This window comes from Variovorax sp. FW305-3-2-15-B-LB1 (assembly GCF_058787635.1).
In genome coordinates this window covers 1-55,220 of record NZ_JBYSZY010000026.1, presented here as the reverse complement: position 1 = coordinate 55,220, position 55,220 = coordinate 1, and the positions used below count along the sequence as shown (strand labels likewise).

Genomic DNA, 55,220 nt, shown 5'->3' with positions numbered 1-55,220 from the left:
GCTCGCCACTGGGTGCCGGCGTGCGCGGCGCAATGGCCCGCTCGTCCTGCAATTCGCGCACGGCGAGCTTCTTGTCGGTCATGCGCACCGCGCCGAAGATCGTGGAGAAGGCCACGTCCTTCGCGTCGCGCCCCGTGCCCACGCGCACCAGCCGGTCGACGGGCGCCATGCGCGTTGGATCGAACAGCACCCACTGCCCACCCAGCCATGCTTCGAACACGGCATGGAAGTCCTGCGGCGGTTCGTCGAACCACACATAGCCCACCACCAGCCGCGCCGGAATGTTGAGCGCGCGGCAGAAGGTGATGCCCAGGTGCGCGAAGTCGCGGCACACGCCCGCGCGCTGCACGAACACTTCGCGCGCGGTGGTGGTCGAGTCGCTGCTGCCCGGCACGTAGACGATGCTGTCGTGGATCCAGTCGGCAATCGCCTGCACGCGGCCGATGCCCGGCGGCAGGTCGCCGAAGAGCTGCTGCGCGCAGCGCGCCAGCAGGTCCGACTCGCAATAGCGCGTGGGCAGCAGGTCGCCCAGCACCGCGTCGGGCAGCTGGCTCACCGGCACCTCGGGCAAGGTGGCCGGCACATGCACCACCGGGCGCCGCACCGTCGCGCGGTAGGCGATGGTCAGCGGGCCGGGCGTCGCGTCGAAGCGCACGAAGCGGTTGCCGCTGTCGGGCTCGCAGCCCACCCGCAGCCGCACGGGCGGCTCGATGGTGAGCGTCTCGGCCAGCACCGCCTGCGCACCCGTGCGCGCGGCCTCGATGTTCAGCCGCAGGTGCGCCGGGGCGTCCACCTCGTAGTCCAGGCGCAGGTCGACGTGCGACAGGTGCATGGCATGGGGCAAGGCGGTCAATCGAGCGCCTTCTTCACCGCGCCCACGCCAAGTGCGGCCAGCACCACGAACAGCACCGCCAGCACGAGGAACAGGCCGAACAGCAGCTTGGCGATGCCCGCCGCGCCGGCCGCCACGCCGCCAAAGCCCAGCAGACCCGCCACGAGCGAGATGACCGCAAAAATGATCGCGTACTTGAGCATGGTGAACCACTCCTTGGTTGCTTTGCGGCGGGCATGCGCCGCCGTGTCCGGACTGTAGGAAGCCCCGCCGCGCCGCCCAATAGTCGCCACGCGCGAGCCGCCGTAGGACAAAAACGCGATGCAGCCAAACCCGCTAGCATCCCTTTCGGTCGCACAGATCTTTTCCTTCTATCCATTGGAGTTTTTTCGAATGAAGCTGTACTACTCGCCCGGCGCCTGCTCGCTCTCCCCCCACATCGCGCTGCACGAAGCGGGCATCGCCTTCGAGCCGGTGCTGGCCAGCACCAAGAGCCACAAGCTGCAGGACGGCACCGACTACTACGGCATCAACCCGCTGGGCTACGTGCCGATGCTCGAGCTCGACGACGGCACCCGCCTGCGTGAAGGCCCGGCCATCGTCCAGTACATTGCCGACCTCGCCCCCACCAAGAACCTCGCGCCCGCCAACGGCACCATGCCGCGCTACCGCCTGCAGGAATGGCTGACCTTCATCGGCACCGAGATGCACAAGGGCTTCAGCCCGCTGTTCAACCCGGCCATGCCCGAGGAAGCCAAGTCCATCTCCAAGGACAAGCTCAAGGCCCGCTTCCAGTGGCTCGACGGCGAACTCGCCGCCAAGCAGTACCTGATGGGCGAGCATTTCAGCGTGGCCGACGGCTACCTGTTCACCGTCACCAACTGGACCAAGCCCACCGGCGTGGACATCTCGGACTTCCCCAACGTGCTCGCCTGGCACGCCCGCGTCGCCGCCCGCCCCGCCGTCCAGGAAGCGATGAAGGCCGAAGGCCTGCTGAAGTAAGCAAAAGCGCGCAGAACGCGACGCCAGCGACGATCCGGGCCACCCAAGGGAAAACCCGGATCGCCGCAGCCACAAGCCGCATGCCGCGGCTTTTTTTTCGGGCGACGCTACGGCATCCGTCACCAGGAAGCCGAGCCGCCCATGTCCGAATCCCCTCCCCCTTCTTCCCCCTCTTCCCCTTTCTCCGTCGAGCTGCGCGAAGAGATGCGCGGGCCCGTCATGTGGCTCACCATCGATCGCCAGGAACGCCGCAACGCCATCAACGCGGCCGTGCTCGAGGGCCTGTCCGATGCGCTGGCCCGCGCCAACCGCGACACCGCCGTGCGCGCCGTGGTCCTCACCGGGGCCGGCACGCGCGCCTTCTGCGCCGGCGCCGACCTGCAAAGCGGCACCTCCTTCAAGTTCGACTACGCCGCGCCCTATCAGGGCATCGCCAACCTCTTTCGCCAGGCGCGGCAATCGACCGTGCCGCTGATCGCGCGCGTCAACGGCGCCTGCATGGCGGGCGGCATGGGCCTCATGGCGATGTGCGACCTGGCCGTGGCCAGCCGCCAGGCTGTGTTCGGCCTGCCCGAGGTGAAGGTCGGCGTGTTTCCCGCGCAGGTGCTCAGCGTGCTCGGCGGCCTGCTGCCGCGCCGCGTGCTGGCCGAGATGTGCATCACCGGCGAACCGATCGACGCCGCGCAGGCGCTCGAGCTGAAGCTGGTCAATCGCGTGAGCGACGACGTCGACGAGAGCGTCGACTGGCTGCTGGGTCGCTTGCTCGACAAGTCGCCCGCCGCCATCCGCCGCGGCCTGTACACGATGAAGAAGATCGAGGCCATGGCCTTCGAGGAATCGATGGCCTTCACCGAAAGCCAGATCGGCCTGTTCGCGCTCACCGAAGACGCGGCCGAAGGCCAGCTCGCCTTCCGCGAGAAGCGCAAGCCGCAATGGAGTGGACGATGAGCAGCAGCAACAGCAATCGCGTCGTGCGCATCGGCGGCGCCTCCGGCTTCTGGGGCGACAGCAGCGTGGGCGCGCCGCAGCTCGTGGCCAGCGGGCAGATCGACTACCTCGTGTTCGACTACCTCGCCGAGCTCACCATGTCGATCCTCGCGGGCGCGCGGCTCAAGAAGCCCGAGCTGGGCTACGCGACCGACTTCGTCTCGGTCGCGATGAAGGCCGTGCTGAAAGACGTCGTGAAACAAGGCATCCGCGTCGTGAGCAACGCGGGCGGCGTCAACCCGCAAGGCTGCGCCGATGCGCTCGCGGCACTGGCCGCCGAGCAAGGCGTCTCGCTGAAGATCGCCGTGGTCAGCGGCGACGACGTGTCGCCGCTGCTGCCCGAGCTGCGCGCCTCGCAACCGCCCGTGCGCGAACTGCAGAGCGGCGCGCCGCTGCCCGAGCGCGTGCTCAGTGCCAACGCCTACCTGGGCGCACGCCCGGTCCAGGCCGCGCTCGACGCGGGCGCGCAGGTCGTCATCACCGGCCGCTGCGTCGACTCGGCCGTCACGCTCGGCGTGCTCATGCACGAATTCCAATGGCAGCCCGGCGACCACGACCTGCTCGCCGCGGGCAGCCTCGCGGGTCACATCATCGAGTGCGGCTGCCAGGCCACCGGCGGGCTGCACACCGACTGGGACACCGTGCCCGACTGGCCGAACATCGGCTACCCCATCGTCGAATGCAGCGCCGACGGCAGCTTCGTCGTCACCAAGCCCGCGGGCACCGGCGGCAAGCTCACGCCCGCCGTGGTCGGCGAGCAGATGCTCTACGAAATCGGCGACCCCGCCGCCTACCTGCTGCCCGACGTGGTGGCCGACTTCACGCAGGTGCGCATCGAACAGGCCGGCGAACACCGCGTGCGCGTGCACGGCGCCCGCGGCCGCGCACCCACCGGCCGCTACAAGGTCTGCGCCACGTATGTCGACGGCTTCAAGACCGCGGCGCAGCTCACGATCGTCGGCTTCGACGCGGTGGCCAAGGCGCGGCGCACCGGCGAAGCGATCCTCGCGCGCACCGGCGCCCTCTTCGCGCAGCAGGGCCTCGGGCCCTACAGTGGCACGCAGCTCGAAGTGCTCGGCGCCGAGTCCTGCTACGGCCCGCATGCGCAGACGCAGGCGCAGCAGATCCGCGAGGCCGTGCTGCGGCTCGCCGTGACGCATCCGCGCAAGGACGCGCTGGAGCTGTTCGCGCGCGAGGTCGCGCCGGCCGGCACCTCGTGGGCGCCCGGCACGACGGGCGCGGGCGGCGGGCGCGCCTCGGTGTCGCCGTCGATCCGGCAGTACGCGTTCCTGCTCGACAAGGCGCGCGTGAGCCCGCAGGTGCGCGTCGATGGGCAGACCGTCGATGTGCCCGCGACGCACGCCACCAGCGACGACCCGCCTGCGGTGCACACCAACGATGCACTGCCCCTCGCCACCCCCGGCGACGACGCCATCGAGGTCCCGCTGATCCGCCTCGCGTGGGCCCGCAGCGGCGACAAGGGCGACACCTCGAACATCGGCGTCATTGCACGCCATCCCGAGCTGCTGCCGCTGCTGCGCGCGCAACTCACCGAGGCCCGCGTGGCCGCATGGCTCGCGCACCTGGTGCAGGGCCGCGTCACGCGCCACGAGGTGCCCGGCATCCACGCCTTCAACTTCGTCTGCGAACAGGCGCTGGGCGGCGGCGGCATGGCCTCGCTGCGCAACGACCCGCTCGGCAAGGGCATGGGACAGATCCTGCTGGCGCTGCCCGTGCGCGTGAGCCCGGCGTTGCTGGCGCGGTTGCTTTCTTAGCACCAATCGGGACAACCGTGCGACAGCAGGGTTGAGACGGGCGGCTTAGCCTTGCGCCTGTTTCAACTCTGCCCCCTCAATCCACGATGTCCACCCTTTTCGACCCCGTCCAGGCCGGCGACCTCCAGCTCGCCAACCGCATCGTGATGGCGCCGCTCACGCGCAACCGCTCGCCCAACGCGATCCCGCCCGACATCGCCGCCACCTACTACGCCCAGCGCGCCAGCGCCGGCCTGCTCATCACCGAAGCCACCGCCATCAGCCACCAGGGCCAGGGCTACGCCGACGTGCCCGGCCTCTACGGCACCGAGCAGCTCGACGCCTGGAAGCGCGTGACCGACGCCGTGCACGCCGAGGGCGGCAAGATCGTCGTGCAGCTGTGGCACGTGGGCCGCGTCTCGCACACCGAACTGCAACCCGGTGGCGGCAAGCCCGTCGCGCCCTCGGCCATCACCGCCAAGACCAAGACCGTGCTCATCAAGGACGGCGTGCCCACCTTCGTTGAAACGTCCGAGCCGCGCGCGCTCGACGCGGCCGAACTGCCCGGCATCGTCCACGCCTATGCCGCAGCCGCACGCAACGCCGTCGAGACCGCAGGCTTCGACGGCGTGGAACTGCACGGCGCCAACGGCTACCTGCTCGACCAGTTCCTGAAAGACGGCAGCAACAAGCGCACCGACGACTACGGCGGCTCCATCAAGAACCGCGCGCGCCTGCTGCTGGAGTCCACCCGCGCCGTGGTCGACGCCGTCGGCGGCGGCAAGACCGGCATCCGCCTGTCGCCCGTCACACCCGCCAACGACGCGCACGACAGCGACCCGCAGCCGCTGTTCACCTACGTCGTGCAGCAGCTCGCGCCGCTGAACCTGGCCTACATCCACATCATCGAAGGCGCCACCGGCGGCCCGCGCGAAATCGCCGACCGCCCCTTCGACTACGAAGCCCTCAAGGCCGCCTACCGCGCCGCCGGCGGCAAGGCCGCCTGGATGGTCAACAACGGCTACGACCGCCCCCTGGCCGAAGAAGCCGTGAAGGAAGGCGACGACCTCGTGGCCTTCGGCAAGCCCTTCATCTCGAACCCCGACCTGGTGCGCCGCCTGCGCGAGCACGCGCCGCTGAACGAGCTCGACAAGGCGACGATGTATGGGGGTGGGGTGAAGGGGTATACGGACTATCCGGCGTTGGGCTGAGCCCAGTCGATCCGCGCGCAGCGCGCGCACGGATCCATTTGCCTGCGCAGCTGCCAGCCCGTACGCTCGGCACTCGTCCACACAGGGAGGAGACGCCGCATGAACACCCGCCATGGCAGCAGCGAAGCACAGGAACTGGCCGAACGCCTCGGCCTGCTGAGCGACGAAGAACTGACACGCCGATGCGCGGCCGGTTCATTCACCGAACTGGCCCACGGCATTGCCGCGGCGGAACTGCGAAGCCGGGGCCTCGCGGCGCCCGCGCCGCCAGAGCCGCTTCCCCCTGAGGCAGACAGCGAACCCGAGCCGTACCACGGCGACATGGTCACCGTCGCCCGCCGGTTCACGCCCATCGATGCGCACGTGCTGTGCGCCTGCCTCGAGTCGGCCGGCATTCCCGCCGTCGTGGCCGACGCAGAACTGGTGCAAACCAATCTGCTGTGGAGCATCGCCATGGGTGGTGTGAGCCTGCGGGTGCCGCAGGCCTTCGTACAGGAGGCCAACGACGTCATTGCAGCCTTCGAGCGCGGGGAGCTTTCTCTCGACGAGAATTTCGATCCCAACCAGTGAACCATCGAGGTCCGCGACCATGGCCCACATCGAACAGAAGCTCACCGCACTCGGCCTCGTGCTTCCCCCGCCCGTGACACCGCCACCCGGCGTCGTGCTGCCTTTCCAGTTCGTTCGTCTCGTCGGCCGCCGCGCGATCGTCTCGGGCCACGGGCCGCTCAACGCCGACGGCACCATCGCCGCGCCGCTTGGCAAGCTAGGCCGCGAGGTGACCGTCGAACAAGGCTATGCGGCGGCACGCCTCACGGCCCTCGCGATGCTCGGCAGCCTGCAGCGCGCACTCGGCGATCTCGACCGCATCACGGCCTGGACACGCGTGTTCGGCATGGTCGCCTCGGCGCCCGGTTTCGACAAACAGCCAGCGGTCATCAACGGCTTCTCGGACCTCATCCTCGAGCTCTTCGGACCCGACATCGGCGCGCACGCGCGCAGCGCCGTGGGCATGGCGGAGCTGCCATTCAACATCCCGGTCGAGATCGAAGGCGAGGTGGAGTTCGACGCGTGAGCAGCGCCGCACCCTGGCTGCTGAGACGAGCCGATGCGAGCGACGCAGCATCCGTTGCCGCCTGCGCCGTGGAGGCCTTCCGCCACTACATTCCGCGCCTGGGCCTCACGCCGATCCCGATGACCAAGGACTACGGCGCAGCCATCGCGAGCGCACAGGTCTGGGTCGCCACGCAGCAGGGCGAAACCATCGCCGCGCTGGTGCTCGACGTCACAGACGAAGGCTTTCTGATCGACGTGATCGCGGTGCGGCCCGGGCACCAGGGCACCGGCGTCGGCCGCGCGCTGCTCGAACTGGCGGAGCGCGAAGCGTTGCGGCAAGGCCACCAGTCGATCTATCTCTTCACCAACGAGAAGATGACCGAGAACCGCGCGCTCTACGAACGCATTGGCTACGTCGAATACAAGCGCCTCGCCCTCGCGCAGCGCACCCGCGTCTTCCTGCGCAAGCCCTTGAAGAAATGACCGCCGTGCAGCTCACCCGCATTCACCACGTTGCCATCATCTGCGCCGACTACGCACGCTCGAAGCGCTTCTACACCGAGGTGCTCGGCCTGCGCATCGTCGCCGAGAACCATCGTGCCGCGCGCGCTTCGTACAAGCTCGACCTCGCGCTGCCCGATGGTTCGCAGATCGAGCTGTTCTCTTTTCCCGAAGCACCCGCGCGCCCCACACGGCCCGAGGCGCAGGGGCTGCGGCACCTGTCTTTCGAAGTGCACGACGTGCAGGCCGCGGCCGATGAACTCGCGGCGCAGGGCATTGCGGTGGAGCCGCTGCGCGTCGACGACTACACGGGCCGGCGCTTCACTTTCTTCGCCGATCCCGATGGCCTTCCGCTCGAGCTCTACGAAGCCGATCCGGCCGAAAACCTCGACGCACTGCTGTTGAAGCTCGAAAGCGCCCTGCACCTTCGCGAGGTGCGAGCGAGTGCCGCACAACTCGAAGAACTGCTCGACGACGACTTCCGCGAGCTGGGTGTGTCGGGCACGGAGTGGACGCGGCCCACGATCATCGAAGCACTGCACGACGAAGCCTTCTCGGAGCGAACGATCTCGGACTTCCGCGTGCAGCACATGGCGCCCGACATTTCCCTGGTCACCTACCGCGTACACCGTGCCGCGATACCGGAGCGCCCTGAAGCCGATTCGCTTCGCAGTTCACTGTGGCGACTGCGGCGCGGCAGATGGCGCATGGCGTTCCACCAAGGCACGCCTCTATAGCGGGTCTTCTCCGAACGTGACGCTCACGCGCAGGCCGGTCGGCTCGGCGGCTTCGAGTCGCAGTTCTGCCCCCAGCAGCTCGGCATAGCGCGCCACGATCGACAGCCCCAGCCCCGCGCCCTGCCCCAGCTTCTGGCCTGCGGGCCCTTGCGCCCAGCGTTGCATGAGGTCGCGCTGTGCCTCGAGCGGAATGCCGGGCCCATCGTCGATCACGCTCAGCGTGCGACCCGCGAGTTCGACGGTGATGGTGCGGCCGCCGTAGCGCAGTGCGTTGTCGATCAGGTTGTCGAGGATGCCCTCCACCAGCGCTTCGTTCGCAAGCACCGTCACGCCGTCGTCGAGGCCGCGCGCGCCCAGGTCGACGCCGCGCGCGTCGGCGCGCGCCAGGTGGCGCAGCACGGTCTGCTCGGCCAGCATGTCGAGCGACACGGGCGTGCGCTGCAGGTCGGTGCGCGCCTCGTCGGCCAATGCCAGCGCAAGCAGCTGGTCGATCAGGTGGCTCGCACGCGCCTGCCGTTCGGACACGCGCGTGAGCTGTTCGCGCCACACCTCGGTGTCGTGCTGCGCGAGCCCGTACTCGGCCAGTGCGCGGATGCCGGCCAGCGGCGTGCGCAGCTCGTGCGCCACGTTGCCGACGAACTCGCGCTGTGCGCGCACGCTGTAGCGCAGGCGATCGAACAGCGCATTGACGGCATCGCCCAGGCGCTGCAGTTCTTTCGAGGTCTGCGCCACGGTCACCGGCGAGAGGTCGCGCACGTCGCGGGTGTCGAGCGCACGCTGCAGTTCGCCGAGCGGTCGCAGGTCGCGTCGGATGCCGTGCCAGAGCCACACGGCCAGCAGCACGAGCAGCAGCACCTGCGGCGCCATGGCATAGAACAGCAGCCGCTGCACCAGTGCGGCGCGGCTCAGCGTGGTCTGGGCCACGATCACGCGGTAGGGCATGTGCAGGCCGGGTTCGGCGTCGTGATCGAGCACGACGGCGCGCAGCACGTTCCCGTCGTAGTCGATGTCGGAAAAACGGTAGCGCGAACCTTCGTCGGGCAACGGCGCCTTCAGGTCGCCCCTGCCGGAGATGAGCGTGCCGTCGAGCCGCTGCACCGAGAAATAGACCTTGTCGGTCTGGTCGAACAGCACGGTCGCCACCTCGCGCGGCGTGAGCAGCAGCTCGATGCCGCGCTCGCCGGCCTGCACATTGGCCGACAGCGCATAGGCGTCGTCGAGCATGCCGCGGTCGAAGGCCTGTTCCGAAAAATAGTTGGCGATGACCAATGCGATCACCGCACCGGCCATCCAGGTCAGCGCCAGCGGCACCAGCACGTTGCGCAGCACGCGCCGCGTGAGCGAAGGTGCAGTGCGCGTGACCGGTGGGGTGGCCTCGCTCACGGGCGGCCTCACACCTCGGCTTCGAGCAGGTAGCCGATGCCGCGCAGCGTGCGGATGCCCGCGCCCGAGCCGAGCAGCTTCTTGCGCAGGCGCGAGATGAAGGCCTCGAGCGCGTTGTCGCCCAGCGATTCGTCGAAGCCCGAGAGCTTGTCCGACAACGCCCGCTTGCTCACGGTGCGCCCCGGCGGGCTCATGAGTTCCCACAGCACCTCGAACTCGCGCGCCGGCAGGTCGAGCGGTGCGTTCGCGACCGCGAAGCGCCGTGCCTTGCGGTCGAGCTTGAGCTGGCCGAGCACCACGATGTCTTCGGTGCCCTTGGCGCGCCGCACCAATGCACGCAGCCGTGCCTCCACCTCGGCGAGATCGAAGGGCTTGCCCAGGTAGTCGTCAGCGCCGGCGTCGAGTCCGGCGATGCGTTCTTCGGTGCGCCCGCGTGCCGTGAGCACCAGCACCGGCGTGCGGTCGCCGCGCGCACGCGCCTGTCGCAACGCGGTGAGGCCGCTCGCCAGGCCGCTGGTGGGGCTGGCGGTGGCGGGCAGGTTGAGGTCGAGCAGCACGGCATCGAAGGGCTGCACGCGCCACAGGTGGTCGGCGTCCTCGACGTTGGTCGACACGTCGACCCGGTGGCCTGCGTCGGCGAGGCTGCGCAGCATCACGTCGCGCAGCACGGTGTCATCTTCCACAAGCAGGATTCGCATGGTGAGTGAATGAGTGGTGGGTGATTTGTGGGTCTGCCCTGGCGATGGACGCGTCAGCGGCCGGTCAGTCGCTCACCGCGATAAACGCGACATGAGCATACGACACACCTTCCGATGAGTGCACGCGATCCCTCCGATCCCTTGAGCCTGGTGTCCCCCGCCGTGCAGCGCACCGCGGTGGTTCTGCTGCATGGTTTATGCAGCACGCCTGACGAGCTGCTGACCGTGCAATCGACCCTTCAGCGCCACGGGTATGCGGTGCAGCCGCTGTGCATCTCCGGCTACTCGTTCGACACCGCCGCGCCGCTGCAACAGGCCGTGCCCTTCGAGCGCTGGCTCGACACCCTCGAGGCGCACGTGAAGGTGCTGCGGCGCACGCACGACCGCGTGATGCTGGTCGGCATCTCGGCCGGCGCCTCGCTGGCCCTGGGCGGCGCCATCCGCTGCGGGCGCGAGGTGGACGCGCTGGTGCTCATGTCGACCACGCTGCGCTTCGACGGCTGGGCCGTGCCGCGCACGCGCTTTCTGCTGCCGCTGGCCTTCTACACGCCGCTGGGCCGCCTCTGGCAGTACCGCGAACGCCCGCCCTACGGCGTGAAGAACGAGCGCGTGCGCACCTGGATCGAGCGCGAGCTGCGCCATCGCCAGGTCTCGCGCGCCGGCAGCGCGGTGATCGGCGTGAGCCACCTGCGCGAGCACGACCGGCTGATCCGCCACGTGCGGCGCCGGCTGAACGACGTGCAGTGCGAGCAGGTGCTGGCGCTGCATGCGCGCGAGGACGAGGTGGCCAGCCTGTCCAACCTCGACCTGCTGGTGCGCGGGCTGCGCTGCGCCTCGCTGCGCACCGTGGTCCTGAACAACAGCTACCACATGATCAGCATCGACAACGACCGCCAGCAGGTCGTGCGCGAGACCCTCGCCTTCGCCGAGACCGTGGCCCACGGCCCGGTGCCCGAACCCGTGTTCCGCGTCCGCGGACTTGTTCTCCACGCCTGACCCCAGGCCAGACCGAAAGGAACCCGCCCATGTCGTCCTCTCCCACCTTCAACAGCATCGCCACCATCCTCGAGACCGACTTCCGCGTCGCGCGCGCGGCCATCTCGCCGGCCACCGCGCTGTCGGACCTCGGCCTCGATTCGCTCGCGCTCATGGAGTTCGTCTTCGCCGTGGAAGACGCCTTCCACCTGCGCATTCCCGAAGACCGGCTCGACCCGCGCGAGGCCGGCATCACGCTGCAGCGGCTGTGCGAGGTGATCGACGCCGAGGGCGAAGCCGCCGCCGCACGCGCCGAACCCATGGCAGCGGCCGCATGAGCAGCGGCGCCGCCCATGCCGTGCTCGCGGCCGCTTCGACCGCGCACACCGCCGCTGCACCCGTGCACGTGAGCGGACTCGGGTTCATCACGCCGCTCGGACGCAGCATCGAGGCCTTCGACGACGCGCTGTTCGCCGGCCGCTCCGCGGTGCGCGCGCAGACGCTCGAGATCCCCGGCATGGACCCGATGGCCATCGCCGCCGCCACCTGCGACTTCGACGCCAGCGGCGTGCGCAGCGCCTCGCGCCTGCCGCTGGACCGTGGCACCGCGATGGCCCTGGCCGCTGCGCAGGATGCTGCGGCCGATGCCGGTCTGGACCTCGACGCCCTCGACCGCGACCGCCTCGGCATCTTCTGGGGCAGCGGTCTGGCCGGCGCCGGCACTTTCGACGCCACCACACGCGCGCTCTACGGCGAACAGCGCCGCATGCGCCCCACCACCGTGCTCACCGTGATGCCCAACGCCGCGGTCGCCGAACTGGCGCTGCACTTCGGCGCGCGCGGCGCGGCGCTGGCCTATGCCTGCGCCTGTGCTTCGTCCGCAGTGGCCATCGGCGAAGCCATGCGCGCCATCCGCGGCGGCTGGATCGACATCGCCATCGTCGGCGGCCACGACGCCATGCTCACGCCCGGCGTGATGGCCAGCTGGCACGCGATGCGCGTCATGGCGCCACCGCCGGCCGATGCGCCCGCCACCGCCTGCCGTCCGTTCTCGGGCGACCGCGCGGGCTTCGCCATCGGCGAGGGCGCGGCCGCGCTGGTGCTCGAATCGGAAGCCCATGCGCGCGCCCGTGGCGCCGGCGCGCAGCCCTTCGTGCTCAGCGGCTACGCCAGCAACTGCGACGGCACGCACATCACCAACCCCGACCCGGCCGGCCAGGTGCGCGCCATGCGTGCCGCGCTGCGCGACGCCGGGCTCGTGCCCTCGGACATCGGCCACATCAACGCCCACGGCACGGCGACGAGCGCGGGCGATGCCGCCGAGGCCGCGTCGATCGGCGAACTCTTCGGCGACGCCGCACCGGTCAGCGCGACCAAGGCGATCCACGGCCACGTGCTGGGCGGCGGCGGCGCCATCGAACTGGTGGCCGCGCTGCGCGCGCTGGCCCGCGAGACCCTGCCGCCCATCGCCCACCTGCACACGCCGGATGCCGCGTTCGGCAACGTCGACTTCGTGCGCGGCGCGGCACGCGAGGCGCGGGGGCTGCGCCATGTGCTGTCGAATTCCTTCGCCTTCGGCGGCACCAACGCGGTGATCGTGGCGAGCCGGCGCTTCCCGGAGGGTTGAACTTCGGGGAGGAAAAGAGCGGGGCGGTTGTCAGCACCGCCTTGCCATGGCTATGCTCGGCCGCATCCATCCTTGCGGACCTCATAGAAGAAGCGCGACATGCCCCTGCACCGCCTCGCCACATCCTCCGATTTCGACGCCGTCTTCGATCTCTACATGCACGAGCGGGTCGTGCCCTATCTGGGCTACGACCCGATGCCGCGCGACGACTTTCGCCCGATTTTCCAGGGCTTGCTCGACAGCGGTGCTTTCTTCATCTTCGAAGTCGATGGTCAGTTCGCCGGCTTCTACCGCGTCACGCGCTACCCGGGCCGTGCTCAGCATGTGGCGAGCCTGGGCACGCTCGCGGTCGATCCCACATTGCATGGCCGTGGCATTGCGCAGACCATGGTGACCGACGTGCTCGCGCGGCTGAAGGCCGAAGGCGTTCGCCGCGTCGAGCTGATGGCCGAGAGCGACAACGCCACGGCCCTTCGTTTCTATGCCCGGCTGGGCTTCGTGCAGGAAGGCACGTTGCGCCAGTTCTACCGCCGGGCCGGTGAAGCGGACTTCATCGACGAGCACCTGATGGCGCTGCTGTTCGACTGATCCGCTGCCGGATCAATGTTGTTGGTGCTTCGGCTTCCAGCGCCGCAGCAACAGCGCATTGGCCATCACGCTCACGCTCGACAGCGCCATCGCCGCGCCGGCCACCACCGGGCTCAGCAAACCGAAGGCCGCGAGCGGGATGCCGGCCACGTTGTAGGCAAAGGCCCAGAACAGGTTCTGCCGGATCTTCGCCACCGTGCGGCCCGAGAGCTCGAGCGCTTCGGCCACGAGCGCGAGGTCGCCGCGCATCAGCGTGATGCCGGCCGCTTCCATCGCCACGTCGGTGCCGCCGCCCGATGGCGCCATCGCGATGCCCACATCGGCCGCGGCCAGTGCGGGCGCGTCGTTCGCGCCGTCGCCGACCATCGCGACCACATGGCCGTTCTTGCGCAGCGCGCTCACCTGCTCGGCCTTGTCGGCCGGCAGCACGTCGGCGCGCACGTCCTCGGCCGGAATGCCGAGCCGCGCCGCCATCGCCTGCGCCGCGCGCAAGTTGTCGCCCGAGATCATCACCACGCGCAGGCCGCGCGCACGCAAGGTGCGGATCGCTTCGGCGGCTTGCGGCTTCGGCTCGTCGGCGAAGGCCAACAGCGCCTGCACATGCGCGGAGCCGGCATCGTCGAAGCGCAGCAGTGCGGAGACTGTCGCGCCTTGCGACTGCAGGCGTTCGATGTCGGCTTCAGCCGGCATCGCATCGAGTTCGCGGCACCAGCGCAGGCTGGCGATGGCCCAGGTCGCGCCGTTCACTTCGCCGCGCACGCCGCGCCCCGGCATCGCCTGCATCGCACCGAGCGGCGGTGCCTGCACGCCGCGTTCAGCGGCGGCTGTGAGCACAGCACGTGCGAGCGGATGCTCGCTGCCGCCTTGCAGGCTGGCGGCCGTGGCCAGCAGGTCGTTCTCGTTGGCCAGCGCACCGGCCGCGGGCAGCAGCGCCGTGAGCACGGGGCGGCCCACCGTCAGCGTGCCGGTCTTGTCGAAAGCCACGGTGTCGACGCGGTGTGCAATTTCCAAAGCCCGTGCGTCCTTGATGAGGATGCCGTGCTTCGCGGCCACGCCCGTGCCCGCCATCACCGCCACCGGCGTCGCCAGGCCCAGCGCACAGGGACAGGCGATGACCAGCACCGCCACCGCATGGATCAGCGCGGTCTCGACGCCGGCTCCCGCGACCATCCAGCCCGCGAAGGTGACGAGCGCGATCACCAGCACCACCGGCACGAACACCGCCGCCACCTGGTCGACCATGCGCTGGATCGGCGCCTTCGCGGCCTGGGCGTCCTCGACCAGCCGGATGATGCGTGCCAGCACGCTCTCGGCGCCGACCGCGCGCACCTCGATCACCATGCGGCCGTCGCCGTTCACGGCGCCGCCGGTCAGCGCGTCACCGGGGTTCTTGGCCACCGGCAGCGGTTCGCCCGTGAGCATCGATTCGTCGACCTCGGACTGCCCTTCGAGCACGCGCGCATCGGCCGGCACACGTTCGCCGGGACGCACGGCGAGCCGGTCGCCGACCATCACCTCGGCCAGCGGCACGTCGCTTTCCTTGCCGCGTGCGTTGATCAGGTGCGCCACTTCGGGCCGCAGCTGCTGCAACGCGCGGATCGCCGAGGTGGCCTGGCGCTTGGCGCGCGCCTCGAGCCACTTGCCCAGCAGCACCAGCGTGATCACCACCGCCGAGGCTTCGAAATAGAGGTGCGGCACCATGCCGTGCCCCGCATGCTCGCCGGTGGCGGCGCGCCACCACAGCCACAGCGACAGGCCGAAGGCCGCGCTGGTGCCCAGCGCCACCAGCAGGTCCATGTTGCCGGTGCGGGCCTTGGCTGCATGCCAGCCCGCGCGGTAGAAGCGCGCGCCGAGCCAGAACTGCACCGGCGTCGCCAGAAGCAGCTGCACCCAGGGCGGCAGCATCCAGCTCTGGCCGACCAGGTCGCCCAGCATCGGCGCCATCAGCGGGATCGACAGCGCCAGGCCGATGGCCACGGGCATGAAGCCGTGCCAGGGCGACAGCGCGGCGGCCTCGTCCTGCGCGGTGCTTTCGGCGCGCGGCTCGTAGCCGGCGGCGCGCACGGCGCGGCGCAGCAGCAGGGCCATGTCCTCGCCGCCGGTGGCCACGATGCGGGCCGACTCGGTCGCGAGGTTGACGCTCACGTTCTGCACGCCGGGCACGTTCTTGAGCGCGCGCTCCACGCGCATCACGCACGAGGCGCAGGTCATGCCGCCGACCGAGAGGTCCAGCGTGGCGGCGGCCGCGGAAGGTTGAGGCTGAATGTGTTCCATGGTCCCGAGGCTAAAGCCTGACACCATGGCAAGGTCAAGCGCGGTGACTTCAAAGCCCTTGGCTGGACGTTGACATCGTGAGAGGGTTGAAACTGGCGTTGTCCCCGATTCGGGTGTTCAATCCTTCCACCCTTCATTCATTCCGACAAGGAGCAACGACGATGAGCCAGAAATTCCAGGTCTCCGGCATGAGCTGCAACCACTGCGTGGAGGCGGTGCAGGACGCGGTGCAGACGGTCGACCCGCACGCGCAGGTCACGGTCGATCTCGAAACCGGTCATGTGGACGTGTTGAGCCAGCAGCCGCGCCAGGACATCGTGGTCGCGATCGAGAACGCCGGCTACACCGTTCAATGATGACGGCGACCACGGCCCACGGCCGCCAGGTGGCCATCGGCGAAGCCGCGCGGCTGTCGGGCGTTTCGGCGCGCATGGTGCGCCACTACGAAGGCCTGGGCCTGCTGCCCGCGGTGGCGCGCACCGAGAGCGGCTACCGCCAGTACAACGACGCCGACATCCACACGCTGCGCTTCATCAAGCGCTCGCGCGACCTGGGGTTCTCGATGGAAGAAATCGCCGAACTGGTCGGCCTGTGGCACAACCGCCGCCGCGCCAGCGCGAGCGTCAAGCGCATCGCGCAAAAGCACCTGGGTGAACTGGAACAGCGCATCGCCGACATGCAGTCGATGCGCAGCACGCTGGCGCACCTCGTGCATTGCTGCCACGGCGATGCGCGGCCCGACTGCCCCATCCTGGACGACCTGAGCCAGGTCTAGAGTCCAGGGACTCCCCCAGGCTTCGCGCACTTCGTGTCGCTGCGCCAACCCCCTCGCCGGGGGCGATACCGGTGGCACGGCAAAGCCGGTTCCACGGTATCCCTGGAAAAAGTCAGGCGTTCTTGACGAGCGACAGCACCTGGCTCGTGTCGAGGGTGCGCGCGCGTTCCTTGATCGCCGGCAGGTACTGCGTCTGCAGGCCCTGCCCTTCCTTCACCACGTTCGAGAACGCGTCCTTCAGCATCTGCGTGGAGAGCGTGCGCCCGCCCGCGTAGTAGCGCTTGGCCACGTGGCCCAGCGCATAGGTCGACGCGAAGCTCATGCCCGAGCTCACGGCCTGTTTGCCGAGACCGCCCAGCAAACCGCCGCCGACCTTGCCCAGCAGGCCGCCGAGCAGCTTGCGCCCCGCCTGCTCCAGGTACTGCGAGGTCAGGCCCACGCCCACGGTGGCCAGGAAATCCTTGATGTGGCCGGTGTCCAGCTGGTAGCCGTGCGCCTGTCCGATGCGGTAGACCAGCTTCATCTGCAGCGGAATGATCGCCATGGTCGACAGCGTCTCGGGCAGCAGCTCGAGCGCGCCGTTGAGGATGGCGGCGTTGAGGATCGCGCGGTCGAGCTCGGTGCTGTCGGGCGCCTGCGGCGCCGCGGGGGCCGCCGCAGTTGCAGCCGTTACCGCCACAGCCGCCGGCACCGCTGCGGCGATGTCTTCCGCCCGCTGCGAGAACTGCGCCGCCGAGGCGTCCAGGCCGAGCGAGCTGCGCACGTCCATCAGGAAGAGCCGCTCCGGCTCCGACTGCACGCCGTCGGCGTCGCACATGCACACCGCCATCTCGTACGCCAGCTGGCGCGACTCGGCGCTTTTCAGCTCGCCGGCCACCGAGGCCAGCGACACCCGCTTCATCAGCACGTCCTGGTAGATCGTCGGCAGGTTCACGCCGTCGGCCTGCGACAGGCCCTCGGCGATGCGCTTGATCTCGGCGCGCTCGCGTTCGTGCTTTTCGCCGTCGACGAAGGCCGCCAGCAGGCTCAGGGTGACGATCGCTTTTGTTTCAGAAGGTGTCATGTTCGAGTTTTTTCGTCATGTGAAGGAGTGGATTGGGTCCGCGTGGCGCCCGAAGGTTCCTCCACGCGTTCTCCCCACAAAACTGGGGCAACTCTGTGGATAACCCCGGCACTGCTCTGTAGGGGCGTTGCAAGTTGTTGATTTTCAAGGGAAATCTACAACCTGCTCAATTAACAGGCAATGAATTTCTCGACCCGAAAACCGTCTTTCGCAGAATTGGCGAAGGCTGTCAAAGGACAACTCTGGGGAGAGTTTTTGCACAAGCCATCGGTTATCCACAGGGCCGGCGGGTTACCCCATGTTGTCCAAGTTGCGGGTACACCACGGAAGCGCGGGTGCGCACAGTGACGCGGGCATGACAAGTCGTTGTCACGTCAAGGAAAAAGCGACCTTTCCACAGACCGGTGCGACCCTTATCTACTACTACTAATTTGAATAAGAAGAATAAGAAGACAGGAAGAGGAAAAGCCGCGCCCGAAAAAAAAGTCCACGAAAGGCCGCGCCGGTCGCCGGCGCCTCGGGCGAAAAACCGGGCACGGGTGGTCCGTGGCCCTCGCTAACATCGCCGGATGAGCTTCAAACCCCGGATCCTGATTGCCGAAGACGAATCGGGCATCGCCGACACGCTCCAGTACGTTTTGAGCAGCGACGGTTTCCAGCCGGTCTGGTGCGCCACGGCCGAAGAAGCCATCGCGCAGTTCGCGCAGGAGCGCCCCGCGCTCGCGATCCTGGACATCGGATTGCCCGACCTGAACGGCTTCGAGCTCTTCAAACGCCTCCAGGCGCTGAACCAGTCGATGGGCGGCCCGGAGGTACCGATGGTGTTTTTGACGGCCCGCAGCGACGAAATAGACCGCGTGGTGGGCCTCGAACTGGGTGCGGACGACTACATTGCCAAGCCGTTTTCACCCCGTGAGCTGGTCGCCCGCGTGCGAACCATCCTGCGGCGCAGTGCCAGAAACGGCCCAGGAAGCCCGCCAACGGCCGCAGCACCGATTCATGGGGTACCCCATCAAAACGCGCCGGCGCCGCCTCCAGCGGCGTCACAGACCCCTGCAACGCCCTTTGCGCTCGACAGCGAGCGCATGCAGATCCGGTACTACGGACGGTTGCTCGAACTCTCGCGCTACGAATACGGCCTGCTGAAACTCATGGTCCAGCGGCCTGGGCGCGTGTTCACGCGCGACGAACTGCTCCAGCTCGTCTGGGACGACGCCAGCGACAGCTTCGACCGCACGGTCGACGCGCACATCAAGACGCTGCGTGCCAAGCTCAAGACCATCGCGCCGGAGGTGGAGCCGATCCGCACCTTGCGCGGCACCGGCTACGCGCTGCACGAAGATCTGCCTGCCAGCAGGGAATGACGCGCCGGACCCGGATCTTCATTGGCATCCTGCTGATCTACACGGCGGGCATCGCCTTCCTGCTGTACCGCGTCGTTTCCGACATCGATCCGCGCTACCGCGAGTCGGCCGAGGAATCGCTGGTCGAGACCTCACAGCTCATGGCCAGCCTGGTCGAGCAGGACGTGATCGCCGGCGCCATCAACACGGCGAGGCTGGAGCCGCTTTTTCGCAGCGTCTACACGCGCGAGTTCTCGGCCCAGATCTACAACCTGCACAAGAGCCGGGTCGAGCTGCGCGTGTACGTGACCGACCGCACCGGCCGCGTGATGTTCGATTCGCTCGGCCGCCACCTGGGCAACGACTATTCGCAGTGGAGCGACGTGAAGCGCACGCTCGGCGGCCTGTACGGCGCGCGCACTTCGCGCGACGTCGACGGCGACCCGCGCACCTCGGTGATGTACGTCGGCGCGCCGATCCGCTGGAACGACGAGATCGTCGGCGTGGTCAGCGTCGGCAAGCCGGTGCAGAGCTTCGGCCAGTTCGTCGAGGACGCGCGCGTGCGCACCATCTGGGTCGGCGTGGGTTCGGCGCTGGCGCTGCTGCTGCTCACCGTGATCGTCTCGGTCTGGCTGGTGCGGCCCTTCGGCCTGATCCGCGACTACTGGACCTGGGTGCGCGCGCAGCGCAGCCTGAGCCTGTCGCGCATGGCGCGGCGCGCGGTCGACGCGGTGCGCACCGGCTTCGGCGAAATGCGCGACGCGCTCACCGGGCGCAACTACGTGGCCGACTACGTGCAGACCTTCACGCACGAAGTGAAGAGCCCGCTGTCGGCCATCCGCGGCGCGGCCGAGCTGCTGCAGGAACCGCAGATGCCGCACGACCAGCGTGAGCGTTTCCTGAAGAACATCGAACGCGAAACCCAGCGCATCCAGGAAATCGTCGACCGCATGATGGAGCTCACCGCGCTCGAGACGCGGCGCGCGCTCGACCGCACCGAACCCGTGGCGCTGGGGCCGTTGATCGAAGACATTGCCGCCAGCGCACAACCCGCCGCGTCGCGACGCAACATCCGGTTGATCGTGAACATCCGCGAGCCTGCGCGTGTCGAGGGCGATCCGTTCCTGCTGCGCCGCGCGATCAGCAATCTGCTCGACAACGCGCTCGATTTTTCACCGCCCGACAGCGAGGTGCTGCTGACGCTGGAAACCACCTCGCGCCTGGCGCGCATCAACGTGCGCGACCACGGCCCGGGCATTCCGGACTACGCGCAGGAAAAAGTCTTCGAGAAGTTCTATTCGCTCGCCCGGCCGCACAGCCAGAAGAAGAGCACGGGGCTCGGGCTTGCGTTCGTGAAGGAAATCGCGACCCTGCACCGGGGCCGCATCGACCTGGGCAACGCGACGCGTGGCGGCGCCGTGGCGACGCTCACGCTGCCGCTGCTGTCACCTCACTGACGCGGGGCGAGCACCGCGAGTTCGGGGCGCGGCGGCAGCGCTTCGGGCAAGCGCAGGTTCCACACGAGTCCGCAGCGTTCGAGCAGCTTCAGCATCCACCACCCCGGATCCCATTCGCCGGGCGTCAGCCCCAGCCGGGCGGAACCGGGAAAGGCATGGTGGTTGTTGTGCCAGCTCTCGCCCATCGTCAGCAGCGAGGTCCAGGGAATGTTCCGGCCCTGCACCGCGGCGCCTCGCACTTCGTAGTTCATCGCGCCGTGGTTGTGCGCGAACCAGCCGATCAGCCAATGCCCGAGCACACCGGCGGTGACGCGTGCGCACACGCCCCAGAAGACGAACGACCAGCCGCCCCAGAGGTAGAAAAGAACGGCGGGCGGCAGCTGCTGCAGCATCCAGGTTTTTTCCAGCCACCGCAGGACGCGGTCGTTCGCGATGAGTGGCTCGATCTCTAGATGCGGCGGCCGGTGCAGGTGCAGTTCGCAATGCAGCTGCCACCACGCATCGGTCCAGAAACCGCGCCCGTGGCGCAGGTAGTCGTGGCACACGGGCAGACGCTGCGCGTAGTCGCGCAACTCATGTTGGCGAAGAATGCCCAATGGTCCGGCCAGGCCGACCTGCACGCCGCAATAGATGAGTGCAAGGCGCAGCACCGGGGGCACTGGAAGCTGTGGTGAATCAGTTGGCGATGGCTGCCCAGCGAGTGGCCGAAGAGCAGCACGAAGCCGGTGCTGACAACGAACAGCGCCACCGCATCCCAGCGAAAGAACAGGCTGCCGCCGACCAGCGCGGCCACAGCCATGCCTGAAAACCAGAATGATTTTCCGGGGGCGTAGCGAACGTCCCCTTCAAGAACGAAGGCTGCTTGCTCGGCATGGACACGATAGTGATCGAGGCCCGCGAGCACCATGGCAGAACCTCAGGCCCCGACTAGGGCGCGATACGCCTCGCGCGTCTCGGGGCTCACGGCGTCGAGCAGTTGCTCGTACGAAGTCTGGTGCCGCGCCAGCATGCGCGCCGAGGCCACGGCCTTCGATTTGCAGAACCAGTGGCAGGTGTGCTGCATCAGGAACAGCTCGGCCGACATCGTGAAGGCCTTCGATTTCGGCGAGCGGCCCGCCGCATTTTTCGCTACGCCCGCGATGCCGCGCGCATGAATGCGCAGCGCTTCGCGCAGATCGAAGCTGGCGGAAGGGAACAGCGTGGTGGCGAACGGCAAGGCCACCGGCAGGCGGCTCACGCGTGTGTCGGCTTCGGGTTCGCGCGCCAGCTCGGCGGCGAAGGTCTCGAACTGGGCGGCGAGTTTTTCCTCGGTGGCGTCGAGCAGGTGCCAGATCTGCTGGCGGCGCTCGGCGTCGTCTTCGCCGAGGCAGCGCAGGTAGCCCTGGGTCAGGCTCTCCATCAGCTTCTCGATCTGGTAGCGGCCCAGATGACGACCGAGCAGCGCGATGCGCTGGCGCTGTTCCTTGGACTTGAGGATGTAGAAGCCGGCAGCGATCAGGGCCACCAGGGTGAGGATTTCCATGGATGCGAGAAAAGGGGAGAAAAGAGAAGAGACAAAAAAGAAGCGGGGGCCGCGGCACCGAGTGTAGGCACCGCAGACCGCCCGCGTTTTCCTTCTGCTGGATCGTCTTTTCGTGAAACACCGCGGAACCGGCTTTGCCGGGCCGCTGGTGTTGCCCCCGGCGAGGGGGTTGGCGTAGCGACACGAAGTGCGCGTAGCCTGGGGGAGTGCCGTTACCTGAAGAAATCGAGGATGCGGTTGCGTTCTTCAGGCGGCGGCGGGGCGCCGACCGGCGCGCCCGTCAGCACCTCCACCGGCTGGATCGGCTGCTCGGCGCTTTCCAGGCCCAGGCTCGCCACGTTGTGGCCCGGCGTGAAGTCGTCGAAGTACCACTCGCCGTCGATGCTCACCACGCCGGGCGGTTCGGCCGGCAGGGTCACGGGCACGCCGCGCAGCGCCGACTGCATGTAGCCGATCCAGATCGGCAGGCTCAGGCTGCCGCCGGTCTCGCCGCGCACGCCGAGCTGGCGCGGCGTGTCGTAGCCGACCCAGGCGATGCCCACGCGCGTGGGCTGGAAGCCCGCGAACCAGGTGTCGAAGGAGTCGTTGGTGGTGCCGGTCTTGCCGTACAGGTCGTCGCGCTTGAGCGCCTGGTAGGCCTTGAAGCCGGAGCCGCCCTTGACCACGCTCTGCAGCAGCGATTCCATGATGAAGGCGTTGCGCGCGGGAATGGCGCGGCGGCTTTCGTCGAGCACCGGGGGCTCGGTTTCCATCAGCACCTTGTCCTTGAGGTCGGTCACGCGGGTCACGAGGTACGGGTTCACGCGGTAGCCGCCGTTGGCGAACACCGAGTAACCCACCGCCATCTGCATCGGCGTGACCGAGCCGGCGCCCAGGCCCATCGGCAGGTTGGCTGGGTGCTTGTCCTTGTCGAAGCCGAACTTGGTGACCCAGTCTTGCGCGTAGGGCGCGCCGATCGACTGCAGCACGCGCAGCGTGACCAGGTTCTTCGACTTCATGAGCGCGTTGCGCAGCGGCATCGGGCCTTCGAAGCCGCCGTCGAAGTTCTTCGGGTCCCAGGGCTGGCCGCCGTTGGCGGCGGCATCGAACACCAGTGGCGCGTCGTTCACCACGGTGGCGGGCGTGAAGCCCTTTTCGAGCGCGGCCGAGTAGATGAAGGGCTTGAAGCTCGAGCCCGGCTGGCGCCAGGCCTGCGAGACGTGGTTGAACTTGTTCTTGCCGAAGTCGAAACCGCCGACCAGCGCCGTGATGGCGCCCGTGCGCGGGTCCATGCCGATGAAGGCGCCCTCCACTTCGGGCAGCTGCGTGATCTCCCAGGTGTTCTTCGGCGTCTTCGCGACGCGGATCACGGCGCCGCGGCGGATCTTGATGTTCGGCGGCGCCTTCGCGGCCAGGCCGGACTGTGCGGGCTTGAGGCCCTCGCCCGAGATCTCGAAGGCTTCGCCGTTGGCGCGCACCGCGGTCACTTCCTTGGCGCTGGCTTCCAGCACCACGGCCGAGATCACGTCGCCGTTGTCGGGGTGCTCGGCCAGCGCTTCGTCCACGGCCTCGTCGATTTCCTTCTGGCCGCTGGCCGGCAGGTCGACGAACTTCTCGGGGCCGCGGTACACCTGACGGCGCTCGTAATCCATGATGCCCTTGCGCAGCGACTTGTACGCCGCCGCCTGGTCGGCCGCCACCAGCGAGGTGTAGACCTTCATGCCGCTGGTGTAGATGCTGTCGCCGTACTGCGCGTACATCATCTGGCGCACCGTCTCGGCCACGTACTCGGCGTGCAGCCGGTTCGGGTCGGCGGCGTCGCGCAGGTGCAGCTCTTCCTTCTTGGCTTCGGCCGCCTGTTCGGCGGTGATGAAGCCGGTCTCGTGCATGCGGTCGATCACGTAGAGCTGGCGCGCCCGCGCGCGGCGCGGGTTGGCCACCGGGTTGTTGGCGCCGGGCGCCTTCGGCAGGCCAGCCAGCATGGCGGCCTCGGCGATGGTCACCTGCTGCAGCGGCTTGCCGAAGTAGGCCTCGGAGGCGGCGGCGAAACCGTAGGCGCGGTTGCCCAGGTAGATCTGGTTCAGGTAGATCTCCAGGATCTGGTCCTTGCTGAGCTGCTGCTCGAGCCGGAAGGCCAGCACGATCTCCGAGGCCTTGCGGCTGAGCGTGCGCTCCGAGCTCAGGTAGACGTTGCGAGCCACCTGCATCGTGATGGTCGAGGCGCCCTGCTTGCGCCCGCCCTTGAAGCTGGCCACGGCCGCGCGCGCGAAGCCCTTGTAGTCCACGCCGCCGTGGTCGTAGAAGCGCGCGTCTTCCACGGCCAGCACGGCGTCCTTCATGACCTTCGGAATGTTGGCGAAGGGCGTGAGGTTGCGGCGCTCCTCGCCGAACTCGCCGATCAGCGAACCCTCGGCCGTGTACACGCGCAGCGGCAGCTTGGGCCGGTAGTCGGCCAGCTCGGAAATGTCGGGCAGCTTCGGGTAGATGGCGACCACCCCCACGATGGCGGCGCCCAGCAGCGCGACGGCGCCGGCACCGGCCGCGATGGCGCTCCAGCCGGCGATGCGTTTCCACGGGAGCTGGCGCAGCGCACCGGCGGGTTGGGAAGGGCGAGGTTCTTGGGACATGGGATGGGGGCTAGCGAAGAGGTTGGAGCCGTGGCGCGCGCGGGCGTTCCGTCACCCGGGGATCGAGCGCGCCGCGCCGCACGCCTTCCAGCGCGCAGTGCATGGCATCGAAATACTTGTCGTGGTCGTAGGCGATGAGCAGCAGGTCCACCCCGGCGTCGAGTGCGCCCAGCGTGGCGTTGCAAAGACCTCGGTTGTAGGCCCCGCCCATCGTGAGGTCGTCGGTGACGAGCAGGCCCTGAAAGCCCCATTCGCCTCGAATCACCTGCCGCACGATTTTGCGTGAGAAAGAGACCGGCGCGTCCGCGTCGAGTTCCCGAAGGATGACATGGCCGAGCATGATCGCGGCATCCGAATGTTTCGACACGTCTTGAAACGGCTTCCAGTCGTGCGCGGCCAGCCGGGCCACGGGCGTGCGCAGTTCGGCACCCATGTGGTGCGTGTCCTCGGTCACGCCGGCCAGGCCGGGAAAGTGCTTGAGCGTGCCGCGCACGCCAGCCGATTCAAGGCCTTGCTCGTAAGCGAGCGCCACCTGCGCGGTGATGTCGGGGTCGCTCGAAATGGCGCGTTCCTCGATGCGGGTGTGCAGGTCCCAGCGGCCCGGGGCGCGGCCGGGGCGCAGGTCGACCACCGGGCTGAAGTTCAGCGTGATGCCCAGCGCGGCGAGCGCCCCGCCCTGCTGCGCGCCGTAGGCGCGGGCACGTTGCAACAGTTCGTGTGCGGGCACGTCGGCCTCGAGCAGGCTGGCGAGTGCCGGCTGGCGGGGCACCATCGGCGACAGGCGCGAGACGCCGCCGCCTTCCTGGTCGGTCGCCACCACCAGCGGCGGCAGGCCGGCCGCCAACCGCAGCGCCTGCAGGCTGGCGATTTCCGCGCGCAGCGTGTCGGCGCTGCGGCCCTTCACGTTGCGGCCGGTGACGAAGATGCCGCCGATCAGGCCCCGGCGGGCCAGTTCGCGCAGGTCGTTCGCGTCGTCGTAGCCGACGATGAAACGCGCGCCCAGCGCCTGCGCCACCGGGCCCGAAGCCGCGTTCACTTCCAGCCGGTGTTGGCGCGAGGCCATCTCGTGGCCCAGCGCCGTCAGCGTCGCACCCACCGTCAGGGCCAGCGCCACCACACGGCGCGCGCCGCGCGCGCTGCGCCAGGCGATCGCGCCGGCGGCGCACAGCGCGGAGAGCAGCAGTGGCAGCTCCTCCTCGCGCAGGAAGCGCAGGTGCGGGTCCTTCAGGTGCCAGGCCCAGGCGCACAGCACGGCCAGCAGCAGCCAGCCGAGCACGCCGGGGATGGCGCGTAGCAGTCTCATGCGTCCACCGTGGCCACCGGGGTGGCCGGGGCCGGTTCGCTGCGACGCGACAGCGCATACCAGTCGACCTTGCGCGTCACGAGCATCAGCGTGGCCAGCATGCCGAAGATCAGCAGCGCGCCCAGCAGCAGCGCGTTGCTTTCCGAGGCCAGCAGGCCGTAGAGCGCGCCGTACAGCAGCGCCACGAAGGCGGCGAACGACAGGCCGCGGCGCCAGCCTTCGAGCACCGCGCTGAAGTACACGGCCAGCAGCGCCACGCTGGCCGCGGCAGCGCCCGCGTAGGCCATCCAGAAGGCGAACTTCTCCGACAGCGCGAGCAGCAGCAAAAAGAACAGGGCGATCGACAGGCCCACCAGCCCGTACTGCACCGGGTGCAGGCGCAGCTTGCGGAACAGCTCGAACATGAAGGCCGCCATCAGCACCAGGCCGATGAAGAGCGCGCCGTACTTGCCGGCCCGCGTGCTCATCGAATACACGTTGACGGGTTGTGCGAGCGACACGTCGAAGGTCTGCAGCGGGCCCGAGGCATGGCGCGACATGGACGCCGAGGGCGCCGTCCGCACGACGGCCGCCGCGGCGTTCTGCGCGGCATCGCCTTCGCTGCCCCACAGGCCGGCACGCACCTGCTCGCGCGCCGTGGTCACCAGCGAGGACACGCGCCAGTGCGCGTCGAAGCCCTGCGGCGTCACCTCGCGCTGCGTGGCCAGGAAGCGCCCGCCGAAGCTGGGGTGTGCCCACGGCGAACGCAGGTGCGCGGTGGTTTCCTCGGCGATCGGCACCATCGAGAGCGTGTCCTGGCCCACCAGCGAGAGCTTCATGTCGAAGGCCAGCGGCTTGCCCGTCTGCCAGGCCGCGAGCGCGGCGCCCGTGAGCGGCGCGTGGATGCCGTCGGCGTACGTGGCGTTGTCGGGCAGGCCCGGCACGCGCTGGCGAAAGCGCAGCGCCTCGCCGTTGACGGTGAGCGCGGGCGAGCCGTCGAGGCCGCGCAGGTCGCTCACGTGGAAGGCGACGAACGGCGGGCGGAACTCGATCGACGAGCCGCTTTCGCTGTGCGGCACGGCCTGCGGGTCGAAGCCCGCGAAGCCGCCGCCGAGCGCGGCCGTGAGCGTGTAGAACGGAATGCGGAAGATGCCGCGGTAGCGCTCCTGCGGCGCCATGTCGCCCTCGATGTGCAGCTTGTCGGGGAACACGGCGTGCACCATCTCCTTGCTCTGCGGGGCCTGCCCGATCACCTTGCCCTGCGCGTCGCGCAGCGGCTCCATCCAGCGCTCCACGTACGGCACCAGCAGCAGCGGGCCGACCATGGCCTGCGGCCCGGCATAGGACTCGGCCAGTTCGCGCGCGGCCTCCTGCTGGCTTTCGCCGCGGGCGCGGTTCAGGTCGTCGATCCGTGCCAGCGGAATGCACAGCACCAGCAGCAGGAAGAACAGGCCGGCCACCTTGACCAGCACCGACGCCTGCAGGGCCTTCAACAGTTGAAGCATGGGTTTCTCCCCTCTTTTCCGGGTTTTTTCGTGATGAGGCGCCGATGCTCTCCGGCCGATCCGAAGGCCGTATGAAGCCGCTGCGCCGCGCACTTCACACAGACTTCACACAGCGGTGCCTGCGGGGGTTGCGACTTCAACGCGCCTTCCAACTGCCTTCTCGCACGCTCACGACAGTGAGGGCTGTGCAAGTTCGCACGCAGAAGGACACCCGCCATGGACACCCCCACCACCCCACGCCCCGGCCGTTGGCTCTGGCTCGCCACCGTGAGCCTGGCGACCGTGGGTTTCATCGCCATGGGCGCCCGCCCGGTCCACGCGCAGGAAGCGCCCGCCGGTCCGCGCCTGAAGACCGAGAGCCCGTATTTCTTCGTCAAGAGCGATGACCCCTCGGTCGACCGCCTGCCGCTGAAGGGCACCGAGGTCTCGGTCAAGATTTCGGGCGTGATCGCCGATGTCACGGTCACGCAGACCTACCGCAACGAAGGCCAGCGCGCCATCGAGGCGAAGTACGTGTTCCCCGGTTCCACCAAGGCGGCCGTGAGCGGCCTCAACGTGCGCCTGGCCGACCGGCTCATCACAGCGCAGATCCGCGAGAAGCAGCAGGCCAGGATCGAATACGACACCGCCAAGAAGGAAGGCAAGACCGCCGCGCTGCTCGAGCAGCACCTGCCCAACGTGTTCCAGATGAACGTCGCCAACATCCTGCCCGGCGACAACGTGAAGGTCGAGCTGCGCTACACCGAGCTGCTGGTGCCGCAGTCGGGCAACTACCAGTTCGTGTTCCCGACCGTGGTCGGGCCGCGCTACAACAGCCCGCAGTCGGAGAACGCACAGGCGAAGTGGCCGGCGCAGCCCACACTGCGCGCCGGCGTGGCGCCCAGCACCAGTTTCAAGCTCACGGCGAGCATCGACACGCCGATGGGCCTGAAGGAAATCCGCTCCGCCACGCACACCATCGACGTGAAGAAGCGCGACGAAGACCAGCACGCGGACATCACGCTGGGCGCCGACGGCCGCCCCGCCGACAACCGCGACTTCGTGCTCGACTACCGCCTGGCGGGCGAGAAGATCGAATCGGGCCTCATGCTCTACAAGGGCCAGGGAGAGAACGCAGAAAACTTCTTCCTCGCCATGGTCGAGCCACCCAAGGCCGTGACCGCCAGCGCCATCTCGCCGCGCGACTACATCTTCGTGGTCGACATCTCGGGCTCGATGCACGGCTTTCCGCTGGACACCGCCAAGACCGTGCTCGAACGCCTGATCGGCGGCCTGCGCCCCAGCGACACCTTCAACGTGCTGCTGTTCTCGGGCAGCAACAAGATGCTGTCACCGCAGTCGGTGCCGGCCACGCGCGCCAACATCGAGCAGGCGCTCGCCACGATCAAGAACTACAGCGGCAGCGGCAGCACCGAGCTGATTCCGGCGCTCAAGCGCGTGTACGCCGAGCCCAAGGCCGCGAACGTGTCGCGCACCGTGGTGGTGGTGACCGACGGCTACGTGACGGTCGAGCGCGAAGCCTTCGAGCTGGTGCGCAACAACCTGTCGAAGGCCAACGTGTTCGCCTTCGGCATCGGCTCGTCGGTGAACCGCAGCCTCATGGAAGGCATCGCACGCGCCGGCATGGGCGAGCCCTTCATCATCACCGACCCGGTGCAGGCACCCGAGCAGGCCGCGCGTTTTCGCCGCATGGTGGAGTCGCCCGTGCTGACGAACGTGAAGGCCACCTTCGGCGGCCTGGACGTGTACGACGTGGAGCCGCAGGCGCTGCCCGACGTGCTGGGCGAGCGCCCCGTGATCGTGTTCGGCAAGTGGCGCGGCGAGGCCAAGGGCCGCGTGATCATCGAAGGCCAGGCCGCCACCGGTCCGTACCGCGAGGAAGTGCGCATCACGCCGCAGACGCGCCAGGACACCGCCGCGCTGCGCACGCTGTGGGCGCGCCACCGCATCCAGAGCCTGAGCGACCAGGAAGCGCTCGAAGGCAGCGCCGCCTTCAAGGACCGCATCACCGAGCTGGGCCTGAAGTACAGCCTGCTCACGCAGTACACCAGCTTCATCGCGGTGGACAAGGTGGTGCGCAACGTCGCGCCGCAGAACAGCGTGGACGTGAACCAGCCGCTGCCGATGCCGCAGGGCGTGAGCGACCTGGCGCTGGGCGCCGAGGTGCCGAGCACGCCGGAGCCGGAAACGCTGGGCGCGATCGCCATCGTGCTGTCGATGCTGGCCATGCTGCGCCGCCGCGCGCGCCGCAACGACCCGCGCCGTTTCACCGCCTGAACAGGACGCACGACCATGTCTCTGGCAACCCTGGCCCACCACCATCCGCGCGTCGTGGACTGGGCCATCCGCATCGACCGCACGCCAGCCTTCGGCTGGCTCGCGCTGCAGTGCGCCGCGCTCGCGCCCACCTGGGCCTGGATGGCGCGCCGCCTGCAGGACGGTTCCGACGATCCGCTGGGGCTCGTGGCGCTGGTCGCCTTGGCCGCGCTCGCCTGGCAGTGCCGGCGCGAGCTGCGCGCCTCGCCGCGCCTGGGGTGGCTGGCGCTGGCCGGCCTGGGCACCGTGCTCGCCACGCTGCTGCGCACGGGCGGGGGCGGCCTGCCCGCGCTGCCGCCGCTGGCCTCGGGGCTGGTGGCGGTGCTCTCGCTCGCGGCCGGGCTGCTGGCCTTTTTGCCGCGCAGCGTGGCGGCGCTGCCGGTGGCCGGGCTGTCGGTGCTGGCGCTGCCGCTGCTGTCGTCGCTGCAGTTCTACGCCGGCTACCCGCTGCGCGTGGTGACGGCCGAGGCCAGCCGCTGGCTGCTCGCGCCGGGCTTCGAGGTGGCGCGCGAAGGCGCGACGCTGATGGTCGACGGCCGCCTGGTGATCGTCGACGCGCCCTGCTCGGGCGTGCAGATGGTGTGGCTGGGCTACTTCACGGCCTGCGCGGTCGCGCTGTGGGCACGGCGCGGCGACCGCGCCTTCCTGCGCCGCCTGCCGGCGGTCGGCCTGCTGGTGCTGGCCGGCAACATCGTGCGCAACAGCGTGCTGATCGCCTTCGAAGGCGCCGGCCACGCGCTCGCGCCGTGGGCGCACAACGCGCTGGGGCTGGTGCTGCTGGCCGTGGTGTGCGGCGCCATCGCGCGCCTGATGGTGCCGGCGCGCGCCGCACCGCGCATCGAACTCGACCGCCCGCTGCCGGGCCTGATCACTGCCGAAGGAGGCCGCCGTGTCGATACCGTTCGTTGAGCGCTGGTTCGCCAACCATTTCATCAACCGCGTGGGCCACAAGAGCGCCTTCGCGCTGGCGATGCTGCTGTGCGTGCTCTGGTCGGCCGCGGCGGCGCTGCGCGCGCCGGCCGAAGAAGCCGACGCCGTGGGTTCCCACGAATGGCCCAGCCAGTGGGACGGCGTGCCGCTGCGCCCGCTGGCGCTGAGCGAGGTCGAGCAGCGCTTTGCCGATCGCTTCCCGGGCGCCATCGGCCGCATGACCGACGGCCAGCAGACGCTGGTGATGCGCGCCGTGAACCGGCCCACGCGCATGCTGCATCCGGCCGCCGACTGCTACCGCGCGCTGGGCTACCGCATCGAGCAGGCGCGGCTGGAACGCGACGCGCAAGCGCGGATGTGGCGCTGTTTTGTGGCGCAACGGCACGGTACGGCAAATTTCCGCGTCTGCGAGCGCATCGTCGACGCCCAAGGCACGGCTTTCACCGACACTTCGGCTTGGTACTGGGCGGCGGCCAGCGGCCAGTCGCACGGTCCGTGGCAAGCTGTCACCGTGGCAAGACCGATGTGATGAGAACGTGTTTGTGAAGAAGACCCTGCGATTCGTGCTTTTCGGGCTGCTGGCCCTCGTCCTGACCGCCCTGGTGGCCATCTTCCTGATCGCCAAGATCGCCCTTGCGCCGGCGGCGGGCGAATGGAGCACCACGGTGAAGGCCGGCCCGCTCTCGTTCGAGATCGGCGTGCCCACCGCGGTGCGCCTGGCCACCTCGTCCTGGTTCGCGCCGCGGCTGAACGGCCACGCGCTCGACACCCGCTTCGGCACCGTGCATTTCACCTGGGACGAGAAAACCGGCCAGCAGCAGATGCGCTGCGCGCCGTGCAGCGCCGACGTGCCGGCGCTGGGCACGCAGCCCATCAAGGTCGAGCGGCTGGTGGCCACCGTGCGGCGCGACGGCAACACGCTGGCCGGCACCTTCGAGGCCACGCCCCAGGCGGCCGACAGCAACGCCCTGCTGCAGGGCACCTGGACCGGCCGCCTCGCGCCGAAGAACCTGCAGCTCGATGTCCGCGTGCAGGACGCGCCCATCGCCCGCTGGTACGCCGTGCTGGTGCCGGCGCTGCCCGAGCTGCAGCGCGCCCGCATTGGGGGCACGCTGGCGGTGCAGGCGCAGCTGCTGCTGCCCGACGCCACCTTCGCGGTGCAGCCGACCATCGGCCAGTTCACGGTCGAAGGGCTGGGCACCGAGGCCATGCTGGGCGCGCGCACCAGCTGCGGCCCGTCGGCCAAGCTGGCCAACGACAGCTGGCTGGCACGCGCCGTCATCGCGGCGGAAGACCAGCGCTTCTTCAGCCACACGGGCTACGACTTGACCGAGATCCTGGCCTCGATCGACCACAACCAGAAGCCCGGCCAGACCCGGCGCGGCGGTAGCACGCTCACGCAGCAGCTGGCCAAGCTGCTGGTCACCGGCAGCGACCGCACGGCCGAGCGCAAGCTGCGCGAGCTGCTCTACGCGGTCGAGATGGAGCAGACGCTGGGCAAGGCCCGCATCCTGCAGCTGTACCTGGACAACGCCCCGTGGGGCGGCAACCTGTGCGGCGGCGAGGCCGCGGCGCGGCGCTACTTCAAGCGCAGCGCGCGCACGCTCGAACCGGCGCAGGCCGTCTGGCTTGCGGCCATGCTGCACAAGCCGCAGGCCGTGCTCGAGCAATGGCGACGCGACGGCCACATCGACGCCGACCGCACCAAGTGGGTCGCCGAGAGCGTGCGCGGCATCAGCCGCAACCAGCGCGAGGCGCTGCTCAAGAGCGTGGCCGCCGCCAAATACGCGCCACCGGAAGCCGTGCAATGAGCATTGGCCCTCACGACATCGAGGCCATCGAACGCGCCACCGTGGCGGCGGTGGCCCCCGAGGCCTGCGAGGAACTCGACGGCTGGCTGCTGCCCTTCGACCGCGGCACCGTCAAGCGCGCCCGCTCGGCCGTGCCGCTGCACCGTGACCCGGTGGACGCCGCCACGCTCGACCGCATCGAGGACCGCTATGACAGCCGCCAGGTCGCGCCCGCGCTGCGGCTGGCCGATGCCGCCTGCTTCGACACGCTGCGCGCCGAACTCGCGCGCCGGCACTACATGGCCGACAGCCCGACCTGCGTGCAGACCGGCTCGGCGCGGCGCATGCGCGACCTCGTCGCGGCGGACGCGCGGCTGGCTGACGTCGACGCGACGCCCGATCCGGACTGGGCCGCGCTGTTCCTGGGCGAAGGCTTCGACCCGGTCGACGGCGTGCACCGCGTGCGTTCGCTGTCGCGCGCCACGGGCTCGCTCTTTGCCAGCGTGCGCGAAAACGGCGCCACCGTGGCCGCCGGCGCCATGGCCTTCGGCCACGGCTGGGCCAGCGTGCACGGCATGCGCACCGAACAGTCGCAACGCGGGCGCGGCCTGGCCGGGCGCGTGCTGGCGGGCTTGGCGCAGGCGGCGCTGGCGCGCGGCGTCGAGCGGGTGTTCCTGCAGGTCGACGCGCAGAACCAGCCCGCGCTGGCGTTGTACCGCCGCGCGGGCTTCGAGACACGCTGGCAGTACTGCTACTGGCAGCGCCAGCAGTGGCCGCGCTGAGCTGAACCGCTCCGGGCGGCGGGCATCCCCACCGGTGGCGCGGTCGGGCCTTTGGTGCCACCATGGACGGCATGATGAACGTCCACGCCCACCACCACCCCACCGATCCCGTCGCCACCCCGCGCGGCATCGACCACATCGTGGCCGGTGTTTCCACCAGTGACGGCGACGGTGTCAAACTCACCCGTGTGCTGCAGCAGCCGCTGCAGAAGCGGCTCGACCCCTACCTGATGCTCGATGCCTTCGGCAGCGACAACCCGGGCGACTACATCGGCGGCTTTCCGAACCACCCGCACCGGGGCTTCGAGACGGTCACCTACATGATCGCCGGGCGCATGCGCCACCGCGACAGCGCGGGCCACGAAGGCCTGCTCGAGAACGGCGGCGTGCAATGGATGACGGCCGGCCGCGGCCTCGTGCACAGCGAGCTGCCCGAGCAGGAAGAAGGCCTGATGGAAGGCTTTCAACTCTGGCTCAACCTGCCCGCCAAGGACAAGATGCGCGAGCCCTGGTACCGCGACATCCGCAGCAGCGAGATCCCCGAGTTCACCACCGCCAGCGGCGCGCACGTGCGCGTGATCGCCGGCACCAGCCACGGCGTCGTGGGCGCAGAGCAGCGCGCGCACACCCACCCGCTGTACCTGGACATCACGCTGCCGCCCGGCGCCGAGTTCGCGCAGCCGCTGCCGCCTGACCACAACGCGCTGGTCTACGTGTTCCGCGAATCGCTGTGGATCGCGGGCAGCGAGGTGCCGACGCGGCGCATGGCCATCCTCGCGAACGACCCCGGCAGCGACGGCACGGTGCTGCGCGCCGGCGCCAGCAACCACAGCCCGGCGCGCGCGCTGCTCATCGCGGGCCGTCCGCTGAACGAGCCCATCGCGCAGTACGGGCCCTTCGTGATGAACACGCCCGAGCAGATCAAGCAGGCGGTGCACGACTTCCAGAACGGGAAACTCGGCTGAGCCTGTAGTCGTCCGCCTACCGAAAGACGGCGCGACGTTCGGTTCGCGCAGGCGGGTGCGCGGCCTAGATTGCGGTCATGCCTCCCACGATACGCAAGGGACAGGCGCCGCCGATGCTGCAGCGCGCCGAGTTCCACGACCGCTTCATGCAGAGCTTTCACGACCCGGCGTTCCGGGCCGAGACCGAGGCGCTGCGGCGCCTGGAAGACATCGCCTGGAAAGCGTATGACGAAGGCCGCAAGGCGCCCGTGACGCGCCGCGCCGGGCCCGGCTATGCCGACCCTGACTACGAACTCTCGGTCGACTGGCTCGACGCCCGCGCGCGCATCGACGCGGCGCAGGACGCCTGGGGCCGGCCCGAGACGCGCTCGCGCGTGCTGCTCGTCAACGGCTCGCCGCGCAACGACGGCACCTGCCCCGGCGAAATCTCCAAGACCTGGCGCCTCACGCAGTGCGCGCGCGAGGTGCTCGAAGGCGGCGGCATCGAGGTCGACTTGCTCGACCTGAGCCGGCTCACGTCGGACTACGGCCGCCACATTCACCCGTGCAAGGGCTGCGTCTCGACCGCGATGCCGCTGTGCCACTGGCCCTGCAGCTGCTACCCCAACCACGCACTGCGCCAGACCGGCGACTGGATGAACGAGATCTACGAACGCTGGGTGGCCGCGCACGGCGTGATCGTGCTCACGCCCACGCACTGGTACCAGGCCGCGAGCCCGCTGAAGCTCATGATCGACCGCCTCGTGTGCGCCGACGGCGGCAACCCCGACCCCACCAGCACGCACGGCAAGAAGCCCGACGAGGCCAAGGCCCTGGAGCTCGAAGGCTGGGGCTATCCCAAGCACCTGGAAGGCCGCGTCTACGGCGTGGTGGTGCACGGCGACGTGGCCGGCCCCGAGGGCCTGCGCCGCAACCTCACGGACTGGCTCGACTGGATGGGCCTGGTCGACGCCGGCGCCCAGGCGCGGCTGGACCGCTACATCGGCTACTACGCGCCCTACGCCACCAGCCACGAGGCGCTGGACGCCGATGCCGATGTGCAGGAAGAGGTGCGCAACGTCGCGCGCGCCGTGGTGCTCGCGGTGGCCGCGCTGCGCGCCGGCAAGCTGCAGGTGCCCGACCGCGGCTTGAAGGCGCCCCGGCCCAAATAAGTCACGCTGCAGGCCGCAGGACCGCGCTGCGGTTCATGCTTCTTTACGCACGCTCACGTTCGGCTCACGGACGCGTTACAGAGGCGCTCCACACTTCGTCTCACCCGCTGCCCTTTGGTGGCGGACTTCTTCGAAAGGAAGCGACTCTCATGATCTCTCTTCGCCAACGCATCGTCTGGGCCAGCCTGCTGGGTTCGGCCGCCCTCGCCTCTTCGGGTGCCTTCGCTCAGGCGCCGGCCGCCACCACGCCGTCGACCGCCGCACCCACGGCCGCCACGGCCCCCGCCGATGCCACCGCCGCACCCAAGGCGCAGCACAAGCGCATGGACCCGGCCCAGCGCATGGAGCGCATGAAGGAGCACCGTGCCAAGCGCCTGGCCGCGCTGAAGGACAAGCTCAAGCTCACCAGCGCCCAGGAAGGCGCGTGGAGCAGCTTCACCGAGGCCAGCCAGCCGCCGGCCGGTGCCGCCCGCCCGCAGCGCATGGACCGCGCCGAGTTCGCCAAGCTGACCACGCCCCAGCGCCTGGAGCACATGCAGGCCCGCCAGGCCGAGCGCAGCGCCCGGTTCGCCAAGCGCGCCGAAGCGACCAAGACCTTCTACGCCGCGCTGACGCCCGAGCAGCAGAAGACCTTCGACGCCGAGACCGCGAAGTTCGCAGGCCACGGCCATCGCTTCCATCGCGGTGGGCATGAAGGCCACCACGGTGCAGCGCCTGCCAAGAGCTGAGGCTGACCAGGCGGTCGGCTGAAGGGAGCCGGCCTCCAGGAAAGGGCAGAAAAAAGCCCGCGATGCGCAAAGCATCGCGGGCTTTTTCGTGGGCGCGCGGTGTTACTGCGGCGTACCCGTCTTCTCGGTCGGGTTGGTCGGCACCGCCGGGCGCTCGCCCGGCTGGCCGAAGCGCGGCTTCACGTGCTGCGTCTCGGCGCGCACCTCGGCGCGCGAGCGCTCGCCGGTGGGCGACGGCATCGCGTTGGGCTGGTGGTTCACGGTGGTGCTGGCTTCGCCCTTGGGTACCACGCTGTTGGCGTTGTTGCGGTTCTGCGCGCGGGCCTCGGCCTTCACGGCTTCGCGCGAGACGGGCATCGAGCTGTCGCCCGCCATCGGTTCGACGGGCGTCGGTTTCTGGGCCTGGGCGACGCCCGCGCCCAGCAGGGCGGCGAGCAGCGCGGTGGGGATCGTCAGGCGTTGCAGGGTGGTCATCATGGAAAGCTCCTTTGCAGATGGAAAAAGGCACAAAGCGCGAGCGCGTTGGCATCGGCTTTGAAACCACCGTAGGAGCCTCGTTTCGGGCGCTGTGTGGGGGTGCGGCAGGCCTGCCTGTAGGAGCCCGCCGCCCTTGCGTGAAAGGCACGCGAAGAAGGTGGCGCGTTCCTACAGTCGGCGCGGGCGCGGCCACGTACAACGGGAACACCGATGTCCTCCCCCATCACTTCCCCGCTGCCCGAGGCCGCTGTCGCCGCCGCACCGGCCTCGCTCAAGGTCATGACCGTGAACACCCACAAGGGCTTCACGGCGCTGAACCGCCGCTTCATCCTTCCGGAGCTGCGCGACGCGGTGCGCACGGTGGGCGCCGACGTGGTGTTCCTGCAGGAGGTGATGGGCACGCACGCGCGCCATTCGCGCACCGTGAACAACTGGCCGGAGGCGCCGCACTACGAATTCCTGGCCGACACCATGTGGCCGCAGTTCGCCTACGGGCGCAACGCGGTGTATCCGAAGGGGCACCACGGCAACGCCGTGTTGTCGAAGTTTCCGATCGTGCATTTCCGCAACCACGACGTGTCGGTGAGCGGCCCCGAGAAGCGCGGCCTGCTGCACTGCGTGCTGCGCCTGCCCGGGCGCACGGTCGACGTGCATGCGATCTGCGCGCACCTGGGGCTGGCCGAGGCGCACCGCCAGCAGCAGCTGGAGCTGCTGTGCCACATCGTGCGCGACGAGGTGCCGGCCGACGCGCCGCTGATCGTGGCGGGCGACTTCAACGACTGGCGTGCCCGCGCGCACGACGTGCTGGCCGAAGGCGCGTCGCTGCGCGAGGTGTTCGTGCATGCCCACGGCCGCGCCGCGCGCACCTTTCCGGCGCGCCTGCCGCTGCTGCCGCTGGACCGCATCTACGTGCGCAACGCGGGCGCGCACGCGCCCGTGGTGCTGCCGCGCCGGCCGTGGTCGCATCTGTCGGACCATGCCCCGCTGGTGGCGGACATCGACCTGTGAGCAGCGAGGCCCCCATGCGCGACACCCCCGAGCGTGCCGGCCACTGGACCGGCGGCAACCGCATCGACCTGCTGGAGAACGGCGAGGAATTCTTTCCGCGCGTGTTCGAGGCCATCGGCGCGGCGCGGCGCGAAGTGATCATCGAGACCTTCATCCTGTTCGAGGACAAGGTGGGCCTGGCGCTGCACGCGGCCATGCGCGCGGCGGCGCAGCGCGGCGTGAAGGTCGACCTGATGATCGACGGCTTCGGCTCGCCCGACCTCTCGCACGCGTACCTCGAAAGCCTGGCCACGGCCGGCGTCAAGGTGCGCGTGTTCGACCCGGGCCAGCGCTTCCTGGGCCAGCGGCTCAACGTGTTCCGCCGCATGCACCGCAAGATCGTGGTGGTCGACGGCGAACGCGCCTTCGTGGGCGGCATCAACTACTCCGAGGACCACCTGCTCGACTTCGGTCCCAAGGCCAAGCAGGACTACGCGGTCGAGCTGGCCGGGCCGATCGTGGCCGAGATCCATCAGTTCGTGCTGCGCGCGATTGCAGTCGGCGGCAAGGGCGTGGGCTGGTTCCGGCGAAGGCTGAAGCAGGCACCGCCCGCGTCGCAGCTGCAGGCCGCGGCGGGCGAGGCCGACGCGATCTTCGTCACGCGCGACAACCGCCGCCACACCAACGACATCGAGCGCCACTACCGCGCCGCGATCCGCGCCGCGCGCGAGCGCATCGTGATCGCCAACGCGTATTTCTTTCCGGGCTACCGGCTCATCAAGGAGCTGCGGCGCGCGGCGCGCCGGGGCGTCGATGTGCGCCTCATCCTGCAGGGCGAGCCCGACATGCCGATCGTGAAGACGGCAGCCGGCATGCTGTACCACCACCTGCTGCACGCGGGCGTGCGCATCTACGAGTACTGCGACCGTCCGCTGCACGGCAAGGTCGCGCTCATGGACGACCGCTGGAGCACGGTGGGCTCGAGCAACCTCGATCCGCTGAGCCTGTCGCTGAACCTGGAGGCCAACGTGGTCGTGCGCGACACCGCGTTCAACAAGGTGCTGTGGGAGCGCATGGACCATCTCATGCAGCACAGCTGCAAGCAGATCGGCACGCACGACCTGGCCAGCGAATGGAGCGGCTGGCGGCTGGTGCGCAGCTTCTTCGTCTTCCACTTCTTGCGCTGGTACCCGTCGTGGCTCAACCGCCTGCCGCGCCACGCACCGCGCCTGACGCCGGCCGAGGCGACCGATCTCATGGCGCAGCAGAAGAAGCGCGGCGACGAGGGCACGGCGCGCACGGAGACGGCATGAGCGCATCCCTCGCCCTCACGCACCGGCCCTGGTGGCCGTGGGCGCGGCGCGTGGCGATCTGGGCCTTCTTCGGCGCCATCGCCTGGCTGTTGCTGAAGCAGGCACGCACCATCGACTGGGCCGAGGTGTTCGCCGCACTGCGCGCATTGCCGGGCGCCACGCTGCTCGCGGCCGGCGCGCTGGCCGCCGCCAGCTTCGGGCTCTACAGCACCTACGACCTGCTGGGGCGCCACCTCACGAAGCACCGGCTCGGCGCGGGCACCGTCATCGGCGTGACCTTCATCAGCTACGCCTTCAACCTCAACTTCGGTTCGCTGGTGGGCGGCGTGGCGTTCCGCTACCGGCTGTACTCGCGCCTGGGGCTGGGCAACGAGACCATCACGCGCGTGCTGGGCTTCAGCATGCTGACCAACTGGCTCGGCTACCTCGTGGTGGCCGGCGCCGCGTTCTGCTTCTGGCCGATGGCGCTGCCGCCCGACTGGAAGATCGACGGCGGTGGCCTGCGCATGCTCGGCGCGGTGCTGCTCATGGTGTCGCTGGCCTACCTGGCGCTGTGCGCGTTCTCCGATGGCCACGTCTGGCGCGTGCGCGGCCATGCGCTGCGCACGCCGAGCTTGCCGATGGCCTTGCTGCAGTTGGCGATGTCGTGCGTCAACTGGTCGCTCATCGGCGGCGTGATCTGGGTGCTGCTGCAGGGCGAGGTCGGGTATCCGCAGGTGCTCGCGGTGCTGCTGGTCGCCGCCGTGGCGGGCGTGGTCACGCACGTGCCGGCGGGGCTCGGCGTGCTGGAGGCGGTGTTCGTCGCGCTGCTGGCGCACGAGGTGCCCAGCACCCGGCTGCTGGGAGCCCTGCTGGCCTACCGCGCGCTGTACTACCTGCTGCCGCTGGCCGTGGCGCTCGTCGCCTACCTCGTCACCGAGGCGCGTGCACGTCGCTTGCGCGCGGATGCCGGCAACAACCACAACAAACGTTAAATATTGCCCGCAGAAAGCAATCGATCGGTGAAATGACGGTCAGGAATTGTTGCACTGCAACAATTTTCACTTTGCAGGCCTATAGTGGCCCTCTGTTCCCCTACGTGCCCTCTTCCCATGTCGTCCTTCAGTACCACCGCCCGCGTGGCCAGCCCGCTGATGCAATGGGTCGACCTGGCCCTCAAGACCCACGAGACCCTGCTGTCGTCCGGCACGGTGATCCGCATGCGCACCGAGCGCATCGCCAAAGCCGGGCTCACGCCCAGCGCCGCCGACCTCGCGGAGTTCCAGTTGATGGGCCACGAAAAGCTCGCGGCAGCCAGCGAATCAGGCTTGGCGATGGCCAGGCAGTGGCACAGCAGCCAGGCCTCGCTGGCCCAGCGCGCATGGCAGCAATGGCTGCAGGGCGCCACGGCGCTCTTCTCGCTGGCCGGCAGCTTCACGCCGGCGCAGGCGGCCACGCACGGCGATGCGCTCGTGCAGGCCACGGCGCGCGGTGCCAGCACGGCGGGTCAGCTCACGGGTGTGGCGGTGCGCATTGCGCGCGAAGGCCTGAAGCCGATCCACGCGGCCGCCACGTCGAACGCGCGGCGACTGCTGGCCGAACTGCAGGCCTGACGCCGCTGCGTTTCAGGGTTGCGCCGGGACCAGCGTCACCAGCGTGATTTCCGACGGCGCGCCGAAACGCTTCGGCGGCCCCCAGTAGCCGGTGCCCCGGCTCACGTAGATCCACATGTCGTGCAGCTTGTGCAGGCCGGCCGTGAACGGCTGCTGCATCGGCACGAACAGGTTCCACGGAAAGAACTGGCCGCCGTGCGTGTGGCCCGACAGCTGCAGCTGGTAGCCGGCCGCGGCCGCCACCGGCGCGCTGCGCGGCTGGTGCGCCAGCAGCACGCGCGTGTGCACCAGCGGCGGCGCGTCGTACAACGCCAGGTGCGGGTCGCTCGCGTGCGCGGCGTCGAAGTGGCCGGCGGTGAAGTCGGTCACGCCGGCCAGCACCAGGGCGCTTTCGAACAGCTCTTCATCGGTCTGCGCGCCGCGCACGTTGCGCGTCTGCAGCACCACGTGCTCGTTCAGCAGCACCTTCAGGCCGAGGCGGCGCAGCTCGTCGATCCAGGCGTGCGCGCCCGCGTAGTACTCGTGGTTGCCCGTGACCACGAAAGTGCCGTGGCGTGCGCGCAGGCCCGCCAGCGGCGCGATGTGCTCGCGCAGCTCGGGCACGCTGCCGTCGACCAGGTCGCCGGTGATCGCGATGGCGTCGGCGCCGAGCCGGTTCACCGCGTCGACGATGCGCTGGATGTAGCCGTTGCGGATCGTCGGGCCCACGTGGATGTCGCTGAGCTGGGCGATCGTGAAGCCGGCCAGCGCCGCCGGCAGGCCGCGAATGGGCACGTCGACCTGCTTCACGCCGGCCGTGCGGCGCGCGTTGACGAAGCCGACCAGCGACACGCCCGTGGCCAGCGCCAGCACCGCCAGCGCGCTCCAGGGCCCGACCTTGTCCCAGGGCACCTGCAGGCCGCCGAGCGCGCTCGCCAGCCAGGCCAGCAGCAGGCCGAGGTCGCGCACCAGCGTGAGCACGAACAGCGAGGAGAACCAGCCCATGCTGATCAGGCCGATCCAGTGCAGCGTCTCGCCGGCCGGCTTTGCCTTGCGGTCGGCGCGGTGGCTGCGCGACACGAAGGGCAGCGGCATCGTGACCGCCGACACCGCCAGCAGCACGAGCGCCAACGGCCACGCAGGCGTGAGCGACGCCAGCGCAGGCAGCAGGCGCAGCGCGATGTAGACGTGCAGCAGCGCGGTCAGGACGCTCAGGGGACGGATCGGCATGAGGACTGGGGGGACGCGGGCATTGCCCGGGACACGTCATCTGCAAGGCGCATGCCGCGCATTCAAGGCGTCGAAAGCTGCCTGGGTCGCTATTTTTTCTATAGCGCAGGGCAACCGGATAGCGGGCGTTATGGCGCCTCGGGCGTGACGTTTCGGTGTCGGCTGCGGCGCGGCGGCGCCGTGCTTACCGCACCGCGCGCGTGCCGGCCGACGCCATGTCGGTGCCCGCCGGCCATTCGAAGAGCGCCTTGGCCGGCGCACCGGGCGACACCAGCAGCGTTTGCTTCAGCGTCTGGCCGCCGATGCGAGCCTCCACTTCATAGCGACCCGGCTCGAGCCGCGCCACCATGAACGGGCCGCCCGAGACCACGTTGTCGAGCAACGCGGTGCCGTGGCTGTCGCGCACCGTCACATGCACGCCGGCCGCGAAATCAGCGCGGCGGCCGTCCTTGATCGCGAATTCGAAGCTCGCGGGCCAGCGCGGCGACACGGTTTCCATCAGCTGCGCCTCGTCCTGGCCGATGCCGCCGCTCATGTACTCGACGCCGTGCGCCATGTGGATCGGCGGGTTCATCGCGGCCTGGGCCGGCTGCGCCGAGAGCGCGCCGCCGAGCAGCACCAGCAAGGCGGCACCGGCCGCCGCGGCCACGGGCCGGGCGTGCGAGAACAGAAACAGGGGATTGGTGGTGAGAGACATCGGAGCCTTCCTTTCCGGGCGGTGGTGGCGACACGCCACGCAGGAAGGCACTGTGCCGGGCACGACTTAAGGAAGACTTAACTGCGCGCGGGCCGCAGCGGCCCGCGTCGGGTCAGCGCGCGGCGGTTTGTGCCAGCGCCTGGGGCAGCGGTGGCGCGACCGAGGCCATGTCGAAGTTCGACGGCCAGACGAAGGAGGCGCGCGCCGGAATGCCGGCGATCACGACCAGTTGCTGCGTGAGCGTGAGCCCGCCCAGCGTCACGTCGACGTCATAGGCGCCCGGTTCGAGCCGCGCGAGCATGTAAGGCGCCTGGGTCTGCACTTGCATCACCGTCTGGCCTGTGTACTTCTGGCGCACCTGGATCGAGGCCTTGGCCGGGAAGCCGGCCTGCTGCGCGCCCTTGCCGTCGTTCACGCGCAAGTCGATGGCGGCGGCCCAGCGCGGCGCCACCATTTCCATGAAGGCGGCTTCGCCCTTGGCGGCACCGCCGCACATGTATTCGATGCCCTGCGCGACCTGGATCGGCGGGTTCGAGAACGCATGGGCCGGCGACACGGCCACGAGGAAGGCCGCGGCGACCGATGCGGCGCCCAGAACCAGTGCAGCCACGGGCTGTTGGAAACGCTTGGGGTTCATTGCTCTGTGTGTCCTCGATCTTGCGTGACAGGAAATCCGTCAGGAATTTTGCTTAGCAAGAGTCGGGCTAGATATAGCGTTTACGAGGAAGCTTCTGCGTTGCGCAGGTGAATGCTATTGTTTTCATAGCTGGTGACGCCCGTGTGACGGGCGCCAGTCCCGCTTTTCGGGAGTCTTTCATCGGAAACCCTGAGATGGGGCTCGCGGACGCGCCGCGAGCGAGCGATTTCTGGTCCGTCGCCGGCCCCGCGGCCTGTGCTGAATTGGCAACAAAAGACGGAATTGGTGCGCAATTGACTGGGCATTCCCTAGCTATTGGCGGGCGCGCAAAGAAATTAGGCTCGGCGCTTCCTTTCAAAGCGCGCAAACCAAATGCTTCATTCAAATCGCCGATTCGTTTTTTTGCTGATGGCTTTGGGACTGGCCGCCCAGGCAAGCGCAGAGCAGCCGGTGCCGATCCGCATCGGCGTCATCGGCCCTTTCACCGGGCCGTCGGCCGACTTCGGCGTGCCCATGCTCAACGGCGTGAAGATGGCCGTCGACGAAATCAATGCCGTGGGCGGGTATCTGGGCCGCTCGCTCGAACTGGTGATCAAGGACGACCAGGCCAATCCGGACACCGGCCGTTCGCAATCCCAGGCCCTCGTCAATGAAAAAGTGGTCGCGACCATCGGCTTCTGCAATACCGGTGTGGCGATGAATTCATTGGCCGTTTTCAATGACGCGAAATTGCCGCTGATCGTGCCCTGCGCCACCGGCTCGCCATTGACTTCGACCTATCCGCCGGCCACAAGCTATGTATTTCGCACCTCGCCCAAGGACAGCATCCAGGCCCCCTTCGTGGTCGACGACCTGCTGGCGCGCGGCTGGAAACGGGTCGCCGTGTTGCACGACAGCACCGGCTACGGCGAGGCGGGCGCCAAGGATGTCGAGAAGGCGCTGGCGGCCAAGCACCTCAAGCCCGTCTACGTGGGGAAATTTCCGCTCGGCGTGAAAGACCTGACGAAGGAGCTGTCGGAGGCCAAGGCGGCCGGCGCGGACGTCATCTTCAGCTACACCGTGGGCCCCGAGAACGCCGTCATCGCGCGCAGCCGGCAGGCCTTGAACTGGAAGGTGCCGCAGGTCGGGGCCTGGACGCTGTCCTTCCCGTCCTTCATCGAGGGCGCGCGGGAGGCTTCCGAAGGCGCGCTGATGGCGCAGAGCTTCATCGCCGAGCCGAGCAACGAACGCCGCTCGTCGTTTCTTTCCAATTACGCGCGCAAATTCAACACCAAGCGCATCCCGGTCCCGATGGCCGCCGCGCAGGCCTACGACGCCACCTACCTGCTGGCCCATGCGATGTTCAACGTGCCCAGTGGCAAGCTCGACGATCAGACGTCGATGTTCGCCGCGCGCAGCGCGTTCTGCTCGATGAACTCGCGGCGCGGTTCCACCTCGTCGCCCATCAGCATCGTGAACACGCGGTCGGCCTCGATCGCGTCGTCGATCTGCACGCGCAGCAGGCGGCGCACGGTCGGGTCCATGGTGGTTTCCCACAGCTGCTCGGGGTTCATCTCGCCCAGGCCCTTGTAGCGCTGGCGCGAGGTGGCGCGTTCGGCTTCACCGATCAGCCACTTCATGGCCTGGCGGAAGTCGTCGACCTTTTCTTCCTTGCCGCGTTCGCCCTCGCCGCGCTTGACCAGCGCGCCTTCGGCGCTCAGCAGGCCGCGGAAGGTGTTGGCGGCCTGCGCCAGCGCGTCGTAGTCGGCGCCGTGCACGAAGTCCTGCGAGATCACGCTGGACTTGATGTTGCCGTGGTGGCGGCGGCTGATGCGCAGCAGCGGCTTGTCGGTGCGGGCGTCGAACTCGCTGCTCACCTCGGCCGGCACGCCGGTCGTGTTGAGCTCGCGCAGCTTGGCCTGCAGCGCCACGGCCGAGGCCTCGGCGGCGGCCGGCGTGTCGAGGTCGAGCGCCACGCCGTCGGCGATGGCGCGCAGGGCTTCGGCGTCCATGAAGTTGCGCAGGCGCGCAATCACGGCCTCGGCCACCTGGTGCTTGCGCGCCAGCTCGGCCAGGGTGTCGCCCGACAGCGTGGTCGAGGCGGCGCCGCCGGTCTCGATGCTCGCGTCCTTCAGTGCGACCTTGAGCAGGAAGGCGTCGAGCGCGGGGCCGTCCTTCAGGTACTGCTCTTCCTTGCCGACCTTCACCTTGTACAGCGGCGGCTGCGCGATGTAGATGTGGCCGCGCTCGACCAGCTCGGGCATCTGCCGGTAGAAGAAGGTGAGCAACAGCGTGCGGATGTGGGCGCCGTCCACGTCGGCGTCGGTCATGATGATGATGCGGTGGTAACGCAGCTTGGCGACGTTGAAGTCGTCCGCGCCGCCGCCCGCCGTGGTCGCGCCGGCACGGCCGATGCCGGTACCGAGCGCGGTGATCATCGTGAGAATTTCGTTGCTGGTGAGCAGCTTCTCGTAACGCGCTTTCTCGACGTTCAGGATCTTGCCGCGCAGCGGCAGGATGGCCTGGAACTTCCGGTCGCGGCCCTGCTTGGCGGAGCCGCCGGCGGAGTCACCCTCCACCAGGTAGACCTCGCACAGGGCGGGGTCCTTTTCCTGGCAGTCGGCCAGCTTGCCGGGCAGGCCCATGCCGTCCAGCACGCCCTTGCGGCGCGTCATTTCGCGGGCCTTGCGGGCGGCTTCGCGGGCGCGGGCGGCCTCGACGATCTTGCCGCAGATGATCTTGGCGTCGTTCGGGCGCTCCTGCAGGTAGTCGGTGAGCAGGCGCCCGACGATGTCTTCCACCGGCGCGCGCACTTCGCTGGACACCAGCTTGTCCTTGGTCTGGCTCGAGAACTTGGGCTCGGGCACCTTCACGCTCAGCACGCAGCACAGGCCTTCGCGCATGTCGTCGCCAGTGACTTCGACCTTCGCCTTTTTCGCGAACTCGTTTTCTTCGATGTACTTGTTGATGACGCGGGTCATCGCGGCGCGCAGCCCCGTGAGGTGGGTGCCGCCGTCACGCTGGGGGATGTTGTTGGTGAAGCAGAGGACCTGCTCGTTGTAGCCGCTGTTCCACTGCATCGCCACTTCGACGCCGATGTGCGTGCCAGGGATGCCGCCGTAGGTGTCGGCCGGCTTCTCGCCCGCCGCGTAGAACGAGTTCGGGTGCAGGACGGTCTTGCCCTTGTTGATGAATTCCACGAAGCCGCGCACGCCGCCGGCGCCGGAGAAATCGTCTTCCTTGCCGGTGCGCTCGTCGAGCAGGCGGATGCGCACGCCGTTGTTCAGGAAGCTCAGCTCGCGCAGGCGCTTGCTCAGGATTTCGTAGTGGAAATCGTTGTTTTCCTTGAAGATTTCCGTGTCGGGCAGGAAGTGCACTTCGGTGCCGCGCTTGTCGGTGTCGCCGATGACCTTCATGGGCGAGACCTCGAAACCGTTCACGGTTTCGAGCAGGCGGTTCTGCACGAAGCCGCGGCTGAATTCGAGCTCGTGGATCTTGCCTTCGCGGCGCACGATGAGGCGCAGCTTCACGCTCAGCGCGTTCACGCACGAGACGCCCACGCCGTGCAGGCCGCCCGAGACCTTGTAGCTGTTCTGGTTGAACTTGCCGCCGGCGTGCAGTTCGGTGAGCGCGATTTCAGCGGCCGAGCGCTTGGGCTCGTGCTTGTCGTCCATCTTCACGCCGGTCGGGATGCCGCGGCCGTTGTCGGTGACGGAGATCGAGTTGTCGGAGTGGATGGTCACGACGATGTCGTCGCAATGGCCCGCGAGCGCTTCGTCGATGGAGTTGTCCACCACTTCGAACACCAGGTGGTGCAGGCCCGTGCCGTCGGAGGTGTCGCCGATGTACATGCCCGGGCGCTTGCGCACGGCTTCCAGACCTTCGAGGATCGTGATCGCACCTTCGCCGTAGCTGGAGTCGGCGGGGACGCCTTCGGGCGCCACGATCTGGATTTCGGGGGTATAGACCGGCTCGGTGTGCGGCACGTCGGGCTTGTTCTCTTCTGCACTCATTCGGATATTCCTCTGTCTCTCACGGGTTTCCCGTGATTTTTCGGGCTCTCAAAAGCTCAATTCGCCGCCTCTTGAAAGCGCAAACCCGCGGGGGGCCGCGGGTCGTGTGCGCAAGGCGCTGTGTTTTCCAGGGTCTAGATGCGCATCGGCATCACGACGTACTTGAAAGATGCGTTCTCGGGGATGGTTAACAAGGCCGAGCTGTTGGAGTCGGCCAGATCCAGCTTGACCATGTCCTGGTCCATGTTCGACAGCGCGTCGATCAGGTAGGTGACGTTGAAGCCGATCTCGATGCTGTCGCCGCCGTAGTCGATGTCGAGCTCGTCCTGGGCTTCTTCCTGCTCGGCGTTGTTCGACGCGATGCGCAGCGTGCCCGGCTCGATGTTCAGGCGCACGCCCTTGAACTTCTCGCTGGTCAGGATGGCGGTGCGCTGCAGGCTGGCCAGGAGCGGCGCGCGGCCCAGCGTGACGGTGTTCTTGTGATTCTTGGGAATCACGCGGTTGTAGTCGGGGAACTTGCCCTCGACCAGCTTGGTGACGAACTCCATGCCGCCGAAGCTGAACTTGGCCTGGTTGTTCGCGAATTGCATCTCGATGGCGCCTTCGGCGTCCGACAGGAGGCGCTGCATTTCGAGCACGGTCTTGCGCGGCAGGATCACTTCCTGGCGGGGCACTTCGACGTCGAGCATGGCCGAGGAGAACGCCAGGCGGTGGCCGTCGGTGGCCACCAGGCTCAGCTGCTTGCCTTCGGCCACGAACAGGATGCCGTTCAGGTAGTAGCGGATGTCGTGCACGGCCATCGCGAACGAGACCTGCGAGAGCAGGTCTTTCAGCGTCTTTTGCGGCACGCTGAACACGGGGCCGAAATTGGCCGCTTCCTGCACCAGCGGGAAGTCTTCGGCGGGCAGCGACTGCAGCGTGAAGCGGCTCTTGCCGCCCTTGAGCACGAGCTTGCTGGCGCTCGATTCGAGGCTCACGGTCTGGTCGGCCGGCATGGTGCGCAGGATGTCGATCAGCTTGCGTGCACCGATGGTGGTCGTGAAGTTGCCTTCGTCGCCGCCGAGCTCGGCGGTGGTGCGGATCTGGATCTCGAGGTCGCTGGTGGTCAGCTGCAGCTGGCCGCCGGTCTTGCGGATCAGCACATTGGCCAGGATCGGCAGGGTATGGCGCCGCTCCACGATGCCGGCCACCGACTGCAGCGCGGCAAGAACTTTGTCTTGGGTTGCCTTCAAAACGATCATGTCTTCTTCCTCTTCTCTTATCTCTTTGAATCAGCTTTCAGGACGCCATTCTCCGCTGTCGCGAGGGGCGTTCTTGATGACATTCGGCTTCAGCCTTTGAGGGTCTGTTCGAGGACGTGCAGCTGCTGGTTGAGTTCGGTGAGCTGCTGGCGCTCGCCCGAAATCTTTCGCACTGCGTGGAGCACCGTCGTGTGGTCGCGACCGCCGAACAGCTCGCCGATTTCCGGCAGGCTCTTCTGCGTGAGCTCCTTGGCCAGGTACATCGCGATCTGCCGCGGCCGCGCAATGCTGGCCGGGCGTTTCTTGCTGTACATGTCGGCGACCTTGATCTTGTAGTAGTCGGCCACCGTCTTCTGGATATTTTCGACCGAGATCTGCCGATTCTGGATCGACAGCAGGTCGCGCAGCGCCTCGCGCGCCAGGGCGATCGAGATCTCCTTCTGGTTGAAACGCGAGTACGCCAGGATCTTGCGCAGGGCGCCTTCGAGCTCGCGCACGTTGGAGCGCACGTTCTTGGCCACGAAGAAGGCGACTTCCTCGGGCATTTCGGTGCCTTCCACGCGGGCCTTGTTGATCAGAATGGCCACGCGCATCTCGAGCTCGGGCGGCTCGATCGCCACCGTGAGGCCCGAATCGAAGCGCGACACCAGCCGCTCGTGGATGTCGGCCAGCCCCTTGGGGTAGGTGTCGCTGGTCATCACGATGTGCGACTTCTTGGCCAGCAGGGCCTCGAAGGCGTTGAAGAACTCTTCCTGCGTGCGGTCCTTGTTGGCGAAGAACTGCACGTCGTCGATCAGCAGCAGATCGAGCGAGTGGTAGCGTTCCTTGAACTCATCGAAAGTCTTGCGCTGATAGGCCTTGACCACATCCGACACGAACTGCTCGGCGTGGATGTAGAGAACTTTGGAGTCGGGCCGGTCGGCCAGCAGCCGGTTACCCACAGCGTGCATCAGGTGGGTCTTGCCCAGGCCGACGCCGCCGTAGATGAAAAGCGGGTTGTACAGGTGGCCCGGCATGCCGGCCACGTGCATGGCCGCGGCGCGCGCCATGCGGTTGGCCGTGCCCTCGACCAGGGTGTCGAAAGTGAGCCCCGAATTGAGCCGGTTCTTGAAGCCGGCGGCCGCCGGTTCCTCGCCCGGGCCGGCCACGTCGCGCGGCACATCCGTTTCGGCCATGATGGCCATGGGCGCAACGCGGACGGGGGTTTCTCGCGGAGCGAGCGCTAACTCGATGGTGACCGGCTGGCCGTACATCTTCTCGGCCATGGCCGCGATCTTGCCCGCGTACTGGGCACGGATCCAGTCGAGCTTGAAGCGGTTGGCGACGAACACCGTCATGCGCGAAAGGTCGTCGGCGACCTGCGCGGTGAGGGGCTTGATCCAGGTGTTGAACTGCTGCTCGGACAGCTCCTGCGCGAGCTGGTCGACGCAGGCCTGCCACAGGCTTTCGCCGATGCCGTCAGTCGACATGGGCGCTTGAAAAAGTGATGGAACCCTCGGGCATTTCTTGTATAGGTATTGTGGATATTCTCTGCTGGAAGGCGCTGGGCATTCTAACTTGTCAAAACCTTATCCACATGCTGCGCTGCACATGGAAAGGCCCGCAAATCTAGTCGAAGATTGTTCCGGCGGCCAATGTTTGCGATAATTGCGGGTTTCCCTGAAAAGCCTTCACAGCGTCTTTCGGGGGCCATCCGAAACTCGCTCCCCCAGCGCTCGCCGGGTTTTTGCATGCCTTCATGCGGAAACCGGCGCAAACAGGGAATCAGGAAACCATCATGAAACGCACTTACCAAGCATCCAAAGTCCGCCGCGCCCGTACCCACGGCTTTCTGGTCCGCATGAAGACCCGTGGCGGCCGCGCCGTGATCAACGCACGCCGCGCCAAGGGCCGCAAGCGCCTGGCCGTCTGACGGCACCCCACCTGCCGTTGTCAGCCGCCGACACGTCCGCGCAGGCTCCTGCAGCCTCTGCGCCTGGCCCCGCCAGCAGCGACGTCCGCGGCCCGGCTTCCTTGCAGCGGCTCAAGACCCGCGCGCAATTCCAGGCCGTCCTCGCAGGTGCCACCGTGGCGCGCACTGCCCATTTCGCATTGCACCGCTGTGCGCTCGATGTTTCTCCATCGGGCGCCGCTTCGCTGTTTCCGTCCGATGAGGTCTGGCTGGGCGCCATGGTGCCCAAGCGCTGGGCACGCCGCGCGGTGACGCGCAACGCCATCAAGCGCCAGATCTACGCCGTGAGCGCCGCGCCCGGCGTCGTGTTGCCGCGTGCCGCGCACGTGGTGCGTCTGCGCGCCGGTTTCGATCGCAAGGCGTTCGTGAGCGCCTCCTCGGACAAGCTCAAGGCCGCCGTGCGCGCCGAGCTCCAGCAATTGCTGGCGCGCGCCGGGCGTCCGCCGGCACCGGCTGCCGCCTCCCCCGCTCCTGCTTCCGCATGAAACGCCTGCTGATCGGCCTCGTGAAGGGCTACCGCCTGCTGCTGAGCCCCTGGCTCGGGCAGTCGTGCCGCTTCACGCCGACCTGCTCGGTGTATTCGATCGAGGCGCTGGAAGTGCACGGCGCGCTCAAGGGCAGCTACCTGACGCTGCACCGCATCGCGCGCTGCCAGCCCTGGTGCCAGGGCGGCCACGATCCGGTTCCACCGAAATCACAGCGTCGCACTGACAAGTCAGGATCGCTGTTTTCGTCTCTTCTCTCCTCCGACAAGAAGTCTTCGTCATGAACGATATCCGCCGCACGATCCTGTGGGTGATTTTTGGTTTCTCGCTCGTGCTGCTGTGGGACCAATGGCAGGTCTTCAACGGCAACAAGCCGACCTTCCTGCCGTCGACCAAGCCCGCCGCCACGGCGCCGGCCACGGGCAGCGCTGCCAACAACGGCGTGCCGACCGCGGCTGCCGCAGCCGGCGGCACCGCGGGCGCCGTGCCCACGCAGGCGGCCCCGGCCACGCCGCGCGAGCAGGTCGTGGTGACCTCCGACCTGTTCAAGGCGACGATCGACAGCGAAGGCGCCACGGTCAACCACCTCGAACTGCTCAAGTACGACGAAGCCGACCGCACCAAGCGCGTCGTGCTGTTCGAGAACGGCTCGCCCGCCACGCGTTACGTGGCGCAGACCGGCCTGCTGAACCCCGTCGCCGGCGACGCCTTCCCCAACCACCTGACGGCCATGACGCCCAAGGCCGGTCCGCGCACGATGGCCGACGGCCAGAACACGCTCGAAGTGAGCTTCGAAAGCGCCCCGGTCGGCGGCCTGAAGTACATCAAGACCTACGTGTTCAAGCGTGACGACTACGTCATCGGCGTGCGCCACGAAGTGGTCAACGTGAGCGACCAGCCGCGCGACGCGCAGCTGTACATGCAGCTGCTGCGCCACGGCACCGTGGCCGCCGGCACCATGTTCGGCACCAACACCTTTACCGGCCCGGCCGCGTACACCAACGAGAAGAAGTTCCACAAGCTCGACTTCAAGGACATCGCCAAGGGCAAGGTCGAGCCGCCGCCGCCGGCCAACGACGGCTGGATCGCGATGGTGCAGCATTACTTCGCGTCGGCCTGGCTGCTCAAGGGCGACCCGGCCAGCGAACAGCTGCGCCGCGAATTCCGCGTGAAGGACCTGGGCGACAACCTCTTCACCGTGGCCATGGTCGCCACGCTGCCGAAGATCGCCCCGGGCGCCACGCAGGTCGTGAACAGCGCGCTGTTCGCCGGCCCCGAAGAAGAAAAGAAGCTCGAAGCCATCGCCCCCGGCCTGGACCTAGTGAAGGACTACGGCATCTTCGCGATCATCTCCAAGCCGCTGTACTGGCTGCTCACGCAGCTGCACGGCATCCTGGGCAACTGGGGCTGGGCGATCGTGGCGCTGGTGGTGCTGCTGAAGGCGGCCTTCTACTGGCTCAACGCCAAGGCCTACGCCAGCATGGCCAAGATGAAGGCCATCAACCCCAAGATCATGGAAATGCGCGAGCGGCTGAAGGACAAGCCGCAAGAAATGCAGCAGGAAATGATGCGGATCTACAAGACCGAGAAGGTCAATCCGATGGGCGGCTGCTTCCCCATCGTGATCCAGATCCCGGTGTTCATCGCGCTGTACTGGGTGCTGCTGTCGTCGGTTGAAATGCGCCACGCCCCGTGGATCGGCTGGATCACCGACCTGTCGGCACCCGATCCCTGGTACATCCTGCCGATCGTGATGACGGCCACCTCGCTGTTCCAGACCTGGCTCAACCCGACGCCGCCCGATCCGATGCAGGCCAAGCTGATGTGGATCATGCCGCTCGCGTTCAGCGTGATGTTCATCTTCTTCCCGGCCGGCCTGGTGCTGTACTGGATCACGAACAACGTGCTGTCGATCGCGCAGCAGTGGTTCATCAACAAGCGACTGGGCGTGCTCGGCAAGTAAGCCAGCCGGCCTCCGCCACCCGCAAAGGGCCGCATCCGCGGCCCTTTGCTTTTTGCTGAAAGAATCGCGCTGTCATGACCCTCGCCCGCACCACCGATCCCATCGTCGCCATCGCCACCGCCCCGGGGCGCGGGGCGGTCGGCATCGTTCGCGTGTCGGGCGCCCGGCTGGCGCCGCTGGTCGAGGCGCTGTGCGCCCGCGCCCTCAAGCCGCGCGAAGCCACCTACCTGCCCTTTCGCGATGCGCAGGGCGAGCCGGTCGACCACGGCCTGGCGATCCATTTCCCGACGCCGCACTCCTACACCGGCGAAGACGTGCTCGAGCTGCAGGCGCACGGCGGCCCGGTCGTGCTGCAGCTGTTGCTGTCGCGCTGCCTGGAAGCTGCGGCCGAAATCGATCCGGCCACCGGCCGCCCGCGCCTGCCGGGCTTGCGCGTGGCCGAGCCGGGCGAGTTCAGCCAGCGCGCCTTTCTCAACGGCAAGATCGACCTGGCCCAGGCCGAGGCCATCGCCGACCTGATCGACGCGAGCACCGAGGCGGCCGCGCGCAGCGCCGGGCGTTCGCTGTCGGGCGCGTTCTCGCGCGAGATCCATACGCTGCGCGACGCGCTGATCCACCTGCGCATGCTGGTCGAGGCCACGCTCGACTTCCCTGAAGAAGAGATCGACTTCCTCCAGAAAGCCGACGCGACCGGCCAGCTGCAACGGTTGCAGGCGCAGCTGGCCGCTGTGCAACAGCGCGCCAAACAGGGCGCGTTGCTGCGCGAAGGCATCAAGGTGGTGATCGCGGGCCAGCCCAACGCCGGCAAGAGTTCGCTGCTCAACGCGCTGGCCGGCGCCGAGCTGGCCATCGTGAGCGCCATCGCGGGCACCACGCGCGACGTGGTCTCGCAGACCATCCAGATCCACGGCGTGCCGCTGCACGTGGCCGACACCGCCGGCCTGCGCGACAGCACCGACGAGGTCGAGCAGATCGGCGTGGCGCGCGCCTGGGGCCAGATCGAAAGCGCCGACGCCGTGCTGTTCCTGCACGACCTGACGCGCGCCGGCCAGCCTGACTACGCCGCCGCCGACGCCGAGATCCTGGCCGGCCTGCGGCGCAAGCTGCCGGCGAGCGTGCCGGTGCTCGATGTGTGGAACAAGCAGGACGCAGCGGTTTCGGCCTCGCCGCCGTCCGAAGGCATCGCCCTGTCGGCCAAGACCGGTGCGGGCATCGAGGCGCTGCGCGACCAGCTGCTCGCGATGGCCGGCTGGCAGGCTGTGCCCGAGGGCGTCTACCTGGCGCGCGCGCGCCACGTGCAGGCGCTGGCCCGCGTCGAGACGCACCTCGCGCTGGCGGCGGCCCACCTGGCGGCGCAGGCCCAGCTGCTCGACCTGCTGGCGGAGGAGCTGCGGCTGGCGCAGAACGCACTCAACGAGATCACCGGCGAGTTCGGCGCGGACGACCTGCTGGGGGTCATCTTTTCGCGCTTCTGTATCGGGAAATAGCGACACATGCGTGCGCTTCGCTGGTGAAAGCGTAAACAGTTGTAGCCGAACCTCGGGGCCTTCGCGGATACTTCGGATCACTTGCGGGGGTCGAGAAAAACATGTCCATCCAGAACCTGAGCCGCGCCATCGCGGAGAACCTGAGCGCCGACGCGTTCGCGCTGACCTTGAGCGTCGCGCAGTGGGACACGCTCGCGGGTTATCTGCAGCCCATCGAAACCGCGATCGGCGACGTGCTGATCTCGCAGGGCACGCACGACCGCTCGGTGTTCTTCGTCGAAAGCGGCGCCATCAGCGTGCACCGCGTCAGCAGCAAGGAACAGATGCGCCTGGCCGTGCTGTCGCCGGGCTCGGTGGTGGGCGAAGGCTCGTTTTTCTCGCGCGAGCCGCATGCGGCCAACGTGGTGGTCACCGGCGCGGGACGCGTGTGGCGCCTCACCGCCGTGCGGTTCTCCGAGATGTCGAACCGCCAGCCCAACATGGCGCTGGACATCGCGATGGCGCTCGGCGCCGTGATCGCCAAGCGCATGGCGCACCGCTCCAAGCGGGTGGCCGTCACCTGAGCCTTTCGGCTCGCCGCGCGCTGCCAGCCGCCGCACAACAACAAGAACAAGTCTTCGTTTCCGATCCCGAGAATTGCTGGTGAGCCATGGCCTTGATCTGCCCGGTCTGTGACGCGGACAACCGCGAGGGTGCCAATTTCTGCAGGAACTGCGGTGGCCGGCTGTCGGCCGCCGACCGCGTGCCGCCCCCGGCGCCCAGTCCTGCCGACCGCGAATGGGCCACCACCGCACCGGCCCAGCTGCGTGCCCCGACCATTCCCGCGCCGCTGTTCGATCCTGCCGAGTCGAAGCGCGCATCGTCGCCGGCGTCCAACGGCTGGAGGCCCGAGCCGCCACCACCTCCACCGCCAGCGGATGAAAAAACCGTGATCGTGGCATCGGGGCGCGGGGGGGCCGCATCGTCTTTGCCTCCGTCCCCGCGGGCCGACCGGCCAAAGACGCGGATCAAGGTCAAGCGCATCAAGCCGCCCGAACCGGTGCTGCGCCCGCGCGGCATCGGGTTGTGGCTGGGGTTGCTCGCGGTCGCGCTGCTGCTGGTCGTCGCGGGCTGGCTGGGCTACGGGACCGGCAGCAAGGCGCCCGAGCCGGCCGTGGCACCGCCTCCTGTCGCCGCGCCGGCGCCCGCCGCGACGCCGCCGGTGGTCGAAGCACCGCCCGTCGCGACCGAGCCCGCGCCGCCCGTGGCCGAAGCGCCACCCACGGAAGCGGTCGCCGAGCCGGCGGAAGCCGCACCCAAGCCCACGCCTGTCGCGAAGCCGCGCAAGCCCGTGACACCCCCCGCACCGG

At 68.6% G+C, this 55,220-nt stretch carries 53 protein-coding genes and 1 pseudogene (1 of these 54 running past the window's edge); 36 read left to right on the top strand and 18 right to left on the bottom strand.

The features are described 5' to 3' along the window. Both AC3WQR_RS17485 and AC3WQR_RS17480 read right to left on the bottom strand, forming a co-directional pair. On the bottom strand, positions 1 to 853 hold the 5' portion of the coding sequence (locus AC3WQR_RS17485) for a transglutaminase-like domain-containing protein (protein ID WP_492742986.1). 35 nt of this gene lie to the left of the window's left edge; the window shows 853 of its 888 coding nt (coding positions 1-853); its start codon is at positions 851 to 853; the stop codon falls past the left edge of the window. Beyond that, complete coding sequence (locus AC3WQR_RS17480) at positions 850 to 1,035, bottom strand: DUF1328 family protein (protein WP_013538518.1); 186 nt, start codon at positions 1,033 to 1,035, stop codon at positions 850 to 852. The genes AC3WQR_RS17485 and AC3WQR_RS17480 overlap by 4 nt, the downstream gene beginning before the upstream one ends. A gap of 190 nt (positions 1,036 to 1,225) precedes the next feature. Between AC3WQR_RS17480 and gstA the strand changes: the two genes are divergently transcribed. The 8 genes from gstA (at position 1,226) to gloA2 (ending at position 8,080) form a co-directional block, all read left to right on the top strand. Further along, positions 1,226 to 1,834 (top strand): glutathione transferase GstA, encoded by a 609-nt coding sequence (gstA, locus tag AC3WQR_RS17475; RefSeq protein ID WP_095948432.1) that lies wholly within the window; start codon positions 1,226 to 1,228, stop codon positions 1,832 to 1,834. Between the two features lie 141 nt (positions 1,835 to 1,975). Further along, entirely contained in the window at positions 1,976 to 2,782 is an 807-nt protein-coding gene (locus AC3WQR_RS17470; RefSeq protein WP_492742984.1) for an enoyl-CoA hydratase/isomerase family protein, read from the top strand. Then, a complete protein-coding gene (locus AC3WQR_RS17465; RefSeq protein WP_492742982.1) occupies positions 2,779 to 4,596 on the top strand; it encodes an acyclic terpene utilization AtuA family protein in 1,818 nt (605 codons plus the stop codon). Before AC3WQR_RS17470 ends, AC3WQR_RS17465 begins: the two co-directional genes overlap by 4 nt. An 86-nt stretch (positions 4,597 to 4,682) precedes the next feature. Continuing rightward, positions 4,683 to 5,786, top strand: a complete 1,104-nt coding sequence (locus tag AC3WQR_RS17460) for an alkene reductase (protein WP_159279063.1) — start codon at positions 4,683 to 4,685, stop codon at positions 5,784 to 5,786. 99 nt (positions 5,787 to 5,885) lie between these two features. Next, a complete protein-coding gene (locus tag AC3WQR_RS17455) occupies positions 5,886 to 6,356 on the top strand; it encodes a putative signal transducing protein (RefSeq protein ID WP_492742981.1) in 471 nt (156 codons plus the stop codon). 19 nt (positions 6,357 to 6,375) lie between these two features. Beyond that, positions 6,376 to 6,861, top strand: a complete 486-nt coding sequence (locus AC3WQR_RS17450) for a RidA family protein (RefSeq protein WP_492742979.1) — start codon at positions 6,376 to 6,378, stop codon at positions 6,859 to 6,861. Further along, positions 6,858 to 7,325 (top strand): GNAT family N-acetyltransferase, encoded by a 468-nt coding sequence (locus AC3WQR_RS17445; RefSeq protein WP_492742977.1) that lies wholly within the window; start codon positions 6,858 to 6,860, stop codon positions 7,323 to 7,325. The genes AC3WQR_RS17450 and AC3WQR_RS17445 overlap by 4 nt, the downstream gene beginning before the upstream one ends. Next, positions 7,322 to 8,080 carry an SMU1112c/YaeR family gloxylase I-like metalloprotein gene (gloA2, locus tag AC3WQR_RS17440; RefSeq protein ID WP_492742976.1) on the top strand — a complete coding sequence of 253 codons (759 nt, stop codon included), beginning with the start codon at positions 7,322 to 7,324 and terminating at the stop codon, positions 8,078 to 8,080. Before AC3WQR_RS17445 ends, gloA2 begins: the two co-directional genes overlap by 4 nt. On the opposite strand, the gene AC3WQR_RS17435 is transcribed toward gloA2, so the two are convergent. Both AC3WQR_RS17435 and AC3WQR_RS17430 read right to left on the bottom strand, forming a co-directional pair. Continuing rightward, positions 8,075 to 9,463 (bottom strand): sensor histidine kinase, encoded by a 1,389-nt coding sequence (locus AC3WQR_RS17435; protein ID WP_492742975.1) that lies wholly within the window; start codon positions 9,461 to 9,463, stop codon positions 8,075 to 8,077. The two genes, gloA2 and AC3WQR_RS17435, sit on opposite strands and share 6 nt — an antisense overlap. A gap of 8 nt (positions 9,464 to 9,471) precedes the next feature. Next, positions 9,472 to 10,161 carry a response regulator transcription factor gene (locus tag AC3WQR_RS17430; RefSeq protein ID WP_056574813.1) on the bottom strand — a complete coding sequence of 230 codons (690 nt, stop codon included), beginning with the start codon at positions 10,159 to 10,161 and terminating at the stop codon, positions 9,472 to 9,474. A 114-nt stretch (positions 10,162 to 10,275) separates the two neighbouring features. Here AC3WQR_RS17430 and AC3WQR_RS17425 point away from each other — a divergent pair, with 114 nt between their 5' ends. From AC3WQR_RS17425 to AC3WQR_RS17410, 4 genes are all read left to right on the top strand, one after another. Further along, positions 10,276 to 11,157, top strand: coding sequence for an alpha/beta hydrolase (locus tag AC3WQR_RS17425; protein ID WP_492742974.1), 882 nt, complete (start codon positions 10,276 to 10,278; stop codon positions 11,155 to 11,157). Positions 11,158 to 11,186: 29 nt separating this feature from the next. Next, positions 11,187 to 11,474 carry a phosphopantetheine-binding protein gene (locus AC3WQR_RS17420; RefSeq protein ID WP_159274240.1) on the top strand — a complete coding sequence of 96 codons (288 nt, stop codon included), beginning with the start codon at positions 11,187 to 11,189 and terminating at the stop codon, positions 11,472 to 11,474. Next, entirely contained in the window at positions 11,471 to 12,763 is a 1,293-nt protein-coding gene (locus AC3WQR_RS17415) for a beta-ketoacyl-[acyl-carrier-protein] synthase family protein (RefSeq protein WP_492742973.1), read from the top strand. Before AC3WQR_RS17420 ends, AC3WQR_RS17415 begins: the two co-directional genes overlap by 4 nt. Before the next feature lie 99 nt (positions 12,764 to 12,862). Continuing rightward, positions 12,863 to 13,351: a GNAT family N-acetyltransferase gene (locus AC3WQR_RS17410; RefSeq protein WP_492742972.1), complete on the top strand. Its 489-nt coding sequence runs from the start codon at positions 12,863 to 12,865 to the stop codon at positions 13,349 to 13,351. A gap of 12 nt (positions 13,352 to 13,363) precedes the next feature. Here AC3WQR_RS17410 and AC3WQR_RS17405 read toward each other — a convergent pair whose 3' ends face one another. Next, complete coding sequence (locus tag AC3WQR_RS17405) at positions 13,364 to 15,625, bottom strand: heavy metal translocating P-type ATPase (protein WP_492742971.1); 2,262 nt, start codon at positions 15,623 to 15,625, stop codon at positions 13,364 to 13,366. A gap of 161 nt (positions 15,626 to 15,786) precedes the next feature. Here AC3WQR_RS17405 and AC3WQR_RS17400 point away from each other — a divergent pair, with 161 nt between their 5' ends. Together AC3WQR_RS17400 and cueR are read left to right on the top strand one after the other, a co-directional pair. Continuing rightward, positions 15,787 to 15,981 (top strand): heavy-metal-associated domain-containing protein, encoded by a 195-nt coding sequence (locus AC3WQR_RS17400; protein WP_062473802.1) that lies wholly within the window; start codon positions 15,787 to 15,789, stop codon positions 15,979 to 15,981. Next, positions 15,981 to 16,400, top strand: a complete 420-nt coding sequence (cueR, locus tag AC3WQR_RS17395) for a Cu(I)-responsive transcriptional regulator (RefSeq protein ID WP_369630756.1) — start codon at positions 15,981 to 15,983, stop codon at positions 16,398 to 16,400. Before AC3WQR_RS17400 ends, cueR begins: the two co-directional genes overlap by 1 nt. Before the next feature lie 112 nt (positions 16,401 to 16,512). Here the strand turns inward: cueR and AC3WQR_RS17390 are convergent, their stop codons facing one another. Continuing rightward, complete coding sequence (locus AC3WQR_RS17390) at positions 16,513 to 17,463, bottom strand: YcjF family protein (RefSeq protein ID WP_492742970.1); 951 nt, start codon at positions 17,461 to 17,463, stop codon at positions 16,513 to 16,515. Between the two features lie 569 nt (positions 17,464 to 18,032). Between AC3WQR_RS17390 and creB the strand changes: the two genes are divergently transcribed. Both creB and creC read left to right on the top strand, forming a co-directional pair. Further along, a complete protein-coding gene (gene creB / locus AC3WQR_RS17385) occupies positions 18,033 to 18,827 on the top strand; it encodes a two-component system response regulator CreB (RefSeq protein ID WP_492742969.1) in 795 nt (264 codons plus the stop codon). Beyond that, positions 18,824 to 20,263 (top strand): two-component system sensor histidine kinase CreC, encoded by a 1,440-nt coding sequence (gene creC / locus AC3WQR_RS17380; protein ID WP_492742968.1) that lies wholly within the window; start codon positions 18,824 to 18,826, stop codon positions 20,261 to 20,263. Before creB ends, creC begins: the two co-directional genes overlap by 4 nt. On the opposite strand, the gene AC3WQR_RS17375 is transcribed toward creC, so the two are convergent. The 5 genes from AC3WQR_RS17375 to creD all read right to left on the bottom strand — a co-directional run bounded on the left by AC3WQR_RS17375 (position 20,257) and on the right by creD (position 27,178). Then, positions 20,257 to 20,922: a fatty acid desaturase gene (locus tag AC3WQR_RS17375; protein ID WP_492742967.1), complete on the bottom strand. Its 666-nt coding sequence runs from the start codon at positions 20,920 to 20,922 to the stop codon at positions 20,257 to 20,259. The two genes, creC and AC3WQR_RS17375, sit on opposite strands and share 7 nt — an antisense overlap. 257 nt (positions 20,923 to 21,179) lie before the next feature. Further along, positions 21,180 to 21,785 (bottom strand): hypothetical protein, encoded by a 606-nt coding sequence (locus AC3WQR_RS17370; RefSeq protein ID WP_492742966.1) that lies wholly within the window; start codon positions 21,783 to 21,785, stop codon positions 21,180 to 21,182. Positions 21,786 to 21,997: 212 nt separating this feature from the next. Further along, entirely contained in the window at positions 21,998 to 24,391 is a 2,394-nt protein-coding gene (locus AC3WQR_RS17365; protein ID WP_062473814.1) for a penicillin-binding protein 1A, read from the bottom strand. A gap of 10 nt (positions 24,392 to 24,401) precedes the next feature. Then, a complete protein-coding gene (locus tag AC3WQR_RS17360; RefSeq protein ID WP_492742965.1) occupies positions 24,402 to 25,694 on the bottom strand; it encodes a glycoside hydrolase family 3 N-terminal domain-containing protein in 1,293 nt (430 codons plus the stop codon). Next, positions 25,691 to 27,178 carry a cell envelope integrity protein CreD gene (gene creD, locus AC3WQR_RS17355; RefSeq protein WP_492742963.1) on the bottom strand — a complete coding sequence of 496 codons (1,488 nt, stop codon included), beginning with the start codon at positions 27,176 to 27,178 and terminating at the stop codon, positions 25,691 to 25,693. The genes AC3WQR_RS17360 and creD overlap by 4 nt, the downstream gene beginning before the upstream one ends. Before the next feature lie 216 nt (positions 27,179 to 27,394). Here creD and AC3WQR_RS17350 point away from each other — a divergent pair, with 216 nt between their 5' ends. From AC3WQR_RS17350 to AC3WQR_RS17315, 8 genes are all read left to right on the top strand, one after another. Next, positions 27,395 to 29,455 (top strand): VIT and vWA domain-containing protein, encoded by a 2,061-nt coding sequence (locus AC3WQR_RS17350; protein WP_492742961.1) that lies wholly within the window; start codon positions 27,395 to 27,397, stop codon positions 29,453 to 29,455. Positions 29,456 to 29,470: 15 nt separating this feature from the next. Next, positions 29,471 to 30,403 carry an exosortase Q gene (gene xrtQ / locus AC3WQR_RS17345; RefSeq protein WP_369645732.1) on the top strand — a complete coding sequence of 311 codons (933 nt, stop codon included), beginning with the start codon at positions 29,471 to 29,473 and terminating at the stop codon, positions 30,401 to 30,403. Beyond that, entirely contained in the window at positions 30,384 to 30,953 is a 570-nt protein-coding gene (locus AC3WQR_RS17340; RefSeq protein WP_062480445.1) for a hypothetical protein, read from the top strand. The genes xrtQ and AC3WQR_RS17340 overlap by 20 nt, the downstream gene beginning before the upstream one ends. A 13-nt stretch (positions 30,954 to 30,966) precedes the next feature. Further along, complete coding sequence (locus tag AC3WQR_RS17335) at positions 30,967 to 32,235, top strand: biosynthetic peptidoglycan transglycosylase (RefSeq protein WP_492742959.1); 1,269 nt, start codon at positions 30,967 to 30,969, stop codon at positions 32,233 to 32,235. Continuing rightward, positions 32,232 to 32,996, top strand: coding sequence for a GNAT family N-acetyltransferase (locus AC3WQR_RS17330; protein WP_492742957.1), 765 nt, complete (start codon positions 32,232 to 32,234; stop codon positions 32,994 to 32,996). Before AC3WQR_RS17335 ends, AC3WQR_RS17330 begins: the two co-directional genes overlap by 4 nt. A 74-nt stretch (positions 32,997 to 33,070) precedes the next feature. Then, positions 33,071 to 33,961 carry a pirin family protein gene (locus AC3WQR_RS17325; protein ID WP_492742956.1) on the top strand — a complete coding sequence of 297 codons (891 nt, stop codon included), beginning with the start codon at positions 33,071 to 33,073 and terminating at the stop codon, positions 33,959 to 33,961. Between the two features lie 77 nt (positions 33,962 to 34,038). Then, positions 34,039 to 35,112 carry a flavodoxin family protein gene (locus tag AC3WQR_RS17320; RefSeq protein ID WP_492742955.1) on the top strand — a complete coding sequence of 358 codons (1,074 nt, stop codon included), beginning with the start codon at positions 34,039 to 34,041 and terminating at the stop codon, positions 35,110 to 35,112. A gap of 149 nt (positions 35,113 to 35,261) precedes the next feature. Further along, the gene (locus AC3WQR_RS17315) at positions 35,262 to 35,840 is read left to right on the top strand and encodes a Spy/CpxP family protein refolding chaperone (protein ID WP_369630747.1); all 579 of its coding nucleotides are present in this window, start codon (positions 35,262 to 35,264) and stop codon (positions 35,838 to 35,840) included. Between the two features lie 102 nt (positions 35,841 to 35,942). On the opposite strand, the gene AC3WQR_RS17310 is transcribed toward AC3WQR_RS17315, so the two are convergent. Then, a complete protein-coding gene (locus AC3WQR_RS17310) occupies positions 35,943 to 36,317 on the bottom strand; it encodes a serine/threonine protein kinase (RefSeq protein ID WP_223301486.1) in 375 nt (124 codons plus the stop codon). A gap of 210 nt (positions 36,318 to 36,527) precedes the next feature. Between AC3WQR_RS17310 and AC3WQR_RS17305 the strand changes: the two genes are divergently transcribed. From AC3WQR_RS17305 to AC3WQR_RS17290, 4 genes are all read left to right on the top strand, one after another. Then, positions 36,528 to 37,325: an endonuclease/exonuclease/phosphatase family protein gene (locus AC3WQR_RS17305; RefSeq protein WP_062480435.1), complete on the top strand. Its 798-nt coding sequence runs from the start codon at positions 36,528 to 36,530 to the stop codon at positions 37,323 to 37,325. A 14-nt stretch (positions 37,326 to 37,339) separates the two neighbouring features. Further along, positions 37,340 to 38,617 (top strand): cardiolipin synthase ClsB, encoded by a 1,278-nt coding sequence (clsB, locus tag AC3WQR_RS17300; protein ID WP_095948531.1) that lies wholly within the window; start codon positions 37,340 to 37,342, stop codon positions 38,615 to 38,617. Next, positions 38,614 to 39,591, top strand: a complete 978-nt coding sequence (locus AC3WQR_RS17295; protein WP_492738750.1) for a lysylphosphatidylglycerol synthase domain-containing protein — start codon at positions 38,614 to 38,616, stop codon at positions 39,589 to 39,591. The genes clsB and AC3WQR_RS17295 overlap by 4 nt, the downstream gene beginning before the upstream one ends. Before the next feature lie 117 nt (positions 39,592 to 39,708). Beyond that, positions 39,709 to 40,209, top strand: a complete 501-nt coding sequence (locus AC3WQR_RS17290) for a polyhydroxyalkanoate granule-associated phasin (protein ID WP_307695328.1) — start codon at positions 39,709 to 39,711, stop codon at positions 40,207 to 40,209. 12 nt (positions 40,210 to 40,221) lie between these two features. Here AC3WQR_RS17290 and AC3WQR_RS17285 read toward each other — a convergent pair whose 3' ends face one another. The 3 genes from AC3WQR_RS17285 to AC3WQR_RS17275 all read right to left on the bottom strand — a co-directional run bounded on the left by AC3WQR_RS17285 (position 40,222) and on the right by AC3WQR_RS17275 (position 42,752). Beyond that, positions 40,222 to 41,418 (bottom strand): metallophosphoesterase, encoded by a 1,197-nt coding sequence (locus AC3WQR_RS17285; protein ID WP_062480429.1) that lies wholly within the window; start codon positions 41,416 to 41,418, stop codon positions 40,222 to 40,224. Positions 41,419 to 41,602: 184 nt separating this feature from the next. After that, positions 41,603 to 42,115, bottom strand: coding sequence for a hypothetical protein (locus AC3WQR_RS17280; RefSeq protein ID WP_492742954.1), 513 nt, complete (start codon positions 42,113 to 42,115; stop codon positions 41,603 to 41,605). Positions 42,116 to 42,227: 112 nt separating this feature from the next. Further along, positions 42,228 to 42,752, bottom strand: coding sequence for a hypothetical protein (locus tag AC3WQR_RS17275; RefSeq protein ID WP_369645724.1), 525 nt, complete (start codon positions 42,750 to 42,752; stop codon positions 42,228 to 42,230). 408 nt (positions 42,753 to 43,160) lie between these two features. On the opposite strand from AC3WQR_RS17275, the pseudogene AC3WQR_RS17270 reads away from it, so the two are divergent. Beyond that, positions 43,161 to 44,120, top strand: a pseudogene (locus AC3WQR_RS17270) (ABC transporter substrate-binding protein); the annotation flags it as partial. A gap of 2 nt (positions 44,121 to 44,122) precedes the next feature. On the opposite strand, the gene gyrB reads toward AC3WQR_RS17270, so the two are convergent. From gyrB to dnaA, 3 genes are all read right to left on the bottom strand, one after another. After that, on the bottom strand, positions 44,123 to 46,744 hold the full coding sequence (gene gyrB, locus AC3WQR_RS17265; protein WP_062480420.1) for a DNA topoisomerase (ATP-hydrolyzing) subunit B: 2,622 nt from the start codon (positions 46,742 to 46,744) through the stop codon (positions 44,123 to 44,125). 134 nt (positions 46,745 to 46,878) lie between these two features. After that, positions 46,879 to 47,985 carry a DNA polymerase III subunit beta gene (gene dnaN, locus AC3WQR_RS17260; RefSeq protein WP_056574900.1) on the bottom strand — a complete coding sequence of 369 codons (1,107 nt, stop codon included), beginning with the start codon at positions 47,983 to 47,985 and terminating at the stop codon, positions 46,879 to 46,881. An 89-nt stretch (positions 47,986 to 48,074) separates the two neighbouring features. Beyond that, a complete protein-coding gene (dnaA, locus tag AC3WQR_RS17255; RefSeq protein WP_062480418.1) occupies positions 48,075 to 49,454 on the bottom strand; it encodes a chromosomal replication initiator protein DnaA in 1,380 nt (459 codons plus the stop codon). 308 nt (positions 49,455 to 49,762) lie between these two features. Between dnaA and rpmH the strand changes: the two genes are divergently transcribed. The 7 genes from rpmH to AC3WQR_RS17220 form a co-directional block, all read left to right on the top strand. Beyond that, the gene (gene rpmH / locus AC3WQR_RS17250; protein WP_007834827.1) at positions 49,763 to 49,897 is read left to right on the top strand and encodes a 50S ribosomal protein L34; all 135 of its coding nucleotides are present in this window, start codon (positions 49,763 to 49,765) and stop codon (positions 49,895 to 49,897) included. A gap of 101 nt (positions 49,898 to 49,998) precedes the next feature. Then, the gene (locus AC3WQR_RS17245; RefSeq protein ID WP_062480416.1) at positions 49,999 to 50,421 is read left to right on the top strand and encodes a ribonuclease P protein component; all 423 of its coding nucleotides are present in this window, start codon (positions 49,999 to 50,001) and stop codon (positions 50,419 to 50,421) included. Continuing rightward, on the top strand, positions 50,418 to 50,705 hold the full coding sequence (yidD, locus tag AC3WQR_RS17240; RefSeq protein WP_056574909.1) for a membrane protein insertion efficiency factor YidD: 288 nt from the start codon (positions 50,418 to 50,420) through the stop codon (positions 50,703 to 50,705). Before AC3WQR_RS17245 ends, yidD begins: the two co-directional genes overlap by 4 nt. Further along, positions 50,702 to 52,384 (top strand): membrane protein insertase YidC, encoded by a 1,683-nt coding sequence (yidC, locus tag AC3WQR_RS17235; RefSeq protein WP_070063368.1) that lies wholly within the window; start codon positions 50,702 to 50,704, stop codon positions 52,382 to 52,384. Before yidD ends, yidC begins: the two co-directional genes overlap by 4 nt. Before the next feature lie 74 nt (positions 52,385 to 52,458). After that, complete coding sequence (gene mnmE / locus AC3WQR_RS17230) at positions 52,459 to 53,871, top strand: tRNA uridine-5-carboxymethylaminomethyl(34) synthesis GTPase MnmE (protein WP_492730075.1); 1,413 nt, start codon at positions 52,459 to 52,461, stop codon at positions 53,869 to 53,871. A 101-nt stretch (positions 53,872 to 53,972) separates the two neighbouring features. Then, positions 53,973 to 54,434 (top strand): Crp/Fnr family transcriptional regulator, encoded by a 462-nt coding sequence (locus AC3WQR_RS17225; RefSeq protein ID WP_095747374.1) that lies wholly within the window; start codon positions 53,973 to 53,975, stop codon positions 54,432 to 54,434. Between the two features lie 86 nt (positions 54,435 to 54,520). Continuing rightward, on the top strand, positions 54,521 to 55,220 hold a 700-nt coding region (locus tag AC3WQR_RS17220), incomplete at its 3' end, for a zinc ribbon domain-containing protein (protein WP_492742951.1).

Bases quoted from the DNA above. Each gene is read 5' to 3' on its own strand.
- clsB (WP_095948531.1), top strand. From the start codon at position 37,340: ATGCGCGACACCCCCGAGCGTGCCGGCCACTGGACCGGCGGCAACCGC.
- AC3WQR_RS17225 (WP_095747374.1), top strand. From the start codon at position 53,973: ATGTCCATCCAGAACCTGAGCCGCGCCATCGCGGAGAACCTGAGCGCC.
- AC3WQR_RS17425 (WP_492742974.1), top strand. From the start codon at position 10,276: ATGAGTGCACGCGATCCCTCCGATCCCTTGAGCCTGGTGTCCCCCGCC.
- creD (WP_492742963.1), bottom strand. From the start codon at position 27,178: ATGCTTCAACTGTTGAAGGCCCTGCAGGCGTCGGTGCTGGTCAAGGTG.
- yidC (WP_070063368.1), top strand. From the start codon at position 50,702: ATGAACGATATCCGCCGCACGATCCTGTGGGTGATTTTTGGTTTCTCG.
- xrtQ (WP_369645732.1), top strand. From the start codon at position 29,471: ATGTCTCTGGCAACCCTGGCCCACCACCATCCGCGCGTCGTGGACTGG.
- creB (WP_492742969.1), top strand. From the start codon at position 18,033: ATGAGCTTCAAACCCCGGATCCTGATTGCCGAAGACGAATCGGGCATC.
- AC3WQR_RS17360 (WP_492742965.1), bottom strand. From the start codon at position 25,694: ATGAGACTGCTACGCGCCATCCCCGGCGTGCTCGGCTGGCTGCTGCTG.
- AC3WQR_RS17315 (WP_369630747.1), top strand. From the start codon at position 35,262: ATGATCTCTCTTCGCCAACGCATCGTCTGGGCCAGCCTGCTGGGTTCG.
- AC3WQR_RS17330 (WP_492742957.1), top strand. From the start codon at position 32,232: ATGAGCATTGGCCCTCACGACATCGAGGCCATCGAACGCGCCACCGTG.
- AC3WQR_RS17285 (WP_062480429.1), bottom strand. From the start codon at position 41,418: ATGCCGATCCGTCCCCTGAGCGTCCTGACCGCGCTGCTGCACGTCTAC.
- AC3WQR_RS17390 (WP_492742970.1), bottom strand. From the start codon at position 17,463: ATGACACCTTCTGAAACAAAAGCGATCGTCACCCTGAGCCTGCTGGCG.
- gyrB (WP_062480420.1), bottom strand. From the start codon at position 46,744: ATGAGTGCAGAAGAGAACAAGCCCGACGTGCCGCACACCGAGCCGGTC.
- AC3WQR_RS17410 (WP_492742972.1), top strand. From the start codon at position 12,863: ATGCCCCTGCACCGCCTCGCCACATCCTCCGATTTCGACGCCGTCTTC.
- AC3WQR_RS17480 (WP_013538518.1), bottom strand. From the start codon at position 1,035: ATGCTCAAGTACGCGATCATTTTTGCGGTCATCTCGCTCGTGGCGGGT.
- AC3WQR_RS17280 (WP_492742954.1), bottom strand. From the start codon at position 42,115: ATGTCTCTCACCACCAATCCCCTGTTTCTGTTCTCGCACGCCCGGCCC.
- gloA2 (WP_492742976.1), top strand. From the start codon at position 7,322: ATGACCGCCGTGCAGCTCACCCGCATTCACCACGTTGCCATCATCTGC.
- AC3WQR_RS17470 (WP_492742984.1), top strand. From the start codon at position 1,976: ATGTCCGAATCCCCTCCCCCTTCTTCCCCCTCTTCCCCTTTCTCCGTC.
- AC3WQR_RS17465 (WP_492742982.1), top strand. From the start codon at position 2,779: ATGAGCAGCAGCAACAGCAATCGCGTCGTGCGCATCGGCGGCGCCTCC.
- rpmH (WP_007834827.1), top strand. From the start codon at position 49,763: ATGAAACGCACTTACCAAGCATCCAAAGTCCGCCGCGCCCGTACCCAC.
- AC3WQR_RS17305 (WP_062480435.1), top strand. From the start codon at position 36,528: ATGTCCTCCCCCATCACTTCCCCGCTGCCCGAGGCCGCTGTCGCCGCC.
- AC3WQR_RS17325 (WP_492742956.1), top strand. From the start codon at position 33,071: ATGAACGTCCACGCCCACCACCACCCCACCGATCCCGTCGCCACCCCG.
- dnaN (WP_056574900.1), bottom strand. From the start codon at position 47,985: ATGATCGTTTTGAAGGCAACCCAAGACAAAGTTCTTGCCGCGCTGCAG.
- AC3WQR_RS17450 (WP_492742979.1), top strand. From the start codon at position 6,376: ATGGCCCACATCGAACAGAAGCTCACCGCACTCGGCCTCGTGCTTCCC.
- AC3WQR_RS17405 (WP_492742971.1), bottom strand. From the start codon at position 15,625: ATGGAACACATTCAGCCTCAACCTTCCGCGGCCGCCGCCACGCTGGAC.
- AC3WQR_RS17455 (WP_492742981.1), top strand. From the start codon at position 5,886: ATGAACACCCGCCATGGCAGCAGCGAAGCACAGGAACTGGCCGAACGC.
- AC3WQR_RS17460 (WP_159279063.1), top strand. From the start codon at position 4,683: ATGTCCACCCTTTTCGACCCCGTCCAGGCCGGCGACCTCCAGCTCGCC.
- AC3WQR_RS17430 (WP_056574813.1), bottom strand. From the start codon at position 10,161: ATGCGAATCCTGCTTGTGGAAGATGACACCGTGCTGCGCGACGTGATG.
- cueR (WP_369630756.1), top strand. From the start codon at position 15,981: ATGACGGCGACCACGGCCCACGGCCGCCAGGTGGCCATCGGCGAAGCC.
- AC3WQR_RS17275 (WP_369645724.1), bottom strand. From the start codon at position 42,752: ATGAACCCCAAGCGTTTCCAACAGCCCGTGGCTGCACTGGTTCTGGGC.
- AC3WQR_RS17295 (WP_492738750.1), top strand. From the start codon at position 38,614: ATGAGCGCATCCCTCGCCCTCACGCACCGGCCCTGGTGGCCGTGGGCG.
- AC3WQR_RS17370 (WP_492742966.1), bottom strand. From the start codon at position 21,785: ATGGAAATCCTCACCCTGGTGGCCCTGATCGCTGCCGGCTTCTACATC.
- AC3WQR_RS17290 (WP_307695328.1), top strand. From the start codon at position 39,709: ATGTCGTCCTTCAGTACCACCGCCCGCGTGGCCAGCCCGCTGATGCAA.
- AC3WQR_RS17350 (WP_492742961.1), top strand. From the start codon at position 27,395: ATGGACACCCCCACCACCCCACGCCCCGGCCGTTGGCTCTGGCTCGCC.
- AC3WQR_RS17415 (WP_492742973.1), top strand. From the start codon at position 11,471: ATGAGCAGCGGCGCCGCCCATGCCGTGCTCGCGGCCGCTTCGACCGCG.
- dnaA (WP_062480418.1), bottom strand. From the start codon at position 49,454: ATGTCGACTGACGGCATCGGCGAAAGCCTGTGGCAGGCCTGCGTCGAC.
- creC (WP_492742968.1), top strand. From the start codon at position 18,824: ATGACGCGCCGGACCCGGATCTTCATTGGCATCCTGCTGATCTACACG.
- mnmE (WP_492730075.1), top strand. From the start codon at position 52,459: ATGACCCTCGCCCGCACCACCGATCCCATCGTCGCCATCGCCACCGCC.
- AC3WQR_RS17400 (WP_062473802.1), top strand. From the start codon at position 15,787: ATGAGCCAGAAATTCCAGGTCTCCGGCATGAGCTGCAACCACTGCGTG.
- AC3WQR_RS17420 (WP_159274240.1), top strand. From the start codon at position 11,187: ATGTCGTCCTCTCCCACCTTCAACAGCATCGCCACCATCCTCGAGACC.
- yidD (WP_056574909.1), top strand. From the start codon at position 50,418: ATGAAACGCCTGCTGATCGGCCTCGTGAAGGGCTACCGCCTGCTGCTG.
- AC3WQR_RS17365 (WP_062473814.1), bottom strand. From the start codon at position 24,391: ATGTCCCAAGAACCTCGCCCTTCCCAACCCGCCGGTGCGCTGCGCCAG.
- AC3WQR_RS17310 (WP_223301486.1), bottom strand. From the start codon at position 36,317: ATGATGACCACCCTGCAACGCCTGACGATCCCCACCGCGCTGCTCGCC.
- gstA (WP_095948432.1), top strand. From the start codon at position 1,226: ATGAAGCTGTACTACTCGCCCGGCGCCTGCTCGCTCTCCCCCCACATC.
- AC3WQR_RS17320 (WP_492742955.1), top strand. From the start codon at position 34,039: ATGCCTCCCACGATACGCAAGGGACAGGCGCCGCCGATGCTGCAGCGC.